The 57272-nt window shown below is 68.3% G+C and carries 49 protein-coding genes and 1 riboswitch; of the genes, 13 read left to right on the top strand and 36 right to left on the bottom strand.

Features of this window, described 5'->3' with window-relative positions; all coding sequences use genetic code 11:
- Positions 1–74: 74 nt before the first annotated feature.
- Together U4012_RS16145 and U4012_RS16140 are read right to left on the bottom strand one after the other, a co-directional pair.
- Entirely contained in the window at positions 75–773 is a 699-nt protein-coding gene (locus U4012_RS16145; protein WP_124646469.1) for an RES family NAD+ phosphorylase, read from the bottom strand.
- A 2-nt stretch (positions 774–775) separates the two neighbouring features.
- Complete coding sequence (locus U4012_RS16140; RefSeq protein WP_044846587.1) at positions 776–1195, bottom strand: MbcA/ParS/Xre antitoxin family protein; 420 nt, start codon at positions 1193–1195, stop codon at positions 776–778.
- A 233-nt stretch (positions 1196–1428) separates the two neighbouring features.
- On the opposite strand from U4012_RS16140, the gene U4012_RS16135 reads away from it, so the two are divergent.
- Positions 1429–2211, top strand: coding sequence for an ABC transporter substrate-binding protein (locus U4012_RS16135; RefSeq protein ID WP_044846588.1), 783 nt, complete (start codon positions 1429–1431; stop codon positions 2209–2211).
- 976 nt (positions 2212–3187) lie between these two features.
- Here U4012_RS16135 and U4012_RS16130 read toward each other — a convergent pair.
- Both U4012_RS16130 and U4012_RS16125 read right to left on the bottom strand, forming a co-directional pair.
- On the bottom strand, positions 3188–4660 hold the full coding sequence (locus U4012_RS16130) for a sigma-54 dependent transcriptional regulator (RefSeq protein WP_321799878.1): 1473 nt from the start codon (positions 4658–4660) through the stop codon (positions 3188–3190).
- 437 nt (positions 4661–5097) lie between these two features.
- Positions 5098–6015 (bottom strand): metal-dependent hydrolase, encoded by a 918-nt coding sequence (locus U4012_RS16125; RefSeq protein WP_321799876.1) that lies wholly within the window; start codon positions 6013–6015, stop codon positions 5098–5100.
- 591 nt (positions 6016–6606) lie between these two features.
- On the opposite strand from U4012_RS16125, the gene U4012_RS16120 reads away from it, so the two are divergent.
- Positions 6607–6948, top strand: a complete 342-nt coding sequence (locus U4012_RS16120) for an FKBP-type peptidyl-prolyl cis-trans isomerase (RefSeq protein WP_044846591.1) — start codon at positions 6607–6609, stop codon at positions 6946–6948.
- Between the two features lie 23 nt (positions 6949–6971).
- On the top strand, positions 6972–7739 hold the full coding sequence (locus tag U4012_RS16115) for an AraC family transcriptional regulator (RefSeq protein WP_321799873.1): 768 nt from the start codon (positions 6972–6974) through the stop codon (positions 7737–7739).
- A gap of 295 nt (positions 7740–8034) precedes the next feature.
- Here the strand turns inward: U4012_RS16115 and U4012_RS16110 are convergent, their stop codons facing one another.
- On the bottom strand, positions 8035–8493 hold the full coding sequence (locus U4012_RS16110; protein ID WP_321799871.1) for a helix-turn-helix domain-containing protein: 459 nt from the start codon (positions 8491–8493) through the stop codon (positions 8035–8037).
- A gap of 158 nt (positions 8494–8651) precedes the next feature.
- Between U4012_RS16110 and U4012_RS16105 the strand changes: the two genes are divergently transcribed.
- Positions 8652–9887 (top strand): MFS transporter, encoded by a 1236-nt coding sequence (locus U4012_RS16105; protein ID WP_321799869.1) that lies wholly within the window; start codon positions 8652–8654, stop codon positions 9885–9887.
- A gap of 141 nt (positions 9888–10028) precedes the next feature.
- Here the strand turns inward: U4012_RS16105 and U4012_RS16100 are convergent, their stop codons facing one another.
- The 10 genes from U4012_RS16100 to U4012_RS16055 form a co-directional block, all read right to left on the bottom strand.
- On the bottom strand, positions 10029–11153 hold the full coding sequence (locus U4012_RS16100) for a glycosyltransferase family 4 protein (protein WP_044846595.1): 1125 nt from the start codon (positions 11151–11153) through the stop codon (positions 10029–10031).
- Positions 11154–11194: 41 nt separating this feature from the next.
- Positions 11195–12379: a glycosyltransferase family 4 protein gene (locus tag U4012_RS16095; RefSeq protein ID WP_321799867.1), complete on the bottom strand. Its 1185-nt coding sequence runs from the start codon at positions 12377–12379 to the stop codon at positions 11195–11197.
- Positions 12376–13842, bottom strand: coding sequence for an O-antigen ligase family protein (locus U4012_RS16090; RefSeq protein ID WP_044846597.1), 1467 nt, complete (start codon positions 13840–13842; stop codon positions 12376–12378). Before U4012_RS16090 ends, U4012_RS16095 begins: the two co-directional genes overlap by 4 nt.
- 10 nt (positions 13843–13852) lie before the next feature.
- Positions 13853–14989 (bottom strand): glycosyltransferase family 4 protein, encoded by a 1137-nt coding sequence (locus U4012_RS16085; protein WP_124571624.1) that lies wholly within the window; start codon positions 14987–14989, stop codon positions 13853–13855.
- A gap of 148 nt (positions 14990–15137) precedes the next feature.
- On the bottom strand, positions 15138–16097 hold the full coding sequence (locus U4012_RS16080) for a glycosyltransferase family 2 protein (protein WP_321799862.1): 960 nt from the start codon (positions 16095–16097) through the stop codon (positions 15138–15140).
- Positions 16098–16159: 62 nt separating this feature from the next.
- Positions 16160–18385 (bottom strand): polysaccharide biosynthesis tyrosine autokinase, encoded by a 2226-nt coding sequence (locus tag U4012_RS16075; RefSeq protein WP_321799860.1) that lies wholly within the window; start codon positions 18383–18385, stop codon positions 16160–16162.
- Between the two features lie 50 nt (positions 18386–18435).
- Positions 18436–19614, bottom strand: coding sequence for a polysaccharide biosynthesis/export family protein (locus U4012_RS16070; RefSeq protein WP_044846601.1), 1179 nt, complete (start codon positions 19612–19614; stop codon positions 18436–18438).
- Positions 19608–20051: a low molecular weight protein-tyrosine-phosphatase gene (locus tag U4012_RS16065; RefSeq protein WP_124486461.1), complete on the bottom strand. Its 444-nt coding sequence runs from the start codon at positions 20049–20051 to the stop codon at positions 19608–19610. The genes U4012_RS16070 and U4012_RS16065 overlap by 7 nt, the downstream gene beginning before the upstream one ends.
- A 49-nt stretch (positions 20052–20100) precedes the next feature.
- Complete coding sequence (locus U4012_RS16060) at positions 20101–21516, bottom strand: UDP-glucose/GDP-mannose dehydrogenase family protein (RefSeq protein WP_321799856.1); 1416 nt, start codon at positions 21514–21516, stop codon at positions 20101–20103.
- Between the two features lie 67 nt (positions 21517–21583).
- The gene (locus U4012_RS16055; RefSeq protein WP_257770606.1) at positions 21584–22957 is read right to left on the bottom strand and encodes an undecaprenyl-phosphate glucose phosphotransferase; all 1374 of its coding nucleotides are present in this window, start codon (positions 22955–22957) and stop codon (positions 21584–21586) included.
- Positions 22958–23383: 426 nt separating this feature from the next.
- Between U4012_RS16055 and U4012_RS16050 the strand changes: the two genes are divergently transcribed.
- Positions 23384–24910: a mannose-1-phosphate guanylyltransferase/mannose-6-phosphate isomerase gene (locus tag U4012_RS16050; protein WP_321799851.1), complete on the top strand. Its 1527-nt coding sequence runs from the start codon at positions 23384–23386 to the stop codon at positions 24908–24910.
- A gap of 129 nt (positions 24911–25039) precedes the next feature.
- On the opposite strand, the gene U4012_RS16045 is transcribed toward U4012_RS16050, so the two are convergent.
- The 8 genes from U4012_RS16045 to U4012_RS16010 all read right to left on the bottom strand — a co-directional run bounded on the left by U4012_RS16045 (position 25040) and on the right by U4012_RS16010 (position 32084).
- Positions 25040–25981, bottom strand: coding sequence for a transposase (locus U4012_RS16045; RefSeq protein ID WP_124486465.1), 942 nt, complete (start codon positions 25979–25981; stop codon positions 25040–25042).
- 731 nt (positions 25982–26712) lie between these two features.
- Complete coding sequence (locus tag U4012_RS16040) at positions 26713–27294, bottom strand: DUF3501 family protein (RefSeq protein WP_321799848.1); 582 nt, start codon at positions 27292–27294, stop codon at positions 26713–26715.
- A 44-nt stretch (positions 27295–27338) separates the two neighbouring features.
- Positions 27339–28676, bottom strand: coding sequence for a heterodisulfide reductase-related iron-sulfur binding cluster (locus tag U4012_RS16035; protein ID WP_321799846.1), 1338 nt, complete (start codon positions 28674–28676; stop codon positions 27339–27341).
- A 125-nt stretch (positions 28677–28801) separates the two neighbouring features.
- Positions 28802–29224: a rubrerythrin family protein gene (locus tag U4012_RS16030; protein ID WP_040140994.1), complete on the bottom strand. Its 423-nt coding sequence runs from the start codon at positions 29222–29224 to the stop codon at positions 28802–28804.
- A gap of 244 nt (positions 29225–29468) precedes the next feature.
- A complete protein-coding gene (locus U4012_RS16025) occupies positions 29469–30737 on the bottom strand; it encodes an RNA polymerase sigma factor (RefSeq protein WP_321799840.1) in 1269 nt (422 codons plus the stop codon).
- Positions 30734–31150, bottom strand: coding sequence for a VOC family protein (locus U4012_RS16020; protein ID WP_124486469.1), 417 nt, complete (start codon positions 31148–31150; stop codon positions 30734–30736). The genes U4012_RS16025 and U4012_RS16020 overlap by 4 nt, the downstream gene beginning before the upstream one ends.
- A 35-nt stretch (positions 31151–31185) precedes the next feature.
- Positions 31186–31605, bottom strand: coding sequence for a YciI family protein (locus U4012_RS16015; protein WP_044846609.1), 420 nt, complete (start codon positions 31603–31605; stop codon positions 31186–31188).
- Positions 31606–31730: 125 nt separating this feature from the next.
- Positions 31731–32084 carry a YciI family protein gene (locus U4012_RS16010; protein WP_044846610.1) on the bottom strand — a complete coding sequence of 118 codons (354 nt, stop codon included), beginning with the start codon at positions 32082–32084 and terminating at the stop codon, positions 31731–31733.
- A 210-nt stretch (positions 32085–32294) separates the two neighbouring features.
- Here U4012_RS16010 and U4012_RS16005 point away from each other — a divergent pair, with 210 nt between their 5' ends.
- The 4 genes from U4012_RS16005 (at position 32295) to U4012_RS15990 (ending at position 36805) form a co-directional block, all read left to right on the top strand.
- On the top strand, positions 32295–34160 hold the full coding sequence (locus U4012_RS16005) for an ExeM/NucH family extracellular endonuclease (protein WP_321799835.1): 1866 nt from the start codon (positions 32295–32297) through the stop codon (positions 34158–34160).
- Between the two features lie 338 nt (positions 34161–34498).
- Positions 34499–34885: a DUF883 family protein gene (locus tag U4012_RS16000; RefSeq protein WP_044846611.1), complete on the top strand. Its 387-nt coding sequence runs from the start codon at positions 34499–34501 to the stop codon at positions 34883–34885.
- Positions 34886–34936: 51 nt separating this feature from the next.
- Entirely contained in the window at positions 34937–35521 is a 585-nt protein-coding gene (locus U4012_RS15995; protein ID WP_044846612.1) for a YSC84-related protein, read from the top strand.
- Positions 35522–35752: 231 nt separating this feature from the next.
- Complete coding sequence (locus U4012_RS15990; RefSeq protein ID WP_044846613.1) at positions 35753–36805, top strand: AI-2E family transporter; 1053 nt, start codon at positions 35753–35755, stop codon at positions 36803–36805.
- Positions 36806–37063: 258 nt separating this feature from the next.
- On the opposite strand, the gene U4012_RS15985 is transcribed toward U4012_RS15990, so the two are convergent.
- The 5 genes from U4012_RS15985 to U4012_RS15965 all read right to left on the bottom strand — a co-directional run bounded on the left by U4012_RS15985 (position 37064) and on the right by U4012_RS15965 (position 42362).
- Positions 37064–38080: an NADP-dependent oxidoreductase gene (locus tag U4012_RS15985; protein ID WP_044846614.1), complete on the bottom strand. Its 1017-nt coding sequence runs from the start codon at positions 38078–38080 to the stop codon at positions 37064–37066.
- A 34-nt stretch (positions 38081–38114) separates the two neighbouring features.
- A complete protein-coding gene (locus U4012_RS15980; protein WP_124486474.1) occupies positions 38115–38903 on the bottom strand; it encodes an SDR family oxidoreductase in 789 nt (262 codons plus the stop codon).
- 452 nt (positions 38904–39355) lie between these two features.
- The gene (locus tag U4012_RS15975; protein ID WP_124522618.1) at positions 39356–39943 is read right to left on the bottom strand and encodes a phosphatase PAP2 family protein; all 588 of its coding nucleotides are present in this window, start codon (positions 39941–39943) and stop codon (positions 39356–39358) included.
- Between the two features lie 80 nt (positions 39944–40023).
- Positions 40024–41340: an Nramp family divalent metal transporter gene (locus U4012_RS15970; protein WP_321799828.1), complete on the bottom strand. Its 1317-nt coding sequence runs from the start codon at positions 41338–41340 to the stop codon at positions 40024–40026.
- A complete protein-coding gene (locus U4012_RS15965) occupies positions 41289–42362 on the bottom strand; it encodes a helix-turn-helix domain-containing protein (protein ID WP_321799826.1) in 1074 nt (357 codons plus the stop codon). The genes U4012_RS15970 and U4012_RS15965 overlap by 52 nt, the downstream gene beginning before the upstream one ends.
- Positions 42363–42841: 479 nt before the next feature.
- Here U4012_RS15965 and U4012_RS15960 point away from each other — a divergent pair, with 479 nt between their 5' ends.
- Both U4012_RS15960 and U4012_RS15955 read left to right on the top strand, forming a co-directional pair.
- Positions 42842–43762: a LysR family transcriptional regulator gene (locus tag U4012_RS15960; protein ID WP_321799824.1), complete on the top strand. Its 921-nt coding sequence runs from the start codon at positions 42842–42844 to the stop codon at positions 43760–43762.
- Between the two features lie 118 nt (positions 43763–43880).
- Positions 43881–44282 carry an OsmC family protein gene (locus U4012_RS15955; protein ID WP_044846620.1) on the top strand — a complete coding sequence of 134 codons (402 nt, stop codon included), beginning with the start codon at positions 43881–43883 and terminating at the stop codon, positions 44280–44282.
- A 100-nt stretch (positions 44283–44382) separates the two neighbouring features.
- Here U4012_RS15955 and U4012_RS15950 read toward each other — a convergent pair whose 3' ends face one another.
- Entirely contained in the window at positions 44383–45264 is an 882-nt protein-coding gene (locus U4012_RS15950; protein WP_321799821.1) for a Dyp-type peroxidase, read from the bottom strand.
- Positions 45265–45746: 482 nt separating this feature from the next.
- Between U4012_RS15950 and U4012_RS15945 the strand changes: the two genes are divergently transcribed.
- Positions 45747–47609 carry an ABC transporter ATP-binding protein gene (locus U4012_RS15945; protein WP_321799819.1) on the top strand — a complete coding sequence of 621 codons (1863 nt, stop codon included), beginning with the start codon at positions 45747–45749 and terminating at the stop codon, positions 47607–47609.
- A 79-nt stretch (positions 47610–47688) separates the two neighbouring features.
- Here the strand turns inward: U4012_RS15945 and U4012_RS15940 are convergent, their stop codons facing one another.
- The gene (locus U4012_RS15940) at positions 47689–48660 is read right to left on the bottom strand and encodes a phosphatase PAP2 family protein (RefSeq protein ID WP_044846623.1); all 972 of its coding nucleotides are present in this window, start codon (positions 48658–48660) and stop codon (positions 47689–47691) included.
- A 254-nt stretch (positions 48661–48914) separates the two neighbouring features.
- Here U4012_RS15940 and U4012_RS15935 point away from each other — a divergent pair, with 254 nt between their 5' ends.
- Positions 48915–49628, top strand: a complete 714-nt coding sequence (locus tag U4012_RS15935) for a riboflavin synthase subunit alpha (protein WP_321799817.1) — start codon at positions 48915–48917, stop codon at positions 49626–49628.
- 93 nt (positions 49629–49721) lie between these two features.
- Here the strand turns inward: U4012_RS15935 and U4012_RS15930 are convergent, their stop codons facing one another.
- The 6 genes from U4012_RS15930 to U4012_RS15905 form a co-directional block, all read right to left on the bottom strand.
- Complete coding sequence (locus U4012_RS15930) at positions 49722–50963, bottom strand: voltage-gated chloride channel family protein (protein WP_321799816.1); 1242 nt, start codon at positions 50961–50963, stop codon at positions 49722–49724.
- A 79-nt stretch (positions 50964–51042) separates the two neighbouring features.
- Positions 51043–51146: riboswitch (Fluoride riboswitch) on the bottom strand.
- Positions 51147–51206: 60 nt separating this feature from the next.
- Positions 51207–52226, bottom strand: coding sequence for a chemotaxis response regulator protein-glutamate methylesterase (locus U4012_RS15925; RefSeq protein WP_044846626.1), 1020 nt, complete (start codon positions 52224–52226; stop codon positions 51207–51209).
- A complete protein-coding gene (locus U4012_RS15920; protein ID WP_321799814.1) occupies positions 52223–54532 on the bottom strand; it encodes a hybrid sensor histidine kinase/response regulator in 2310 nt (769 codons plus the stop codon). Before U4012_RS15920 ends, U4012_RS15925 begins: the two co-directional genes overlap by 4 nt.
- Positions 54529–55233 carry a chemotaxis protein CheW gene (locus tag U4012_RS15915; protein WP_044849304.1) on the bottom strand — a complete coding sequence of 235 codons (705 nt, stop codon included), beginning with the start codon at positions 55231–55233 and terminating at the stop codon, positions 54529–54531. Before U4012_RS15915 ends, U4012_RS15920 begins: the two co-directional genes overlap by 4 nt.
- 45 nt (positions 55234–55278) lie before the next feature.
- Entirely contained in the window at positions 55279–56706 is a 1428-nt protein-coding gene (locus tag U4012_RS15910; protein WP_321799812.1) for a CheR family methyltransferase, read from the bottom strand.
- Positions 56703–57170: a chemotaxis protein CheW gene (locus tag U4012_RS15905; protein WP_415750382.1), complete on the bottom strand. Its 468-nt coding sequence runs from the start codon at positions 57168–57170 to the stop codon at positions 56703–56705. The genes U4012_RS15910 and U4012_RS15905 overlap by 4 nt, the downstream gene beginning before the upstream one ends.
- Between the last annotated feature and the right edge of the window lie 102 nt (positions 57171–57272).

The raw sequence follows: 57272 nt of genomic DNA, 5'->3' as shown, positions 1-57272 counted from the left end.
TGCGCAGGCCGCGGGCCGGCAACGCTCGGCGGACTCACGCTCACGCGCGCGCGTTTGCGTGCGCGAGCACTGCGCTAACCCACCTGGTTCAGCTCGAACACCGCATCGATCGCGGATCCGTTCCAGTTGTATTCGAGATACGCAGCGTGATGACAATCGCGCAGCAGCGTCGTGCGAAACGCCGCGAGGCACTCGCCGCGCGGGTCGCGCACCGACGGATAGACGATCCCCGCGCCGCCCGCGTCGCGCACCGCGCGGCCGAGTGCCTGCCCCGCGCCGTAATCGAGCGGATCGAGCAGCGCCGGGCTGCGCTGCGGCCACGTGCGCACGTCGGCGACGTCGCCCTGCGCATACACCGTGTAGAGCCGCATCTGCTGACGCATCGGCGCCTCCTTCGTCGCGGCCAGGAACAGCCCGCTGTGATAGCGCGTTTCGGCGATCGCCGTATCGCGCGACCGCCCGCAGTAGAACACGCCGTAGCTGCCGTCCGAAAAGCGGCTGCCCTGCGGATTCAGATGCGTGAACGCGGCCATGATCGGCCCCCAGCCCGGGCCGTAGCGACGCTCCGCCGGCGGCACGAGTTCGAGCGTGCCGACTTCGTTGCGGATGCGATCGTTGGTCAGCGATTCGAGCGCATAGAGCGCATCGAAATCCTCGGCGGACGCGACGCGGTCGAACAGGTTGATGGCTGGAAAACGAGTGGGAATCACGCGATAGGCAGGTGCCCAGTCGACGACGGTCATGGGCCAGTGCTGTACTGCTTCGATCGGCATCGTCACGCCCAGCCACCCCGCATCGCGTCGAGATATTGACGGACGGCGACCAGGTCGCCGACGTTGCCGGCGAGCATCCGGTCGAGCGCGCGCTTGCCGCCGAACGGCGCGGCGTCGTTCGGCCGCTTGACCCAGGTGTCGGCCGCGGCCGGCTGCGGCAGCAGGATCTGCAGCGCCTTGTAGATGCCGAGCAGCAGCGATAGCCGCTCGAGCGTATCGCGCGGCAGGCGCGCCGATTCGGGCGACGCCTTCCACTTGAAGAACGTCGAGCGGCCGGGCGAGCCGAGCAGGACGATCTGTTCGTCGATCGTCAGCTCCCAGTCGCGCGCGATGTTGAAGAACGCGCGCAGGCCCGCCGCCGACATCTGCGCGACCGAAGCCTGCCGCGGGGCGGAATGCGGATCGAAGGCGGGCTGTGACATGATCGTTAGTCTCGAAACGAATTTACTAACAAGATTAGTCCATTTTCGTATTTTTGCAAGGGTCGTCCCCCGACGTACCCGCATTCCTCCCGAGGGATCGATATTTTTTGTCCATTCTGGACTGCGATTTTATTTTCTGCGTTAATGTCCGTGCGGACAGCGTACCGGGATGCGGTGCGTCGCCGCAGCAACCGTGTCGCCCAGAACCGGATAGACCACGCCAAGGAACCACCATGAAGAGACTGATTGCCGCCGTTTCGATCGCCCTGCTCGCGGTATCGGCAGGCCCCGCCGTCGCGAAGGACTGGACCACGCTGCGCTTCGGCACCGACGCCAGCTACGCGCCGTTCGAATCGAAGGCGCCCGACGGCAAGCTCGTCGGCTTCGACATCGACCTCGGCAACGAGATCTGCGCACGGCTGAAGGCGAAATGCGTGTGGCTCGAGAACGATTTCGACGGAATGATCCCGGCGCTGAAGGCGAAGAAGTTCGACGCGGTGCTGTCGTCGATGTCGATCACGCCGCAGCGTGCGGAACAGATCGGCTTCACGACGAAGATCTACAACCAGCCGACGCGGCTCGTCGTGAAGAAGGGCTCGCCGCTGCTGCCGACGGCCGAATCGCTGAAGGGCAAGTCGATCGGCGTCGAACAGGGCACGACGCAGGAAGCGTATGCGAAGGCGTACTGGGCGAAGCAGGGTGCGAACGTCGTGTCGTACCAGAACCAGGACGGCGTATACGCGGACCTGACGTCGGGCCGCCTCGACGCCGCGCTGCAGGACGAGGTGCAGGCCGCGATCGGGTTCCTGAAGTCGCCGCGCGGCGCGGGCTACCAGTTCGTCGGGCCCGAACTCGTCGACGAGAAGGTGCTCGGCATCGGCGCCGGTATCGGGCTGCGCAAGGAAGACGCCGACCTGAAGGCGAAGATCGATCGCGCGATCCTCGACATGGTCAAGGACGGCACCTACAAGCGGCTCGCGTCGAAGTACTTCGACTTCGACATCTACGGCGGCTGAAGCGGCGCCGCGCGCGCACGGGTGCGATGCCCGTCGCGCGCGGCCCGACCGCCCCTCCCCTGCTCGCCGGACGGCGACGCCTCCCTGACGTCTGCCGTCGCACCGGTTTCATCGTCCGTATCGCGCAACCGGATGCCGCACGTCATTCCCATGGCAAACGGATCGCCTGCGCTGGCGACCGCAGGCGCTCGACGTCGTCAATAAGCGAAGACCGGGCGCCGGGGTATCGGCGCCCGCGTGCACATCCCCATGCGGACCGGATTGGCGAGCGGGAAAGCACCGGCCCGGCGCGGATGACCGGGTATCAGCCGGATCCGCCTCGCACCGGGCGCGGAGAGGTGGCCTGTCGACGCGTGCCGGCCGGCAGCAAGGTGCGCGGTCGACCGGCGATGGGTCGAATCACCGCGATCGCGGCCTGCCGGCCGCGGCGTGTTGAGATCGTTCATTTTTCTACCCCGTATTCGAGTCGTTGCTTGTGCCGGCAACCGGACACCGCCGGTGCTCCGACGATCCGACGACGACGGCCCATGCCGCCCGGAACGGGGCCATGCTGCCCGTCCGGCCGTCATCCCCGCGGACTGCGTCCTAGCCGGTTCTCGAATGGTTCGCTGCCGAACCGGCCGGACGTCGCGTCGTCGACTCTCGCACCCCAACCTGTGCAAGGAGCGCGCCAGCTTCGTTCGGGGCCGGCGGCACAAGCCTTTCATCGGACCAGTGCGCGGCCCGGTCGGGCGGGACATGCCGGACGTTGCGAAACTGAAACATGCCGGGCGCGAGCGGCCTCGGTCGCGTGGCGGCAACGCCTTGCCGGACAAGGCGCACGGACGAGCCGGAAAATTTTCCCGGCGCGGGCCGCGCGTCGCCGCCCGCGTTTGCCGGGGCTTTTTGCACAGCCGCCGGCAGGAAACGTTTCACGCCCTTTACATGCCGCCGGACGCCCGCGCACGGACCGGCCGCGGACGCTTCCGGGCCGCCTTCAGCCGACTCGCTGGTGGTCGGCGTCGTCGGGCGGCGAGCCGTCCTTCCCGCCGTTGTCGCCGGAGTTGTCGTGGTCGTTGAGTCCGTGCTCGATCATCATCCGGTACAGCGTCACGCGCGAGATGCCGAGTTCGGCGGCGGCCTTGTTGATCCGGTGATCGTTGCGCAGCAGCGCGTTCTCGATCGCGACGCGCTCGGCGAGCGAACGCGCCTGCTCGAGGGTCACGGGCTCCGTTTCACCCGGAACCTCGAGCCCGAGATCGTGCGGTGTCAGCAGCCGGCTCTCGGCCATCACGATCGCGCGGCGCACCCGGTTGATCAGCTCGCGCACGTTGCCGGGCCACTCGTAGCGGCGCATCGCGTCGAGCGCGGCCGACGTGAAGCCGCTGATCTTGCGGCCGCTGTCGCCCTTGAATTTCTGCAGCACGTAATGCGCGAGGATGTCGATGTCCTTGCCCCGCGCGCGCAGCGGCGGCTCGTGAATGCGCAGCACGCAGAGCCGGTGATAGAGGTCCGCGCGGAAGCGGCCGGCTTCGACCGCGCCGTCGAGGTCCACGTGCGTCGCCGAGATGATCCGCACGTCGACCGGAATCGATTCCTGTCCGCCGAGCCGCTCGATCTTCCCTTCCTGCAGGAAACGCAGCAGGCTCGCCTGGCTTTCGACCGGCATGTCGCCGATTTCGTCGAGAAACAGCGTGCCGCCATTCGCCGATTCGATCCGGCCCGCGCGCCGCTGGTTCGCGCCGGTGAACGCGCCGCGCTCGTAGCCGAACAGTTCCGACTGCAGCAGGTGATGCGGGATCGCGCCGCAGTTGATCGCGACGAACGGCCCCTTGCCGCGTGCCGAGCGCTCGTGGATCGCGAGCGCCGTCAGCTCCTTGCCGGTGCCCGACTCCCCGGAGATGAACACGCTCGCGTCGGTTTTCGCGACCTTGCGGATCGTGCTGAACAGCTGCTGCATCGCTTCGCAGTTGCCGATCATCCCGTGCTCGCCGATCGATGCCGCGTATGCCGCGCCGTCGACGCGATCGAGCGCGGCCATCCCGCGCGCGTGGCCGAGCACGTGCGAAATCCATTCGTACGGCAGCGGCAGCGTCACGTAATCGAAACAATAGCTGCGGATCAGTTCGCGCACGGCAGCGCCGATCGTGATGCCGGCCTGCGCGACGGAAATCCAGCCGATCGCCGGCTGGCTCAGGCACGCCTTCAGCGCGGGATAGTCGCGCGACGTGAAGCCCGAGAAATCGATGAGCCCGGCGGCGACGTTCACGCCGGACGTCATGTTCTGCGCGGCGCCGGCCGTCTTCGCGACCGAGATATCCCAGCCGAGCCCGCGCAGTTGCGCCAGCAACGGCTCGTCCGGCGAACGCATGATCACGAACAGCTTGCGTCCGGCCTCGGGAGCGGTGACGGATACGAGCGGCGTCTCGGACGCCGCCGTCCCGCTTGCGTCGGGTGACCTTGCAACCATCGTTGTTCCCCGCTTGGCGTTGGTATCGTGCGCTGGCTCGCCGCCGCGTCCGACGGACGTCGATCGAACCGACATATTGGCCGCATTTTCGTCCGAATAAAATCCCCCCGGGGAATAATCGCGTGCCGGGCGAACCCTTTCATGAACGGTATATCGACGCCGCCGACGCGCGGCTAGATGGGTGTTATCCCGGTGGCGCGGCGGGCGCGAAGCGAGGCCGGACCAATCGCGAACACCCGACGCCGCGCCGGTGCTGGCGCGCGGGGACGGCACGCGAGGCCGGGCACACGGGATCGGACCGGCGGCACGGGCCGGCACGCCCGGTCCGCCGCACCGGCCCGGTACCCGCAACCGTTTCCGCTTGATGCCGGTCAATCGTCGGATAAAACGGGGACGATGCAGGAATGCAACACGCGCCGGGCAGCGCGGCGACCGGGTCAGCGTCCCGATGCGAGCGGCGCGAGCGCGTTGGCGCGACCACGGCCGGCCGACGCGCCGTCGTGTTCACCGTACGCGGCGACGATCGCGTCGACCCGCGCGAGGTGATGGCGGTTGTCGCGGTCCCACGGGTGGAAGCCGGGCCGGAAAAAGCTCAGCCACTCGCCCGCGATCCGCGGAAACAGCCCACGACGCGGCCCGTACAGGAACGCGAGCATGCGCAGCATGCCGCGCACGCGATGCTCGATGTCGCGATCGCGCGACAACAGCGTCGCGTGCAGCAGGAACACCGTCGGCCAGAACGTCAGCGTCGTCAGCAGATAGACGCCGATGCGGATCAGATAACGGCGCAGGCCCGGCTTCATCGCGACGTTCCAGACGTCGAACGACACGGCCTTGTGCTCGGTTTCCTCGAGCGCGTGCCACACCCACATCTGACGGTAGCCGTCGACCGAGCCTTCGAGGCGCGTCGGATCGCGCAGCAGCCAGTCGGCGAGCATGGCCGTGTAGTGCTCGGCGGCGACCGTATGCGCGAGCTGCACCGAATGCGGCAGCTTGCGCTTCATGTAACCGAGCACGGTCCAGATGCGCTTGTCGAGCTTGCGCGCGGGCAGGCGGTTCGCCTGCATCAGCTCGTTGTATTCGACGTGCTCGCGCGTATGCATCGCCTCCTGCCCGATGAAGCCGAGCACCTGCCGCTTCAGCACCGGATCGTCGATCCGGTCGCGATAGTGGCGCACGGAATCCATGAAGAATCGTTCGCCGGCCGGAAACAGCAGCGAAAGCGCGTTGAAGAAGTGCGTCACGTGCGGGCCGAGCCCGTGCCAGTCCTTCGCGCGTTCGACCGGCAGGTCGAAGCGCAGGTCGCGGCGCACCGGCATCACCTCGGCCGCGGTGGCGGAAGCGGCTGACTTCATGTTCGTCGTTCTCCTTGTTTCCGGGCGGCTCGGCCGGCCGTTGCGAGCATTGCGGCTGTGCCGGCGTGGGCCCGGGCAGCGCATCGCGCAACGCCCAAATCTTGACATCGATAGCTGTAAAGATAGGCGCCGGCCGACGCCGCGCGCAAGCCGCGCGGTAGATGCGCGCTTCCAAACAGGGCACAGTCGGCAACGTGACAAAAGCGACGTTCGGGCGGCGTTCGGGCGGGTCGCGATTCGAACGCGCGCAACCGCGCATAACCGGCAGGCGGGCGACGCACGCGCGAATCGCAATCGGCACGCAAGTCCCGCGCGACGGGCGTTTTGCGGAGTGGCGCGGCGGCGTTCGATGCGACGCCGAGCGGCCGGATAGCGCCGATTCATACGCGTGCGGCGTTCGCGCGGTGCAACTCCTTCGAGCCGGTCCGGGAACAATTCAAACATGCGTTCCATTCGTGTGTAGCGCGAGATGCGCGAGCGCCGCCGCGACCGGCGCGCGACAGGCACGCGGCCGTGCCCTCGCCGCCTGCGGCGGCCCCCTGCGCGCTCGCCTACAATAGCGGTTTTACCCAACCCCTTTCAGGAGAAGTCATGTCTGTCACCACGACCGCATCGGGCCTCAAAATCGAAGAGCTGACCGAAGGCACCGGCGCGGAAGCGCAAGCCGGCCAGACCGTCAGCGTCCACTACACGGGCTGGCTGACCGACGGTCAGAAATTCGACTCGAGCAAGGACCGCAACGACCCGTTCGCGTTCGTGCTCGGCGGCGGCATGGTCATCAAGGGCTGGGACGAAGGCGTGCAGGGCATGAAGGTCGGCGGCGTGCGTCGCCTGACGATCCCGCCGCAACTCGGCTACGGCCCGCGCGGTGCAGGCGGCGTGATCCCGCCGAACGCGACGCTCGTGTTCGAAGTCGAACTGCTCGCCGTCTGACGACGCCGGCCGACGTCCTTCCGATGGAACGCATCCCGTCTCCCGCCATCGCGCTGCGCCGTTACGACACGTGCGAAGCGTCCGACGTGCACGACTTTCACCAGGTCGTGCTCGGCGTCGACGGCGCGATGGTGATGGCGGTGGACGGCGTCGGCCAGCGCATCGACCGGCACGCGGCCTGGCTGATTCCGGCCGGCTCGCGCCACGATTACGCGGGCCTCGGCGACAATCGCCAGCTCGTGCTCGACCTGCCCGCCGCGTCGCTCGCGGTGCCGCAGCGGCTGTTCGACAGCGCGCGTGCCGTGTCGATCGACCCGGCGCTGAAGTCGCTCGTCGCGCAGGTCGCGACAGCGGCCGCGCAGCTCGACGGCCCGGCCGGCGACATGCGGCACGCGCATCGCTTCCAGTGGCAGGCCGCCGCGCGTCTGTGCGACGCGCTACTCGGCGACGCCAGCCTCGCCGCGCCCGCGTCGGGCCTGGATTTCGCGCGCATCGACCGCTGGCTGCGCGCGCGGCTCGCGGAGCCGCTGCGCATCGCCGATCTCGCCGCGCACTGCGGCTACGGGATGCGCCGGTTTCACCAACTGTTCGTCGACGCGTTCGGCGAAACCCCGCATCGCTACCTGCAGCGGCTGCGGCTCGACGCCGCCGTCGTGCTGCTCGCCGACGGCCGCCATCCGCTCGTCGACATCGCCGGCCTGGTCGGCTTCGCCGACCAGAGCACCTTCACGCACGCGTTCACGAAACGCTTCGGCGTCGCGCCGGGGCGCTGGCGCGGCGAGCGGCACTGAGCGGCCAGACGCCACCCGTTTTCCTGCAATAGCGAACGCGATTGCGCCGATCGCGCCCATGCGTCATGGCCGGATGGTCTTAGACAGGCGTTGTCATCGCGCGCGACATCGTGGCGCGCATGAAAGCGGTGCGCATCGGGCGGGGTCTGCAGCCGCTTGAACGGGACTCTCGGCCGCCACCGGGCGCGCGACCGATGCGGCGACGCCGCGCAACGGTAAAGACGCGGTCCTTGCGTCGCACGGCGTCCTGGGCACGGCGTCTGGGGTCATCACGTCCGGGATCATCACGCCCGTATCACCCCCGCTCGTCGCCCACCTTCCGCACGACCGTATCCGCCGCCTTCAGCGGCCGACCATCGTCGTGCCGCAGTGCGAGCCTGCGGATCGCACGACCCGTCTTGCGCTCGACCAGGACCGAATGCGGCTCGCCGCGCTCGAACAGGTTCGCCTCGCCCCACTGCCGCAGCATCACGATCACCGGAAACAGCCCCTCGCCCTTCTTCGTCAACGCGTACTCCTGATACGCGCTGCCGTCCGACGCGGGCACGACGTCGAATACGCCCGCGTCCACCAGCATCCTGAGCCGGTCCGACAGGATGTTGCTCGCGACGCCGAGGCTCGCGCGGAAATCGCCGAACCGGCGTACGCCGTCGAACGCGTCACGCACGATCAGCAACGCCCAGCGATCGCCGACGATATCGGTCGCCCGTGCCACCGGGCACGGCGAATCCGCAAGACTTTTCTGCCTGGCCATGTTGTTCTCCGCTGTCGCGCCGGTCGCCTTCGCACGCGCCCGGCACGTCGGTGCGCGGACCCGCTGCCCGCCGCCCCACAAGTTGCATTTTAAAACTACTTTTCCTACACTCACACTGATTTCAAATTGCAACTACTTAAGCGAGTGCGAGGCAGCCCATGGAATCGTCTTGTCGTTCGGGAACCGTCGCGTCCAGCGCGACATCGCGTGCCGCGCGCCCGGCCGATCGCGCGCGCGTATCCACGGCGCTCGTCGCGCTGCTGGCCGTCTGCTGCGCGGCAAGCGTCGCAAACGTGTACTACGCGCAGCCGCTGCTCGATTCGATCGCCCGCGATTTCGGCGTATCGCAGGCGGCAGTCGGCGGCGTCATCACCACGACGCAGCTCGGCTGCGCGCTCGCGTTGCTGTTCGTCGTGCCGCTCGGCGACCTGCTGAACCGCAAACGCCTGCTCGCCGTCCAGCTTCTGCTGCTGACGGCGGCCTGCATCGGCGTGGCCACCGCGTCGACGCGCGTCGCGTTGCTGGCGGGCATGGTCGCGGTCGGGCTGCTCGGCACCGCGATGACGCAAGGGCTGATCGCCTGCTCGGCCGCGCTGGCGGGGGCCGGCGAGCGCGGCCGCGTGGTCGGCGCGGCACAGGGTGGCGTCGTGATCGGCCTGCTGGCCGCACGTTCGCTGGCGGGTGTCGTCACGGATATCGCCGGCTGGCGTGCGGTCTACCTGGTGTCGGGCGCACTTGCGATCGCGATGCTGATCGCGCTGGCGCGGCTGTTGCCCGATGCGGACGCGCCGCGCGAGCGCATCGGCTACGCAGCGCTGCTCGGTTCGATGGTCACGCTGCTGCGCAACGAGCGCGTGCTGCGTGTGCGCGGGGCGATCGCGCTGCTGATGTTCGCGGCATTCAGCATCTTCTGGAGCGCGCTCGTGCTGCCGCTGAGCGCGCCGCCGCACGCGATGTCGCATACGCAGATCGGCGCATTCGGGCTCGTCGGCGCACTGGGTGCGGCGGCCGCCGCGCGCGCGGGCCGGCTCGCGGATCGCGGGCTCGGCGAAGCGACGACCGGCGCCGCGCTCGCACTGCTCGCATGCTCGTGGCTGCCGCTCGCGTTCACCGGTACGTCGATCGCGCTGCTGGTCGTCGGTATCGTGCTGCTCGACGTCGGCGGGCAGGCCGTCCATGTCGTGAACCAGAGCATGATCCTCGGCGCGCGGCCCGATGCGCATGCGCGCCTCGTCGGCTGCTACATGCTGTTCTATTCGATCGGTAGCGGACTCGGCGCGATCGCGTCGACGATGACGTATGCGCACGCGGGATGGATCGGTGTCTGCGGGCTCGGCGCGGCGGTCAGCGCGGCCGCGTTCGGCGTATGGGCCGTGACGCTCGGGCGTGCCTGAACGACGCGTGTCGAGCCCGGCGCGCGAGCCACAGCATGCCCGGCTTCGAACGACAAAAACCGGCTCGCCCGGATCGGGCGGCCGGCCTGCGAACCGGACGTGTATGCCGGCTCGACCGTCGCGACGACGCGTCGCGTTCGCTTACCCCGCCGCCTGGATCGCCTCTTCGTACACGCCGGCGACGCGTCGCGCGATCACCGCGTTGTCGAAATGGTCGCGCGCGTAGCGCTTGCACGCCGCTTCGTCCGGCAACGCGATCGCGCCCGACAGCGCGCCGCCGAGCCCCTCCGCGATCGCGTCCGCGCCCGTCGACGGCAGCACGAGGTCGTTGGACAGCCCGGCGACCGCCTCCGGCAGCCCGCCGACCGGCGTGACCAGCACCGGCGTGCCGGACGCGAGCGATTCGACGGTGATCAGCCCGAAGCCTTCGAGCGCGACGGTCGGCACGACGCTGACCGTCGCCGCGCGGTACAGCGCCGCGAGATGGTTGTCGGGCACGAAACCGAGCAGCTTCACGTTGTCCTGCAGCCCGGCTTCGTCGATGCGCTGCTGCAGTTCCTCGCCGATCTTGCCCTTGCCGGCGATCAGCAGCAGCACGTCCGGGTGACGTTGCTTGACGAGGCCGATCGCGTCGATCAGGTCTTCCAGCCCCATGCGCCGCACGAGCCGGCGCACGGCCAGCACGATCGGCCGGTCCTGCGGCAGTTGCAGCTTGTGCCGCGCCTCGGCCGGCGTGAGCGGCGTGTCGAACTGCGCGGTATCGACGCAGCCGGGAATCACGCGCACGCGCGACGGATCGATCCCGTAGCGGTTCGTCAGGATCTGGCCGAATGCCTGCGACAGCACGATCAGGCGCGACGAGCGCGTATAGACGGCCTGTTCGAGATAGCGCTTCGCGCGCTGCCCGAGCGATGCGGCGCCCTCGACCTGGCTTTCGTCGGCCCACGGCCCCTGGAAGTGCGACACCTGCGGAATCCCGCGCGTCACGTCGAGCCCCGGGAACGTGTACAGCGCGAAGTGCGACGAAATCACGTCCGGCCGCTCGCTGCGGATCTCGTCGCGCAGCGCGCGGCGCGCGGCGAGCATGCGGCGCGCGAGCGGCTGCGACGCAGGTCCGAAGCCCTGGATCGCACCGCCCGTGTCGTCGGCGACCTTCGGCGAGCCGGCGACGAGCCCGCGCACCGCGACGCCCGCGCCCGGCAGCGCGCCGACGAGCGAGTAGTACATCCGGTCGAGGCCGCCCGCGCGTTCGGGGAACCAGTGCATGCCGATTTGCAACGATTTGATCGGCCGGGAAGATTGAGACGTCACGGTTGCTCCTGCGTGATTGCATGCTCGACCCGCTCGAAGGCGGACGGCTGCGTGGGTTGGCCGATGCGCCGGTAAAGCGCGACGTACTGGGCGCCCATGTGGGCCCAGCCGAAACGGGTCATCAGTTCGCGGGCCGCGTCGCCCATCGCGCGACAGGTGTCGCGCGACGCCGCGAGCGCGCCGATCGCCTGCGCGAGCGCGACCGGATCGTCCGGGTCTTCCAGCACGATCCCGCAATCGCGCGTGATGATCTCCGCGCCGCCGGCGGTGCGCGCGGTGACGACCGGCAGCCCGGCCGCCATCGCTTCCAGCAGCGACAGGCTCATCGCTTCGTAGCGCGACGGAAACACATACGCGTCGACCGAGCGCATCAGCGTCGGCATGTTCTTCACGAGCCCGAGGAAATGCACGCGCGACGCGATGCCGAGCGCGCGCGCCTCGTCCGGATACGGGCTGCCGGGCAGATAGCCGGCCACCGCGAGATGGACGTTCGCCGGCAGCTTCGTCAGCGCCTTCAGCACGGTGCCGAGGTTCTTGCGCGGCGTGCGCAGGTCGCCGACGAACAGCAGCAGGAACGCGTCGCCCGGCAGCTTGAACGCCGCGCGATCGGCCTGCGCGCCCGCGAACGCGCTGCCGTCGACGCCGTTGTAGATCACGCTGATCTTGCGGCTGTCGATGCCGAGCCCGGCGATCTCGTCGGCCACCTTCTGCGACACGGCCGTGATCGCGCGCGAACGCTTGTACGCCCAGCGCTCGAGCGCCGTATTCACGCGTGTATAGACGTACTGGTACGCCGACCACAGCCCCTTCGTCGGGCCGAACGGATAGTACGGACTCTTGAACCAGCCGCCGTGCACGAAGTGCGCGGTGTTCACGTCGGCCTTGATCCACGAGATGAAGCCGTTCACGTGCAGCACGTCGTATTCGCCGCGATGCGCGCGCAGCCAGGCCGCGCTCTTGAGCGCGAACACCTGCTGCTTGACGAGATTCGACGGCCAGAAGCCGCCGACCTTGACCGGCACCCAGCGCACGCGCGGGTCGGCCAGCAGCTCGGGCGCGACGTGCGACGCGACCAGCGTGACCTCGTAGTGTTCTGCCAGCGCCGCGCGCGCGATTTCGTAATTGACGCGGCCCTGCCCGTCGTTATGTCGCACGACGTGCGTGACGATCGCGATTCTCAATGGTCGCCTCCCCGTGAACGCGCGGCGGCCAGCAGGCGCTGTGCCTTTTGCCAGTGCGCCGCGGATAGTATGGAAAAAATGGCCGTGAACAGCAGCAGGCCGCCCGTGCCGATCAGCGAGTTCGTGAACACGAGCATCGCGAACACCGACAGGCACAGGCTCAGGCATGCGCCGACGAACTTGTCCTTGCGCAGCTTGAACGCCGCGCGCAGCGTGCGGGCGAGCAGCATCACGACACCCGACAGGTACAGCAGCGTGCCGGGCCAGCCGAGCACGAACGGCACGTTCATCACGCCGCTGTCGAAGCTGCCGTACTTGCCGAGCTCGCCGCTGTCGCTCGACAGCTTGGTGGACGCGCCGGTCGCGCCCATCCCTTCGCCGGCGACGTCGGTGAACGCCGTTTGCGCGAAGGTTGCGTAGAACTTGTTGCGGTCGTCGTAGCTGCGGTCGTCCTTCAGGTTCGTGATCGACTGCAGGCGCGCGCCGAGCCGGTCGGCCACCGGCCCGACGGTCAGGAGCGGCACGCACAGCCCGACCAGCACGACCCCGCTGATCAGGATCCGCATCCGCACGCGGTTGCTCGACTGCACGAGCTGGATCGCCAGCGCGATCACCCAGCCGCCCCAGGTCGAGCGCACGAGACACAGCGCGAACGACACGAAGCCGGCGGCGCCCGCGAACCAGCGGACCTTCTGCGGCGCCGCGAACACGAACACCAGCGCGCCCATGATCGCGAACGCGAACGGCCCCGACGAGTTCATCGTGCTGAAGACCCGCACGCCGTACGGCACCGGCTCGCCCTGCGAACCCATGTCCGAGCCGATCATCCACAGCACGTCCCACTGCGGCATCACGAAGTACTGCACGACCCCGTACACGCCCATCACGAGCATGCCCCACATGAACGTGGACAGCAGCACGTCGCGGTACTCGGGATAGTCGCGCGCGTTGACCATGATGTGAAAGCCGATCAGCACCGGGTACACCCAGTTCGCGAGGTCGTAGGTCGCGGCCATCACGCCGCTCGACACGATCCCGACGAGGTACGCGTACGTCAGCCCGAACAGCATCAGCAGCACGGGAATCCCGCGCCGCTGGGCAAGCACGCGGTAATGCCTGAGCAGCCCCAAGCCGGCGATCATCGTCACCGCGAGCGGCGCGACCTGGATCAGGCTCGTCGGCGTGAACGCGCCCTTCGACCAGTCGGCGAGACGCCGCACTTCGGGGCTCAGGAACCACACCCACCACATGAAGCCGACGTAGCGCGCCGGGCTCTTGAAATACAGCCAGATGCCGACCGCGATCGCCAGCACCGGAAACGCGAGCGTCAGCACCTTGCCCTGGTGAATGGCGATCAGCGCAGCGGTCAACGTCCACAGCCCGGCCTGCCCGACCCAGTGCTTCGGTTCGGGTAACCGGCTGCGGCTGCGCGACGGCGCGCGTTCGGCGGCAATCGTACTCATCGATCCGCCCTCACCGCGACGACGGGCGCGAATCCGCGAGCGGCATCGCGAGACCGGCGGCCGCCGGCGTGCGACGCCGGCGCAGCAGGTCGCGCGTGATCCGCACGTGCTGCTCGGCGAACGCCTGCGTGGTCAGGTCGCGCTCGCGCAGGCACGCGGCCGCGGCACGCGCGCATTCGAGCGCGGCGGCCGGATCGGCCACGAAGCGATCGGCGGCCTGGCGCATCGCCGCTGCGTCGAACGCCGGCACGTAGGCGGCCGTGTCGTGCGGGAAGTAGTCGCTGAGGCCGCCGACGTCGGACACGATCATCGGCTTGCCGACCGCCGCCGCCTCGAGCATCACGGTGATGCCCGACGCATGGAAGTTCGGCCGCAGCGGCACGACGATCACGTCGGCCCATGCGTACAGCTCGTGCTGCTTCGCGAGGCCCGATGCCGAGCCGATCTTCACGTTCGGCGCATGCCACTCGCGCGGTACGCGGCGGCGCGTCGCGAGCCGCACGTCGTAGCGCTCGTCGCCGCCGAACGCGGCGAGGAACGTGCGCCAGTCGCGGTCGCGGTCGTTGCCGATCGCGGCAATCCGCAGCGGCCGGTTCGGCTTCCATTGCTGCGGGTCGGCCGGCGGGAAGTCCTGCGTGTTCAGCCCGTAGTAGACGAACTCGGCCTCGCGCCCGAGATAGCGGCGGCACAGCTCGGCGTTGTCGCGGGCGAGCGTCGTCAGCGCGTCGGCGCGCGCGAGCAGCTTGCGGTACAGCCAGCGGCGCGGGCCGCCGAACGTGTTCCACTTGTCGAACAGCCACACGCTCTGCGCGAGCAGCAGCGGGCGCTTGCCCTGCGCGCCGGCGAGCTTCAGGACCAGCGCGGCGGCGAGGTGCTCCTGCTCGGTGTGCGTCCAGATCACGTCCGTGCTCAGCAGCGCGGCGCGATTGCGCCACGCGTGCACGACGTCGAAGCCGAGCGCCGCCTTCAGCGCGCGGCGCGCGAGGCTCGCGACGCGGTTCTCGCGGCGGTCCTGCGAATAGGTCAGCCGGAATTCGTCGGATTCCGCGTGGTGATAGCCGTACAGGCAGCCGATGTTCTCGCCTTGCCGATAGGTACGCGGATCGGCACCGTAAAACAGGTGAACGTGAACCTTCGTCGAAGTCATGTCAGCCTCCGCCGGGCCGTCGGCTGCACCGACGGGCAAGCTTCAGGGAGCTGGAGGGGCTGCGCCCCTCCAGGCGAATCAAATGAGCGCGGGAGTCGGACCATTTCATGTCCTTCGCGGGTGGCCGTGCATCGTGCGCGCGGCCCGTTCAAGACGTCACCGGCGGCATCGCCGCACGGTGGGGGGCAAGATTCGCGCGGCGCGCCTCGCGCGCGCCGCGGCGCACCGCGCGCCAGTGGTCGCGCACGCGGTCGCGCCGCGCGGTGTGCAGCGACAGCAGCACGTGCGCGAAGCCCGGGTAGACGCGCGTGCCGACCAGCGTCCACCACCACCACGCGATCTCGCGCCGCAGCGGCGGCAGATGCTCGCGCAGGATCAGGTGCAGGTTGTACGCGCCGTTGCTGATCGCATTCAGCGACGCGGCGTCGCGCCGGTCGTCGTCGAAACGCTCGGCCGGAAAATGGTCGACCGCGATCGCCGGGTCGTAGACGAGCTTCCAGCCGTCGCGCTGCACGTGCATGCTGAAACCCATGTCGTTGTGCACCTGCGCACCGGCGCCGCGCAGCCGCGTGTCGAAGCGCAGCCGCTCGATCGCGGCGCGGCGGTAGCTCATGTTCGCGCCCTTGAGCATGTCGACTTCGCGCGCGCCGCCGACGCCCAGGTGATGGTTGCCGACGATCTTGCCGGACAGCGTGAGCTGGCCGACGAGTTCGCGCGATTCGTCGAGCACGCGACCCTTCTCGTGCACCCAGTCGCGGCCGCCCACCGCGCCGACGCGCGGGTCGGCGAGGAACACGGCCTCGATGCGCGCGAGCCAGTCGGCGTGCGGCGCCGCGTCGTCGTCGGTGATCGCGACGATGTCGCCGTGCGCCGAGTCGAGCCCCTTGTTCAGCGCGGCGACCTGCCCCGGCGCGTCGACCGGCACGATCCGCAGCGGCAGCGCGCCGCCGACCGACGGATCGGCGAGGCGCTCGTGCGTGGCATCGTCCTCCGGGCGCGCGACGACGATCACCTCGTCGGGCAGCCGCGCCTGGCGCTGCAGCGCCAGCAGGCAGCGCGCGAGGTCGGCGGGACGCCGGTAGGTCGGAACGAGCACGGAAATTTTCATCGAAGGTTCTCCAGTCGGCCGGGCCGATGCGGCTCGCGCCGGCCCGGTTTCGTGCAATGCGGTCAGGCGCTCAGGTATTCGTGGACGGCCGCATAACCGCGGCCGTAGCCGCGTGCCTTCGGCGGCACGCCGTTGAAGATCCCGCCTTCCAGATCGACGCCCGCGGTGCGCAGGCGCTTGATCGCGTCGGCGATCTCGCCTTCGGTATGCATGCCCGAGCGCAGCACCAGGAAGGTCGCGCCGGCCATGCGGCCGATGATGGTCGCGTCGGTCACCGCCAGCACCGGCGGCGAGTCGATCAGCACGACGTCGTAGCGCTTGCCGAGCCCTTCGAGGTATTGCGGCAGACGGGCCGACATCAGCAGTTCCGACGGGTTCGGCGGGCGCGTGCCGGCCGAGATGAACGACAGGCCCTGCACCGGCGTCTCGCGGATCGCGTCCTCGAGCGACGACTGGTCGCTCAGCAGCTCGGACAGGCCCGGCTGCGCGGTGAGGCCGAAGTAGCGGTCGAGCATGCCGCGCCGCATGTCGGCGTCGACCAGCAGCACACGCTTGCCGGAATGCGCGAGCAGCACCGCGAGGTTGACCGTCAGGAAGCTCTTGCCGATGCCCGGCGTCGGGCCGGTCAGCACGACCACGCGGCTCTTCGCGTCCATCATCGCGAACTGCATCGCGGTGCGCAGGCTGCGCATGCTTTCGACGCTCAGGTCCTTCGGACGCAGGCTCGCGAGGATCGGCCGCGCGCGGCCGCCGCCCTTCTCGGCCATGGCGTCGAGCTTCACCTGCTCGGCGCTTTGCGGCACCAGCCCGTACAGCGGCAGGTTGAACGTGCGCTCGACGCGGTCCGGATCCTCGATGCCCTGGAACAGGTTGCGGCGCAGGAACACGATGCCGGTGCCGAGGATCAGCCCGAGGAACACCGCCGCCGACAGGATCAGCACCTTCTTCGGCTTGACCGGATCGCCCGGGCGCAGCGCCGAATCGACGAGGTGGATGTTGCCGCCCGTGCCGGCCTTCTGCACCGACAGCTCCTGCACGCGGTTCAGCAGCAGCACGTAGATGTCCTCGGCCACCTTCGCGTCACGCTGGAGCTGGACGGCCTTCACTTCGGTGGCCGGCAGGCTGCGGAAGCGGTTGCTGAACTTGTCCTTCTCGCCCTGCAGTTCCGCGAGCTGCTGCTTCGCGGCGATCACCATCGGGTGCGAATCGGTGAAGCGCTGCGCGAGCGACGCGAGCTGCAGGCGCTGCGCGGCGATCTGCTGCTCGTACTGCACGCTGCCTTCGAGGTAGACCTTCGCCTCGTCGCTCGCGTTGATCGAGCCGGACGTGCGCTGGTACTGCGTCAGTGCGGCTTCCGCGCGCTCGAGGTCGGACTTCAGGCGCGGTTCCTCGCCCTTCAGGAAGTCGAGCATCTTGGTCGCTTCGGCCTGCTTCGCGATCACGTGCTGGTTCAGGTACGACTGCGCGAGCGCGTTCGCGATCGCGGCGGTCTGGTCCGGGTCCTTGCCTTCGAGCGAGATCTGGACGACGCCCGTCTGCTTGCCCTGCTCGGACACCTGGATGCCCGACTGGAAGCCGGTGATCGCATCGAGATCGTTGTAGCGGACCACCGTGAATTGCGTGCCCGGACGCGCGACGAGCTTCTGCACGAGCAGCGTCACGCCGCCTGCCTGCTCCGATTCGCCGACACGGCCCGACAGAAGACGGTTGCCGTTCTGGTCGACCAGCGTGTAGGTGCCGTTCGGGCCGGCCGTCAGCGTCAGCTTCTTGCCTTCGAGCGCGGGCACGACGTTGATCGTGTCGATGTCGGCGACTTCGCCGCCCCATGCGTACGAGCGCAGGCCGAACCACGCACGCGCCGGTTCGCCCGGCGTCGCGACGCGCGCGGCCAGGCTGCCGAGCACCGGCAGCGTCTTCGGCGCGACCGAGAAGTTCAGCTTGAACTGCTCGACGACCGGCGCGACGACGCCGCGGCTCTTGATGATCTCGATTTCCGCTTCGGTCGGCGCCTGCTGCGGACCGCTGTTGATCATCGCGCCCGTCTGCGTCTGGGTGAGCGCCTGCGACGTGTTGTCGTTGCCCTCGACCCGCACGTGCACGTCGGCCTGATAGACCGGCTTCGCGATGTAGCAGTACAGGCCGGCCATCGCGATGACGGTCACCGCGATGCCGAGCAGCAGCCAGATGTCGTCCATGAGCACCTGGAGCAGCTGGCCGAGGACGACGTCCTCTTCCTCGGTTTTCGCGGTCAGATCCGCGTAGGAGTGTTTCGCTTGCGTGTTCACCATTCGTTCCCGCTTGAGTGGTGCCGGGGGGCAGGCGCCGCCCCGGCGGGCTATCAGCGCGTGATTTGCCGCATGTAGAAGATCGTCTGGATCGTCGGCAGCACCTGCTGCAGCACACGGTTGAACTGCACCGAGCCGGCCGTGCTGACGTAGACGACGTCGAGCGGCTGGAGCGGGAAGCGGCTCGACAGCATCAGCGCATCCGGCTGCGTCATGTCGAGGCGGAACACTTCCGGCTTCGTCGGGTTGTCGCGCATCCCGCGCATCACGTAGATCTTGCGCGGGTTCGCATCGGTGTCGAGGATGCCGCCGCCGGCCGTCAGCGCATCGGCGATGGTCAGCTTGCCCTTGAGCATCGGCACGGTGACCGGCGTCTTGACCTCGCCCATGATGAACACGCGGCTGTCGCTGCGGTCCGGCACGTTGACGATGTCGCCCGGCTGCAGCATCACGTTCTGCTTCACTTCGCCGCGATCGAGCACGCCGTTCGCGTCGAGCGTGTAGAGCTTGCCGTCGCGCGTCAGGCGCACGCGCTGCAGGTCGGCCTCGTTGGTCGAGCCGCCCGAGCGCGAGATCGCGTCGACGAGCGTCAGCGGCACGTCGCTCACCGCGAGCGGGCCCGGCTGCTTCACCTCGCCCGTCACCTGCACCTTCTGGCTGCGGAACGACAGCACGCGCACGTCGAGCTGCGGATTCTTCACGTAGCGCGCGAGGGTCGATGCCATCTGCTCGCGGATCTGCGCGACCGTCTTGCCCGCCACGCGGATGCGGCCGACGAACGGGAAGAAGATCGTGCCGTCGGCGGCGACCGTCTGGCCGTATGGATCGGCCTGGCCCGGCAGCGCGGTCGTATACGGCTGCTGCAGCGCGCCCGCGACCGACTGCGTCGTGTTGCCGCCGCTCGAGAACGACTGGCCCTGCGGCGTCGTCAGCTCGGGGTGATCCCACACCGTGACGCCGAGGATGTCCTGCGGACCGACGCGGTACACGTACTCCGACGGATCGGTGTATCGGCCCGGCGGCAGCGGATGCTCGACCTGCTGCTTCTGCAGCTGATCCATCACCAGCTTCGCGTCGATGTAATGAACCGGATAGGTTTCGGCCTGGCCTTGCCGGCCTTCGTCCTTCAGGTTCGACGAGTCGAGATAGTTGCCGGGCGCGCTCGCGCAGGCCGACAGGAATGTCGTCATCGCGACGGCGAGCGCCAGCGGGCGCATGGGACGTTTCAGCATAGTTTTTGCAGCCATCCTTGAACCAGACGTTCGATCAATGAGTAGCTCTCGCGATAGTCGGCCTCGGGGCCGCCATGCGGATCCGCGATCTCGGCGTCCTCCCACTTGCCCAGCAGGTGGACCTTGCCGCGCGCGAACGGATCGACCGCCTCGACGGCCTTGATCTGTTCGCGCTCGCTGACGAGAATCAGGTCGGCGTCGCGCACGATCCGGCGCGACAGCCGCCGCGAACGGTGCGTCGTCGCATCGACGCCGCGCTCGGCGAGAAGTTGGCGCATCACCGGATCGATGCCGTCGCCGTCGTTGGCACGCACGCCGGCGGAGTGGAACGTCACGCGCGGGCCGCCACGCGACGCCGCGTGCGACTTGAACAGCAGTTCCGCCGCCGGGCTGCGGCAGACGTTCGCGTGACAGACGATCAGGATGTTGCGGAACATGGCGTCTCGATTCGGTAACGGGTAACGACGGGTAACGGCAACGCGCCGGTTACGCGTTCGCGCGCGCGGCGCCCGGCACGCGCGCGGCGACGGCCTGGCGCGAGCCGGGGCGGCCGATCGGGTGGTATTCGATGCCCTGCTCGCTCATCGTCTCCGGCTCGTACAGGTTGCGGCCGTCGAAGATGACCGGCGACTTCCACAGGCGGCCGAGCGCGACGAAATCCGGGCTCTTGAATGCCTTCCATTCGGTGACGATCACGAGCGCATCGGCGTCGCGCGCGGCCTGCGCCTCGTCGTCGACGAAGCTGAGGCGCTCGAGCCAGCTCGGGTGATCCGCGAGATCGAGCGCGAGCACGCGGCGCGCTTCCTGCTGCGCGACCGGGTCGTACGCCGCGATGCGCGCGCCGCGCGACAGCAGCTCGGCGATCAGCTCGCGGCTCGGCGCTTCGCGCATGTCGTCGGTGTTCGGCTTGAACGCGAGACCCCAGATCGCGAACGTGCGACCGGTCAGGTCCTCGCCGAAGCGAGCGACGATCTTGTCGGCCAGCACGCGCTTTTGCGTCGCGTTCACCGACGACACGGCCTTCAGGATCTGCAGCGCCTGACCGTGCTCGTCGGCGGTGCGGATCAGTGCCTCGACGTCCTTCGGGAAGCACGAGCCGCCATAGCCGCAGCCCGCATACAGGAAGTGATAGCCGATGCGCGGATCGGAGCCGATTCCGCGGCGCACGGCCTCGATGTCGGCACCGAAGCGGTCGGCCAGGTTCGCGAGCTCGTTCATGAACGAGATGCGCGTCGCGAGCATCGCGTTGGCCGCGTATTTCGTGAATTCGGCCGAACGCACGTCCATGTACAGCGTGCGCTCGTGATTGCGGTTGAACGGCGCGTAGAGCTTCTTCATCAGCTCGCGCGCACGCTCGCCCGGCACGTCGTCGTCGCAGCCGATCACGATGCGGTCCGGCCGCGTGAAATCGTCGACCGCCGCGCCTTCCTTCAGGAATTCCGGATTCGACGCGACCGAGAACATCGGCGCGTCGCCGCCGCGCTTCGCGAGTTCCTCGGCGACCGCCGCACGCACGCGCTCGGCCGTGCCGACCGGCACCGTCGACTTGTCGACGATCACCTTGAAGCCTTTCATATAGCGGCCGATGTTGCGCGCCGCCGCGAGCACGTACTGCAGGTCGGCCGAGCCGTCCTCGTCGGGCGGCGTGCCGACCGCGATGAACTGCACGTCGCCGTGCGCGACCGCGGCCTCGATGTCGGTCGAGAAGCGCAGGCGGCCGGCCGCGCGATTGCGCGCGATGACTTCCTTGAGGCCCGGCTCGTGGATCGGCACGCCGCCGTTGTTCAGGATGTCGATCTTCGCCTGATCGACGTCGAGGCAGAACACGTCGTGCCCGATGTCGGCGAGACAGGCGCCGGTGACAAGACCTACGTAACCGCTGCCGATGATAGTCAGATTCATGATGTGTCGGACCTCGTGACCAATGATTCGAAATTCGTGAAACCGGGGTGTCCGCGCGCGTTGCGCGTCAGTAAGCGTTGCTGCCGGTGAAGCCTTTCCAGAGCGTCAGCACGACGATCTTGATGTCGAGCCAGAACGACCAGTTCTGCATGTAGTACAGATCGAGCTTCACGCGTCCCATCATCTTCTCGATCTGGTCGGTCTCGCCGCGAAAGCCGTTGATCTGCGCCCAGCCGGTGATGCCCGGCTTGATCCGGTAGCGGAACATGTAGCCCTTCACCAGATCCTTGTAGATGTCGTCGTGCGCGAGCGCATGGGGCCGCGGGCCGACGACCGACATCTCGCCCTTCAGCACGTTGATGAACTGCGGCAGTTCGTCGAGGCTCGTGCGGCGCAGGAACCGCCCGACCGGCGTCACGCGCGTGTCGTTCTTGGTCGCCTGCGTGACCTGTCCCGCGACTTCGTGATGCACTTTCATCGAGCGGAACTTGTAGATCTCGAACTCGTGCCCGTCGATGCCCTTGCGCTTCTGGCGGAAGAACACCGGCCCGCGCGACGTGAACTTGATCAGGCACGCGATCAGCACCATCACCGGCGCGAGCGCCGTGAGCGCCGCCAGCGCGAACAGCCGGTCGAACACGAACTTCGGCAGGATCCGCACGTCGGTGATCGGCGACGCCGCGAGATTGATAGCCGGCACGCCGAGCACCTCGACCACTTCCTGGTTGAAGAACGACAGCGTGCGCACGTCCGGGATGAAACGGATATTCACGAAGTCGTGGCGGAACACCGTCACGATCTGGTGAATCCGGCGCTCCTCCGTGATCGGCAGCGTGAGCCACAGCTCGCTGATCGCGCGGCTGCGCACCAGCCACACCAGCGATTCGAACTGCCGCTCGATGCGCACGTCGTCGAGCGCGACTTCGCCCGGCGCTTCGCTTTCGTCGTATACGCACACCGGGTTGAAGCCCGCTTCCGGCCGCGCCCGCATCTGCGCGATCAGCCGCCGCGCCGCCGGCGTGCCGCCGACGATCGCGACCGCCTTCAGGTTGTAGCCGCCGCGGCGCAGTTGTCGCAGCACGACGTGCACGCAGGTCTTCGAGCCGGCGAGCAGCGCCATCGTCACGACCGCCCAGTAACCCAGCCACAGCCGCGACAGGTCGCCCGACTGGTGAAAGCTGAAGCTCATCAGGATGCCCGCGAGCTCGACCACCAGCCACGCGAACGCCACGCGCCCCACCAGCCCGACGAGACGCTTGCCGCGCCACGACTGGTAGATGCCGATGGCCGGAAAGAACACGACCACCAGCAGGCAGTCGAACAGCACCGTCGTGCGCTGCAGGTCGTTGAGCCAGATGCTGCCGCCGTGCAGCGCGGCGGCGATCAACGCCCCCAACACGACCATCGCGATATCGATGACTCTCGCCAGCACGCTCAACATGTCCGCTTCCTCTTTGAACAGGCGTTTGCCGAACAGCTCCTCGTGCAGCCCGTGCCGCACCTTCGATTCAAACGTTGCATGACGCTATTGAAGCGGTAAGAAAATCCCTTCTCAAGCGCACAAGTATTTCGAAAAATAATCGGAAATTCTTGCCGCGACATTCTCGAATTAATTCGGCACGTTTTCCCGAATCGATCGGTAATCGGGATTTTTTCGGAAACTTTACTGTTCCCGGCATCCCTTTACGGGAAAGGACTCCAGCGCGATCGCCCGAATTATTTTTTATTTTTTTATTTGCATCGGATGCTATCGCGGAAAATTTTCCCGGATCCGTGCGCGACGAATATCTTGCAAAAGGTCCGGTTTTATTGTCGATTTACTTCATGCTACAAACAGGCACTGACTTCAATCGAGGAGAGTGTCATCATGAATGCTCCGGCCGTGGCAGCCGATACGCGCCCTTCTTCTTCCGCCGCCAGCGACGCCAGCCTGCGCGTCGCGGTGCAGCCGGTGATCCTTGCCGGCGGTTCGGGCACGCGTCTGTGGCCGATGTCGCGCGAACACTATCCGAAGCAGCTGATCGGCCTGCTCGGCGATCATTCGCTGCTGCAATCCACCGCGCTGCGGCTCGACGGCCTCGCGACCGGTCATCCGCTGAACGACGAGGTGCTGATCGTGTGCGGCGAGGATCACCGCTTCACGACCGCCGAGCAACTGCGCCTGACCGGCAAGCGTGCGTCGATCATGCTCGAGCCGCTCGGCCGCGACACCGCGCCCGCGCTGACGCTCGCCGCGCTGCGGATCGTCGCCCGCGGCGGCGATGCCGTGATGACCGTGATGCCGGCCGACCACGCGGTGGCCGACCAGCCGCGCTTTCATGCGGCCGTGGCGGCCGGCGTGCACTGCGCGGCCCAGGGCAAGATCGCGACGATGGGCATCGTGCCGGGCCGCGCCGAAACGGGCTACGGCTACATCCGCGTCGGCGCGCCGCTCGGCGATGCCGGCACCGGCAACCTCGACGTGCGCCGTCTCGACCGCTTCGTCGAGAAGCCACATCTCGAACTCGCGCAGCAGTACGTCGCCTCCGGCGAATACTGGTGGAACAGCGGGATCTTCATCGTGCGGGCATCGGTGTGGCTGAACGCGATCCGCCAGCTCGAACCCGAGATCCTCGCGGCCTGCGAGCAGGCCGTCGCACGCGGCAAGGACGACGGCGACTTCTTCCGCGTCGACCGCGACGCGTTCGCATCCTCGCCGTCGAACTCGATCGACTACGCGGTGATGGAGCGGCTCGTGAACCTGCCGCAGCTGTGCGAAAGCGTCGTCGTGCCGCTCGACGCAGGCTGGTCGGACGTCGGCTCGTGGGACGCGATCTGGCAGATCCTGCCGAAGGATGATGCCGAGAACGTCGGCCGCGGCCACGTGCTGTTCGAGAATGCCGAATCGACCTTCGCGCATTCGGAAAGCCGGCTCGTCGCATGTGTCGGCACGCAGAATCTCGTCGTCGTCGAAACGCCCGACGCCGTGCTCGTCGCCGACAAGTCCTGCGTGCAGGACGTGAAGAAAATCGTCGGGCGCATCAAGGCCGAACGCGGCGCGGAAGCGACCGATCACCGCAAGGTCCATCGCCCGTGGGGGCACTACGACTCGGTCGACACGGGCGAGCGCTTCCAGGTCAAACGCATCGTCGTGAAGCCGGGCGCGCGACTGTCGCTGCAGATGCACCACCATCGCGCCGAGCACTGGATCGTCGTGCGCGGCACCGCGCGCATCACGCGCGGCGACGAAACCTTCCTGCTGTCCGAGAACGAATCGACGTACATCCCGCTCGGCGTGTCGCACCGTCTCGAGAACCCGGGCAAGATGCCGCTCGAGCTGATCGAAGTGCAGTCGGGCGCGTATCTCGGCGAGGACGACATCGTCCGCTTCGACGATACCTACGGACGCCAGTGACGCAATGCCTGCCGGGCGCACCGTCGCAACGGTGCACCCGGCATCACGGGCAATGGAAGCGACAAAAAACAACGCGCGGGCGCCGTGACACACGACGGCCCGCGCGTTTTCTTTTCGTGCGGACGACGATCAACCTACACGGTACGCGTATTCGCGGCGGTCCGACTGCACCGAGTCGTTGCGGCTCTCGGACAGCGCGCCCGCGCGACGCTCGGCGATGAAGCGCTTGATGTCCGACTCGGCCCGCGCCAGCGCGGACAGGCCGGCCAGCACCTCGCTTTGCGGCGCACGCACCGGTTCGTCGCTCGCACCGTGGCGATCGATCCACTGACGCGCCCAGTCGAGCGCGTACTGCTCGGCTTCCTCCGCATCGGTGAAGCGCGGGCCGATCAGGCCCGAGCGCTCGACGCGCCGGTCGTCCTGCATGATCTCGGCCCACGCGCGATACATCAGGTTCTGCACCGGTTGCGCGCTGCCGCAGATCGTATAGCCGCGGTATTCATCGACTTGCGGCTCGGCCGCGGCAAAGCTCGCGGCGGACGGACGCCCGTGGCGCAGCCCCGCGGGCTGCGCGCCCGGGACCGCGAACGACGCTCCGGACGACGCGTGCGCTGCGTCGTTCGGCATCGCGGACAGCGTCGCGCCCTCGCCATCCCAAACGTTTGCGTGCGCGACCGGCAGTTGCCACGACTCGGGGTTCTGCCAGAACACGCCGCGCAGACGGTCGTTGTCGGGCGCCGGTTCCGCACGGCATGCCGGCGCGACCGGCGCCGGCGGCGGCGGCACATACGCGAACGTGCGCCCGCTGAACTGGGTCAGCACGTCGATCATCTGCAGCAGCGTGCCGTTCGCGAGCCACTCCTCGTAGCGGCGGCGGCACGTCGGCCCGGACGGATAGCGCCCGGGCAGTTTGGACCACGCTTCACCGGTCGTCAGGATCCAGAGGACCGCGTTGGCGACGACGCGCGGTTCCGCGCGTGGACGGCCTCGACGGTTCAGCCGAATCGGCTCGTCGGCGATCAGCGTTGAAAGACGAAACCACTCTTCATCGTTAAGCTCATCGAAGAACATAGTTGTTTCTCCACACAGCCAGGCCGGGGCTGCGATTGTCGGCGCCGCCGTCACGCATCGCGTCACGGGGCGGCCCGGTTGCACATTATGGTTATCCGATTGTTGTGCATGCCGGCGCGACACCGCACTTTCACGGTGCCGCCATTCCCGGCAATGGCGCACAAATCACGGTCTCACTCCAATGTGGGAATTTTTGTGCACGAAGCATACCATCCTCAGGGTTTATCTCAATATGACAATGACTTAATGTTACGCACTGAAACAACCTGCCATGGATGCGCAATCCATTTACCGTTGAATTTTTTTACGCGATCGTTATGCGCAACGCTGGGAAGCCCCGTCTGGCGGGGCTCTGCGGGAGTGTCCGCAGGCCGCCCGGCAAGCGATTCACCATGTTCCGACCCTTTCCCGCAACAATCCCGCGAATGCCCGGCCAAAATCGGTAAATCAGGGAAAATTTCGTAACAAGATATTCACGGATCGGTAAATCATTCAAATTGCCTTGAACCGAAATTTCTCCGTGCACAATCTTTTTATTGTTTCTCGGCGAGTAATGAAAGCGATCGGACAGGCGATGCACATTGTTTTCCGGCATGCAAGCGTGGACGGGCCTGTTACATCTTCGGCGGTAATGGGCTGGCGACGGCGGCGGGCGCGACGGTCGGGCGCCGCGTTTCGCGACCGGACGACGTGCGATCCGCGCGATATGGAGCGCGGCGCCCGGCCGCGCGTCAGCGCAGATCGCCGGCCAGCGACGCGGCCACGTCCGCCGCGATGCGTTGCGGCGACACCGTATAGGCCGGGTGATCGCAGCCGATCGACAGCGCTGCGCCGTCCTTGAGCGCCGCGCGCATCGGCCCGCTCAGTTCGAAGCGCACGAAATGCACGGCCGAGGTCTTCTCCGCGTTGTCGCGGTCGAGATCCTCGTCGGCGATCGCATAGACGTCAGGGTGCCCGTCGACCCGCAGGTACACGCGATCCTCGACGCCGATCAGCCGCGCGAGCGCCGCGCGCCGCTCGGCTTCGTGCTCGTATTCGATCTGCAGCGTCGCCTTCAGGTTGGTGCCGTCGGGCACGAGCGGCAGATAGGCTTCCAGTTCGCCTTCGATGCCGGCCTCGTCGAAGATCTTCTCGATGTGCAGCATTTCCTGGATCTGGTAGCGGATCGTGGTCTCGTCCTCGAACAGGAGGCGCAGATGGTTGCCGAGCGCCACCGCGCGGCGGCGCTTGTGCGCGACGAGCCGCGCGTGTTCGGTCTTGCGGATCTTCGCGTACGCTTCGAGCGTCAGCAGCGAGTCGCGGGTCAGCGTCATGGGATGTCCTCGGATAGCGTCGATGTCGTCGTGAAGCGGCCGGTTCAGATGCCGTACGCGCGGCGCAGCAGCGTCAGCGGATGCGCGAGCGGCGCGGCCGGCAACCCTTTCTCGTCGATGCCCTGCACGATGTGATGGCCGGCGAGCGCGCAGTCCGACGACACGAAATCCGGCTTCGGCTCGGCCATCGCCTTGAACACCGGCGCGCCGATCCGCATCGCGTCCGCATGGAAGGCCTTCTTCACGCCGAACGTGCCCGCGTGCCCGGAACAGCGCTCGACGACGTCCACGCGCGTATCCGGCACGAGCGACAGCGTGTCGGCCGTCTTGCGGCCGATGTTCTGCACGCGCGCGTGGCACGGCACGTGATACGACACGGTGCCGAGGCCCTGCTTGAAATCGGTCTTGAGCAAACCGTCGCGATGCCGCGCGATCACGTACTCGAACGGATCCCAGAATGCATCGGCCACCGCGCGCACGGCTTCGTCGCCGGGGAACATCAGCGGCAGTTCGCTCTTGTACATCAGCACGCAGCTCGGGATCGCGCCGATCAGCGCATAGCCTTCGCGCGCATAGCGCTCCAGCACCGGCATGTTCACGGCCTTCTTCGCGGCGACGCCCGCGAGATTGCCCTGCTCGAGCAGCGGCATCCCGCAGCACGCTTCGCGCGTGACGAGCTCGTACGGGATCTCGTTGTGCGCGAGGATCGCGAGCAGGTCGTGGCCGATGCCCGGCTCGTTGAAGTTCACGTAGCACGTCGCGTAGATCGCGACCTTGCCGGGCGTGCGTTCGCCGTCGCGAACCGGCGGGCCGTCCGAGCGCTTCGCCGCGCGCCGGAACTTGCGCGGCGCGAACTCCGGCAGCCATGCGTTGCGATCGACGCCGAGCGCCGCTTCGAGCGCGTGGCGCGCGGGCGGCGTGCGATTGACCGCGTTCACCGTCTGCGTGACGATCGGAATGCCCGCGAAACGGCCGAGCGCGTCGGTGTTCGACAGCACCTTGTCGCGCAGCGGCGCCTCGCCGCGCTTGTAGCGCGCGGCCTTGCCGCGCAGCATCAGGTGCGGGAAGTCGACGTTCCATGCATGCGGCGGCACGTACGGGCATTTCGTCATGTAGCAGAGGTCGCACAGGTAGCACTGGTCGACGACCTTGCCGAACGCGTCCTTCGGCACTTCCTCGATGTCGCCCGTCGGCGTGTCGTCGACGAGATCGAACAGCGCGGGAAACGCGCCGCACAGCGACACGCAGCGCCGGCAACCGGCGCAGATGTCGAACACGCGCGTCATTTCCGCATCGATCGCGGCCTGGTCGTAGAACGCTTCGGACTGCCAGTCGAGCGGATGCCGGGTCGGGGCTTCGAGACTGCCTTCCTTGTGGGGCATGAGGCGCTCCAGCGTGGCGCGCATGCGCGCGAACGCGCCGCCCGCGCGGCGCGGGCGGCGATCAACGCACGGCCGGCCGCGGGACCTGCCCGGCCGGGCCGTGCGGCCTCGGGGCGACGCCCGCGTCAGTCGACGAGTGCGTCCAGCGCTTTCGTATAGCGGTTCGCGTGGCTGCGTTCGGCCTTCGCGAGCGTCTCGAACCAGTTCGCGATTTCGTCGAAGCCTTCTTCGCGCGCCGTCTTCGCCATGCCCGGATACATGTCGGTGTACTCGTGCGTCTCGCCGGCGATCGCCGATTCGAGGTTCAGCCGCGACGAGCCGAACGGCAGACCCGTCGCCGGATCGCCAACTGCTTCGAGGTATTCGAGGTGACCGTGCGCATGGCCCGTTTCGCCTTCGGCAGTCGAGCGGAACAGCGCGGCGACGTCGTTCTGGCCTTCGACGTCGGCCTTCGAAGCGAAATACAGATAACGCCGGTTCGCTTGCGATTCGCCCGCGAATGCGGCCTTCAGATTCTCTTCGGTCTTGCTGCCCTTGAGTTGAGCCATGTGCGCCTCCGTTCGAGTCGGCGCGGCCGCGTGCGAAGCCGGGCCGATGATGGATATGGGGAACGATGCGTACGCCGGACACGCACGCTTCGTGCCTTTTAATCTAGGCGCTGGCGTTCGCATCCCCCAATAGGCTTTTTCAATCCGTGCGATAGCGGGGAGCGGGAATGAGGGACGGGTGGAGGCGGGGCGCTGGCGTCCGATGCGACGCGCGGTGTACGCACACCGGCGTCGCCCGTCTGCGTCACGCATCCGTCGCGCGCTTCAACAGCAATTCCCTTTCGCGCTCGTTGCGGGTCAATTCCGCCGCGCGGCGGAACTCGACCTTCGCCTCGTCGGCGCGGCCGAGCTTCGCGAGCAGGTCGCCGCGCACGCTCGGCAACCAGTGATAGCGCGCGAGCGCCGGATCGTCTCGCAGCACGTCGACGATTTCCAGCGCCGCGGCAGGCCCGAACGCCATCCCCACCGCCACCGCACGGTTCAGCTCGACGACCGGCGACGGCGCGACTTCCGCGAGCGCGTCGTACAGCGCGACGATCTGCGCCCAGTCCGTATCCGACGCGTGCCGCGCGCGTGCATGGCACGCCGCCAGCGCGGCCTGCAGCGCATACGGGCCGCGCACGCCGCCGAGCCTCGTCGCCCGCTCGAGCGCCGCGAGGCCGCGCCGGATCAGCAGCGGATCCCAGCGGCTGCGGTCCTGGTCGAGCAGCAGCACGGGCCGCCCCTGCGCATCGGTCCGCGCATGCATGCGCGACGCCTGCAGTTCCATCAGCGCGACGAGCCCGAGCACTTCGCTTTCGTCCGGCACGAGCCCGGCGAGCACGCGGCCGAGACGCAGCGCCTCGTCGCACAGCGCCGGGCGCGTCCAGTCGTCGCCCGCGGTCGCCGCATGGCCTTCGTTGAACACGAGATAGATCACTTCGAGCACCGACGCGAGCCGCGCGGGCCGCGCGTCGGCGGCCGGCACCTCGAACGGCACGCGCGCCGCCGCGAGCGTGCGCTTCGCGCGCACGATGCGCTGCGCGATCGTCGGCTCGGGCGACAGGAACGCACGCGCGATCTCGCTCGTGGTCAGCCCGCCGAGCAGCCGCAACGTCAGCGCGACGCGCGCATCGGTCGACAGCACCGGATGGCACGACGTGAAGATCAGCCGCAGCAGGTCGTCGCCGATATCGTCGTCGCGCGCATCGGCGAGCGCCTCCGCGATGTCGGGGACGACGTGCGCCTCGAGCGCGTCCATTTCATGGCCGAGCTGGTCGCGCTTCGCCGCATGCAGCGACTCCTGCCGCACCCGGTCGAGCGCGCGCCGCTTCACGGCCGTCATCAGCCACGCGGCCGGATTGTCGGGCACGCCGTCGACGGGCCAGTGCTCGAGCGCCGCGACGAGCGTGTCCTGCGCCAGTTCCTCGGCCACGCCGACGTCGCGCACCACGCGCGCGGCGCGCGCGATGATCTTGGGCGCCTCGATCCGCCAGACCGCTTCGATCGCACGGTGAGTCGCCTCACGCGTCACGACGCTTGCCCCTGGGCGGACACATCGAGCGGCATGGCCATCAGCTCCCATGCGTGGCCGTCCGGATCGTCGAACCCGTGGCCGTACATGTTCGGATACTCGCGCGGCGCTTGCGGCGCGGACCCGCCGGCCGCGAGCGCCTTCGCGACGATCGCGTCGACCTCGGCGCGGCTGTCGCACGACAGGCACGACAGCGCCTGCACCTGCGTCGCCGGATCGACGATGGTCTTGCCGGTGAAGGTCTGGAAAAACGGCCGCACGAGCAGCATCGCGAAAATCGTGTCGCTGATCTTGATGCAGGCAGCCTGATCGTTGGTATAGGCCGGTACGACTTCGAAACCGAGTGCCTGGTAGAACGTCTTCGAGCGCGGCAGGTCGGCCACGGGCAGGTTGATGAAAACCATCTTGTGCATGACGGGTGCTCCGGTAGGATTGGCTTCGGGTGAAGTCAGGCGTGGCCGTGCCCGACATTGAGTTCGCGGAACCGCTCGACCGCCTCGCTGGGCGTCAGGTCGTCGAGTTCGAACAGCGGCCGCACCTCGATCTCGCAGTCCATCTCCGCACCGAACGGCGCGGGAAACCGGCGCGTCCATTCGAGCGCCTCGTCGCGCGAGCGCACCTGGATCAGCGTATAGCCGGCAATCAGTTCCTTCGTCTCCGCGAACGGGCCGTCGACCACCGTGCCCTTGCCGCCTGAGTAGCGCACGCGCCAGCCGCGCGCGCTCGGCCGCAGGCCGTTCGCATCGAGCAGCACGCCGGCCTTGGCCAGCTCCTCGTGATAAACCGTCATCGCCTCGACCAGCCGGTTGTCCGGCAATGCGTCGGATTCGCTGACGGCGTTCGCCCGGATCATGATCATGAATCGCATCGTTCACTCCTTGTCATCGGTGGAAAGGGGCGTCCGTTCATCGGCGCCTTATCCCTACGACGCGCGGCAGACTGCCGGATCGACGTACGGCGCGACGAATCAGGGTTAACACCGAGCCGCGGCCGTCACAGGAAGCATGGGCCGACCGCGCGCACTTCGACCGTGCACCATTGCGCGGCCGGGCACTGGCGCGCGATCGCGATCGCTTCCTCGCGCGTGTCGACGTCGACGATGAAGAACCCGCCGACCATTTCCTTCGCCTCGGCGAACGGGCCGTCGACGAGGCGCGTCTCGCCGTCGCGCACCTGCACACGCGTCGCGCGCTCCGAGCGCTCGAGCGACTCGACGCCGCGCAGCACGCCGCGCGCCTTCAGCGTCTGCGCGAAATCGACCATCCGCGCGTACAGCGCCTGCCCCTCCTCGAGCGTGCGTTCGGCGCGCTGGCCGGTCGGTTCGACAATCAACAGCATGTAGGACATGGAACTCTCCAGTGGGGGGGCCGTGCGCAAGAAGCGTTCGGATCGCAGGCCGGAATGACACGTCAGATGCGAAGCGTAACAGCCGCGGGCGGGCCGGCCGTCATCGTTGGCCGTTCGACACTGGCCTGATGGCCAATTCGAACGCAGCACGCGATTTTGCCGTCAAGATACTTGCCCGAACCTTCGAATTTTCTTCCTGTGGAGCACTCCATGTCACGCCTGCCGCCGCCGCTCGCGCTCGCCGCGTCGCTCGCCCCGCTCGCCCCGCTCGCCTCGTTTGCCTCGTTTGCCGCATTTGCCGCATTTGCCCTTTCAGCGCCGGCCGCCACCGCCGCCACCACCGCGCTGCCGGTCAGCGCGGGCTGCGGCGGCCCCACGACGGCGATCGCCGACCTCCGGCATTCCGGCGGCCGGTCGCCGCTGGCCGGGCGCACCGCGTCGATCGAAGCGATCGTCACCGCGGCATTCGGCGGCGCCGACGGCTTCGGCGGATTCTTCGTCCAGCAGGCGGATGCGCAGCGGCGCCAGCGGCCGGGCGTCCCGGAAGGCCTGTTCGTCTACGCGCCGCACGCGCGTGTCCGCCCGGGCGAACGCGTGCACGTCACCGGCAGGATCGAGCAGAAGTACGGCCGCACGCAACTGGCTCTGTCGGGCCGCGTGGCCGTCTGCGCGCGCGGGCAGGCCGTCACGCCGGCCGCGCTCGTGCTGCCGGTCGACAGCGAGTCCGTATTCGCCGCGCATGAAGGCATGCGCGTGCGCTTTCCGCAAACGCTGACCGTCAGCGATACCTACGACCTCGGCCGCTACGGCAGCATCGTGCTCAGCCACGGTCGCCTCTACATGCCGACGCACGTGGTGCCGCCGGCCGACGCCGCCGCGCAGGCGGCGGCCAATGCCCGCAACCGCATCGTGCTCGACGACGGTTCGAGCCGCGTGAACCCCGCGACCGCCCGCTATCCGCCGCCTGCGCTGGGCGCCGCCAACACGCTGCGCGCGGGCTACACGGTGCGCGGCGTCGAAGGTGTGCTCGAGCAGCGCTACGGCACGTGGCGACTGCAGCCCGTGCCGGCGTCGGCGCCGGTCTTCGACGCCGCATCGAATCCGCGGACCGATGCCCCGCCGCGGCATCCGCAGGCCGACGTGCGGGTCGCGTCGTTCAACGTCTTCAACTATTTCAACGGCGACGGAAGCGGCGGCGGCTTCGACGATCCGGCCAATCGCGGCGCGAAGACGCCCGCCGTCTTCGCGCGCCAGGAAGCGAAGATCGTCGCCGCACTGCGCGCACTGCGCGCCGACGTGATCGGCCTGATGGAAATCGCGAACAACGGCCACGGCCCCGCGAGCGCCGTGCAGCGTCTCGCGGCGCGGCTCGGCGACGGCTGGCGCGCGGTCGACCCCGGCACGGCGCGACTCGGCCGCGATGCGATCGCTGTCGCGCTGCTGTACGACAGCCGTACGATCGAACCCGTCGGGCGCGCCGCGACCGTCGCGCTCGATGGCCGGAATCGCCCGCCGCTCGCGCAGACGTTCCGGCGCATCGGCGGCACCCGCGCATTCACGGTCGCGGTCAATCACCTGAAATCGAAGAACTGCCCACGGGCGAGCGGCCCGGATCTCGACCAGTCGGACGGTCAGGGCTGCTGGAACGCGACGCGCACGCGTGCGGCCGAACGCATCGCCGCGTGGCTCGCCACGTCGCCGACCGGCGCCCCGGCCGACGGCGTGCTGCTGATCGGCGACCTGAACAGCTACGCGAAGGAAGACCCGCTGCGTGCGCTCGAATCGCGCGGCTACACGAACCTCGTCACCCGCTTCGCCGGCAACGCCGGCTACAGCTACGTATACCGCGGCGAAGCGGGCAACCTCGACCACGCACTCGCCACGTCGCCGCTTGCCGCGCGCGTGAAGGCCGTGCATGCGTGGCACATCAATACCGACGAACCGGTCGCGCTGCAATCCGTGCCCGATTACAAAACCGCGGCACAACGGGCGGCCTATTACGCACCCGATGCCTATCGCTCGTCGGATCACGACCCCGTCATCATCGACCTCGCGCCGGACGAAGGCGCCACCTGAGCCATCGCGGGCACAAACCCTGCTCCACCGAGAGACGGGCGATTAGTGCAATTGCATCAGCATGATGCGTGCAACGGCACTATTTACCTGGCGCATCGGGCGACGCCATATTTACCGGACTTTCACGTCGCGCCAACGGCTTGCTGGTCGCTTCGCCCCGAAGCGCGAAATTTTTTCAACCGCCGCCCCGCCCCGTTGCGCGGGGCTTCCCGGGAAATTTGCCGGCGAATTGAAAATTTGTCTCGAAACTCAATTGGCTGATGTGAATCACATTGGTTGCTGGGATTCGTCTTATCTTCAAATTAGCCTGCAAATCAAATCGAAGGAGGATAAACACCATGGCGCTCACCGACTCGATCGAACACAAGCTGGACCGCGGCCTGTCCGACATCCGTCGCACCGGCCGGCGCGTGGGACGCACGACGCGCTCGGCGGCTCGCGACCTGCATGCGGACGTGTCCGACGATCTGCGCGGGCTGGTCGATGAACTGGAAGACCTGCTGAAGAACGACGGCGACGGCGATATCGCCGCGCTGCGCAAGCGCGTGCAGGCACGGCTCGACGAAGCGCGCAGCACGCTCGACTACGCGTCGGGCACCGCGGTCGCGCGGCTGCGCGATTCGGCCGAACGCGTATCGCAAGCCGTGCACGACAATCCCTGGCAGACCGCAGGTGTCGTCGCGGGCCTCGCGTTCGTCGCCGGCCTGCTCCTTTCCCGCCGTTGAACGGGGCGATCACCCCGTCCGTCCTCACCCCGACAACGAAGGAGAAACGCCATGCAGAAGTCCCTCGTCCTGAAAGCCGCCGCCGCCGTCATGCTCGGCAGTCTCGCACTTGCCGGCTGCACCACCACCCCCAACAAACCCGACAACGCATCGGCCAGCGCGTCGAAACGCGAGTCGATCGACGCGAGCGTGAACGCGACGATATCGCGCCTCTATTCGACGGTGCCGGGCTCGCGTGAACTCGTCGCGAAATCGCGCGGCGTGCTCGTGTTCCCGAACGTGCTGCAGGCCGGCCTCATCGTCGGCGGCCAGTCCGGCAACGGCGCGCTGCGCGTCGGCGGCAGCACCGTCGGCTACTACAACACGTCGTCGCTGTCGGTCGGCCTGCAGGCCGGTGCGCAATCGAAGGCGATCGTGTTCCTGTTCATGACGCAGGATGCGCTCGACTCGTTCCGCAAGTCCGAAGGCTGGTCGGCCGGCGCCGACGCCTCCGTCGCGGTCGTGAAGATGGGCGCGAACGGCGCGATCGACTCCAACACGGCCACCGCACCGGTCGAGGTGCTGGTGCTGACCAACGCGGGCCTGATGGGCGATCTGTCGGTCAGCGGCACCAAGGTCACCCGGCTCCACATCTGACGATGCGGCACGGCCCCCGGGCCGGTTCGCTTCCCGGCAACGCCGCGGCCCCGGCCGCGGCGTTTTCTCGTGCGCCGCGCGCGGCGGGTATGATGGCGGCACCTTTGCGGGCATACTGCCGATCAGGCCGCCTTGCCGCGCTGCGCCGCGACATCCGTGACGTTCGCGAGCCGATCGCGCCCGAGGCAACGAAATTCAATCAAACCAGGCATCAATCTGCGCGAACCATCCATGGATAGCGGACACGATCACCAAAAATTCTTCTATTTCCTGCTGTTCGCGGTCACCGTCGGACTGTGCTGGATACTCGCGCCGTTCTCCGGCGCCGTCTTCTGGGGCACCATTCTCGCGATCCTGTTCCAGCCGGTGCAGCGCTGGCTCGCCGCGCGCTTCGGCAAGCGGCGCAACCTGGCCGCGCTCGTGACGATGTCGCTGATCATCCTGATCGTGATCCTGCCGCTCGTGTTCGTCATGGCGACGCTCGTGCAGGAAATCGCGTACGTGTACCAGGAACTGAAGAGCGCGCAGCCGAATTATTCGCAGTACTTCCATGACATCATTCATGCGCTGCCGACGTCGATCCAGAACCTGCTGCAGAAATACGGGCTGACCAACATCCCCGGCATCCAGAAGAAGCTGACCGACGGCGCCGCGCAGATCAGCCAGTTCGCGGCGACCCAGGCGCTCAGCATCGGCCAGAACACGTTCCAGTTCGTCGTCAGCTTCGGCGTGATGCTGTACATGGTGTTCTTCCTGCTGCGCGACGGCGGCGAGATCGGCCGCCGCGTGCGCCGCGCGATGCCGCTCGACGAAGAGCACAAGAACCTGCTGCTCGCGAAGTTCACGACGGTTGTGCGCGCAACCGTGAAGGGCAACATCGCGGTCGCGCTCGTGCAGGGCGCGCTCGGCGGCCTGATCTTCTGGATCCTCGGGATCGAGGGTGTCGTGCTGTGGGGCGCGCTGATGGCGTTCCTGTCGCTCCTGCCGGCGATCGGCGCGAGCCTCGTGTGGGTGCCCGCCGCGCTCTACTTCCTCGCGATCGGCGCGATCTGGAAATGCGTGATCCTCGTCGCGTTCTGCGTCGGCGTGATCGGCCTCGTCGACAACCTGCTGCGCCCGATCCTCGTCGGCAAGGACACGAAGATGCCCGACTGGGTCGTGCTGATCTCGACGCTCGGCGGGATGGCGCTGTTCGGCATCAACGGCTTCGTGATCGGGCCGCTCGTCGCTGCGCTATTCATGGCGAGCTGGGACATCTACGCGCGCGCCGAACAGGGGGAATGACGCCGCGCGTCACGGATGCCGAAGATGCGCCGCTTCGTTCGATCGCACGCCGCCGTCGGTGCCGCCCATGTCGTCTTCATCTGCATGTTCCGCCTCCCTTCCCGCTTCTCGCCGCGCAAATGAAAACGGCGGCGTGACGCGCAGGTCACGCCGCCGCTTGCCGGCAATTACTTTAGGGAGAGCGACCGGAACAATATATGAGACAAGTCCTAAACTGATACCGGAATATTCGGACTCAATGCGCGCGAGCGCGACGGCTCATGCATCCGGATCGACGCGCAGCACGAGCTTGCCGCGATGGTCGCCGTCGAACAGGCGGTTCAGCACGTCGGGGGCGTTTTCGAGCCCGTCGGCGACGGTTTCCTCGGCCTTGAGCCGGCCGTCGCGCAGCCATCCCGCGAGCGTCTGCACCGCTTCGCGGCTCTTGCGGTAGTCGAGGATCAGGAAGCCGCGCATCGTGATCCGCTTCGAGATCAGCACGCCGACGTCGTCCGCCGCGCGGCCGCTGTTGTAGTTCGAGATCACGCCGCACAGCGCCACGCGCCCGCCGATCACCATCCGCGACAGCACCGCGCGCATCACCTCGCCGCCGACGTTCTCGAAGTTCACGTGCACGCCGTCCGGCGTCGCCGCCTTCAGCTGCTCACGGAAATCGTCGGCCTTGTAGTCGACGGCCGCGTCGAAGCCGAGCGTCTCGGTCAGGTAGCGGCACTTGTCCGCGCCACCCGCGATGCCCACCACGCGCGCACCGTGGATCTTGCCGATCTGGCCGGCGATCGAGCCGACCGACCCGGCCGCCGCCGACACGACGAGCGTCTCGCCGGGCTGCACCGGCGCGATGTCGGTCAGCCCGTAGTACGCGGTCAGGCCGCTCATCCCGCACGCGCCAAGCAGCGTCGGCAGCGGCAGGCCCGACTGCGCGGGCAGCTTCACGAGTTGCGCGGCCTGGTCGGCCGGCACCCGCGCATAGTCCTGCCAGCCGAGCAGCCCCTGCACGAGATCGCCTTGCGCGAACCCCGCGTGGCGCGACGCGACCACGCGCCCGATGCCGAGCGCGCGCATCACTTCGCCGATCGCGACGGGCGGCAGGTATTGCGGCACGTCGCTCATCCACACGCGGTTGGTCGGATCCATCGACAGATACAGCACGCGCACGAGCACTTCGCCGTCGGCGAGCGCCGGCACCGGCGTTTCGACGAGCGAAAAGTGTTCGCGGCCGACCCGGCCTTCCGGGCGTGTCTTCAGCAGCAGCTGGCGGTTCACGGGTGTCGACACGATGTTCTCCTCCGGTTGTGTTTATCGATGCGCGTCAGACCGCGCACATGCCGCCGTCGATCACGAGTTCGGCGGCCGTCACGAAGCGGCTTTCGTCGGATGCCAGATAGACGGCCGCATGCGCGACGTCGTCCGGTTCGCCGAGCCGGCGCAGCGGAATGCCGCGTGCGAGCTTGCGCGTCGCATCGCGTTCGCCGAGCGACTGGAACAGCGGCTCGACGATCCCCGTGCGAATGAACGCCGGGTGAATCGAATTGCAGCGCACGTCGAGCTCGCGGCGCGCGCAGTCGATCGCGACCGACTTCGTCAGCGACGCGACCGCGGCCTTCGACGCGTTGTACGCGGTGAAATCCGGCTCGACCTTGAACGCGGCCACCGACGAGATGTTGATGATCGATGCGGGATGGCTCTCGGCCAGATACGACAGTGCATGCTTGCAGCCGAGCACGATGCTCTCGACGTTGACCGCCATCACGCGCCGCCATTCGTCCAGTTCGATCTGCGCGGGCGAGCCGATCGAGCCGACACCCGCGTTGTTGACGAGCACCGACAGCCCGCCCATCGCATCGACCGCCTGCGCGAGCAGCGCTTGCCAGCGCGCTTCGTCGCGGACGTCCTGCGTCGCGGCAAACGCGACCGGCGTCGCGTGGCCCGCGTTGAGTTCGTCGGCGAATGCATCGAGCACCGCCGCGTCGGCAACGTCGGTCAGGAACACGCGCGCGCCCTGCTCGACCATCCGGCGCGCGATCGCGCGGCCGAGGCCGCCGGCGGCGCCCGTGATGTACGCGCACTTGCCTGCGAGGCGCGTGGAAACGATTGTCATGGGACCTGCTCCTGTCGTGAGTCGTCGCGGCGGACCGGTGCCGCGACGGCGGTTGCCGTGCGCCGGCCGACGGCCGCGCGGTATGCGCGAGTATAGCGAGCCGGCCGCACCGCGCCGGACGAATCCGGCGGCCGGCCGCTGCCGGCCCCGCTCGAACGAACGCCAGCGTACGCGATTGCCGCCAATCGATGAAATGAATCTTCGTAATGCCCGGTCATAGACATCACTCATGACCTTCGGATCCGCGGGCGGCGGGACGGACGGACGGGCGGACGGGCGGGCACGGCACGGCACGGCACGGCACGGCCGATCATCGCCGATGTCGGCTCGATAACGACCGGGAAACGGGTTTTGACAATAACCAAGAAGGAATGGGACGGGACTCGGGGGCCACCGCCGCGGCGACGACCGCATCCGGCACCGGCGCACCGATGCGCGGCAACGAACAGCCGTCAGAACCCGTCGCCGGACGTGCGCATGAACGCGCAGAACTGCGGGGAATGCGTGTCGATCATCTGCTGGAACGGTGCGCGATGCCCGTACGCGATGCCGGACACGAGGAGCAGGCAGACGGCCGCGATGCGCGGCGAGAACGCGCGCTTGTGCGCCCGCCGGTAGGCGCGCAGGAACACCAGCGCGACCAGCGCGCCGAGCAGCCAGCCGACGACGACTTCCGGGACCGTGTGCGAATGGTCGAACACACGCGCGACGCCCGTCAGCGCGCCGACGACGAGACCGGCCGCCACGCCCGGCTCCTTGCCCGGACGGAATGCCTGCCACAGCATCGACAGCGCGACGGTCCACACGGACGTCGACAGCATCGTATGGCCGCTGATCACGCGGAAATCGAACTGCGGGATCTCGACACCGCAGCCCGCATAGAGAATCTTGGTCGCCCCGACCAGGCTCATGCCGGCCGCGAGCAGCACGATCCAGCGCACCGCGAGCCGCCAGTTGGACAGCGCGAGCCAGACGGCGCAGGTCAGCGCGACCGGCAAGGTCAGCGCGGCATCGCCGATGTTGCTGATTTCACTCCACATGACGGACGTCGAACGGCTGGCAAAAGGCGCAGTTTAACGCAGGCGCGCCACGCGCCTGTTTCAGCCTGTGACAAGCTGTATCAGCCCGCGACACCCGTGATCAGCAGCAGGTTCGTGCCGGTGATGACGGCGAACAGTACCCAGGCGGCGGCCTGCATCCTGCGGCCGATCGCATGCTCGCCCATCGTGTTGCGATCGCTGACCGACCGGATCAGCGGCCACATCGCGAACGGCAGCTGCAGGCTCAGCAGCACCTGGCTCCAGACGAGCAGTTGCCCGACCGAGTTTTCGCCGAGCCACAGCACGCCGATCAGCGCGGGCACCAGTGCGAGCCCGCGCGTGATCAGCCGGCGCTGGTAGCACGGGATTTTCGTATGCAGGAAGCCGTCCATGATCACCTGGCCGGCGATCGTGCCGGTCAGCGTCGAGCTTTGCCCCGACGCGAGCAGCGCGATGCCGAACAGCAGCGCGGCCGCGCCGCCCGCGATCGGCGTGATCAGCCGGTACGCCTGTTCGATGTCGGTCACGTCGTGCTGGCCGATCGCATGGAACGCCGCGCCCGCGACGACCAGGATCGCCGCATTGACGAGCATCGCGACGAACAGCGACACGCAGGTGTCGATGCGCACCAGCGCGAGCGTGTCGCGGATCAGGCCGCGCGCGCCGCCGACGACATGGCGCGTCTGCACGACCGACGAATGCAGATACAGGTTGTGCGGCATGATCGTCGCGCCGACGATGCCGAGCGCGAGCACGATCGCGTCCTTGCGGTCATGGCCCGGATTGCCCGGCACGAGCCCCTTCGCGACCGCATGCCAGTCGGGCGGCGTGATCGCGACCTGCGCGACGAAGCAGAACGCCATCGTCGCGATCAATCCGAGCACGATCGCCTCGATCTGCCGGACGCCCTTGCCTTGCAACCCGAGCACGATCACCGTATCGAGCGCGGTCAGCACGATCCCCCACGCGAGCGGCACGCCGAGCAGCAGCTTGAACGCGAGCGCGCAGCCGAGCACTTCGGCGATGTCGCACGCGATGATCGACACCTCGGCGGTCACCCACTGCACGATGCGGCCGAAGGTGCCATAGCGGTCGTAGCTGGCCTGCGCGAGATCCTTGCCCGCGACGAGGCCGAGCCGCGCGGCGAGCATCTGCAGGAAGATCGCGGCGAGGCTCGAGAACGCGACGACCCACAGCAGCGAATAGCCGAATTGCGAGCCGGCCTGGATGTCGGTGGCCCAGTTGCCGGGATCCATATAGCCGATCGCGACCAGCAGGCCCGGGCCGAAGAAGCGCTTGAGCTTCATCCAGCGCGACGCGCCGGCGTCGATCGTGATGCTGCCCTTTACTTCCGACGGGCAGAAGGGGGCTGTGGCGGTAGTGGGAAGCAGGGGCATGGAAACCGGGGATCGTGATCGCGACACGGTGATTTTACGTTCATCCGCCCCGCTTTCTCCCGCGCATCGCCGCGCACACCCCGGCTCGCCCGCTCGCCGTCGGCAGTCGCGAGCCGCGGCGCGGGCTGCCGATCGGCCTGCGGGTGCGGCGTCGCGGCACCGTTCGTCAGGATCCGCTCGCGCTCGGCGACGCGAAATTCGGTCGGCGACACCAGCAGGCGCTGGCGAAACAGCTTGGCCAGACGCTCGCCGCTGCCGAAGCCCGTGCGCCGCGCGACCTTGTCGGCCGGCAGCGTCGTGTGGACCAGCATGTGGCAGGCGCGCTCGAGCCGCACGTGCTGTACGAACTCGGTCGGCGTCACGCCGATTTCCTTCTTGAAGCGCCGCAGGAAATTGCGCTCGCTCATCGCGACCGTCTGCGCGACTTCCGCAACCGAAATGCGGTTCGCGCTCTGCGCGCGCAGCCGCTGCACCGACATCCGGATCGACGGGCTCGCGCTCAGTTCGCGAAACGCCCACATCGACTGCGCATAGCGCTGCTCGACCGGCTGCATCAGGTTGCTGGCGATCTCCTGTGCGGCGCTGTCGCCGAGATCGGCGCGGAACATGTCGAGCACGGTCGCGAACACGTCGGCCTCGCCGGCCTGCAGTTCGATCGTGGCCGCCACACCGCGGGTGCGATCGGTTCGCGCGCGATCGACTTCCGTCTGCCGCTGCGACGCGGCGAGCGTCGACAGGCCCATCGCATCGACGATCCAGCGCGCATGGCGGCGGATGTCGCTCAGGCGGCGCCGCAACGCATCGTTCCAGTTGATCGACGCGCGCTCACCATGAAGATGAAAGAACGCGTGTGCACGATGGCCATGCTCGTCGCCGAGCGAATCGGCGGCGATCTGCACACCGGACGACGACTGCAGCAAGCCCCCGTTTTCGGATACGTACTTCAGCTGGTAATCCGCATTGAACGCGTTCAGGCGATTCGCCAGGTTGAAGGCCTCGCTCAGACGCGCGGCCTCGGCCAAGGAAAACCCCGTACTCAAATAGATTACGACCCACCTCTGATCTGCTGCTTCCACTGGCCAAGCCCCCGGACTGTTTCGACTTCTTTTAATTGCCGTCGAACTGTCAGGCTTATATTTGGTTTGAACACGTGCGACAGGGACGGCTATCTCGAAATATGAAGCGACGGCATCTTAGCCGAACTAGCCGAACGGGTCGTCTCTTTGTCACGAAATGGCCGACCGGGACAGCATGATGGCGGATTTTTACAGGCTATCGCCGACCGATGATCTGGCCGCGCGGAAATGCGCGTGTCGACGGGCGGACTCGCATCGTGAGGCCTGCCTCGCATCGCGCATCGGCTCCACGCACGCTCGCGTAGCGGGACGATCGTCATCGGCATGCATCGGACGGCATCGATCGCCTGTACAACGCGCACCCGCGTTCCGTTGTTCGCGCATCCATTAGAATCGCCCCACCGCCCACCACGCCGCCTTCGTCCGTGCCTGCCGACCATCGTCTCGACCTGAACCTGTTCCGCGTGCTCGATGCGGTCTACGTGCACGGCGGCATCGGCGCGGCCGCCCGGGCGCTGCACCTGACGCAGCCGGCCGTCACGCATGCGCTCAACCGGCTGCGCGCGCATTTCGACGACCCGCTGTTCGTGCGCCAGGGCAACCGCGTCGTGCCGACCGAGCGCACGCGCGCGATCATCGCGGACGTGCAGCTTCACCTCGCCGGCCTGCAGCGCGCCGCGCGCGACCCGGCGGCATTCGACCCGGCGACGCTCGACCTGAGCATCGCGGTCGGCATTCGCGACGTGCTCGAATCGATCGCGCTGCCGCAGATCGTCGCCGCGTTCGCCGGCGCAGCGCCGGGCCTGCGATTCGTGAGCCGCCGCGTCGCGGTGCACGACATCGAACGCGAACTCGCGTCGGGCAATCTCGATCTGGCTGTCGATCGACGCGTGCAGACCGGCCCGCGCATCGTGACCGAGCACCTGCTCGACGATTCGCTCGTCGTCGCGATGCGGCACGATCATCCGTTGACCGGCGGTCCGCTGCGGCGCAGCGACTATTTCTCCGCGCGGCATGTCGCGGTGTCGTCGCTCGGCGAACCGCAATCGCTCGACGTGCTGCTCGGCAACGACGGGCGCTTCCGTCACATCCAGCTCGTCTGCCAGCATTACTTCGCCGCCTGCCAGATCGCCGCGGCAGGCGACCTGCTGCTGACGCTGCCGCGCACGTATGCGCTGCGCATGGCGGCGATGCTGCCGATCGCCGTGCAGCCGCTGCCGCTGCGGCTCAAGCCGTTTCCGCTGCTCGCGTACTGGCACGAGTCGCGCGAGACCGACCGCGCGCACCAGTGGGTGCGCGAACACGTCGCCACGCTCGTGCGCCGGAGTGCCGGCGTCGCCGTCTGATCCCGGCGAGCCCCGGCGACGCGCGTGGCGCCCGCGTTTTTCCTCGAGACGGTATGCTGACGGCTCGCACGCCGCGCATCGTCGCGGCCGCCTCTTTCCCGCTTACCGGAGACTTGCCATGCCGCTCATCCACGCTGCCGCCACCCTCGCCGCCGACGCGCCCGACTACGTCGTCCAGCTGCAGGCCGGCACGCACGCGCTGACCGGCGACGAAGCGCCGCGCGAAGGCGGACAGGGCCTCGGGCCGGCGCCGTTCGAGTTCGTGCTGGCCGGGCTCGCGCAATGCACGGCCGCGACGCTGCGCATGTACATGCAGCGCAAGACGTGGCCGGCCACGCGCATCGACGTGCGCACCGAACTGCATGCCGATCGTGAAGGGCAGCAATACGTGCGCCGCGTCGTGACGCTCGACGGCCCGCTCGACGATGCGCAGCGCCAGCGGCTCGCGGAAATCTGCGAGAAGACGCCGGTGACGCTGTTCATCAAGCGCGGCACACGCATCGAAACGACGCTGAACTGACGGGCGGCGTACCGCGCCGCACGCGATCGACGCGTCACATAGAAAACGGGCGGGCCGCGCGCGATGCGCGGCCCGCCCGTTTGCGGATGTCGTCCGGCGCTCAGAGTCCGAGCGCGGACAGGTCCAGCTTGCCGTCCTTCACCGGCGGGCACCAGAAATACGCGCCCGTCAGCGGTCGCGTGAAGCGGAACAGGCCGTCGACGATGCCGTCGTCCGCGCCGCTCATCCGGCGCATCTGCACGTCGAACGCGCGGAACGAACGGCCGAACGCGACGAAGTAGAGCCCCGCGCGGCGCGCATCGGACCACGGCGACGAACGGCGCAGCATGAATGCCTCCGGCTCGAAGCTCTCCTGCGCGGTGCGCTTCACGTGCGCGAACTCGGGCGCGTCGTCGAGCTCCTCGTTGTCCGAGCGGCGGCGGCCGACGATGTGATCCATGTCGCCCGACGCAATGCGCTCCATCTGGTCGAAGTCGTGCAGCCATTGCTGAACCGCGACGAAGCTCGAACCGTCGAGCCCCGCGCCCTGCCCCGTGACGACCGCCGCGGCCAGCGCGTCGTCGCCGGTCGGGTTCTCGGTGCCGTCCTCGTAACCCGACAGGTCGCGATCGGTCGAATAGCGGAACCCGTCGACCGCGTCCTGCAGCACGAACGCCGGCGCGAGCGCCCGCTCGATCGCCCGCGCGCGCAGCACGAGTGCGCCGCGATCGTCGCCGCGCAGCCAGACCCAGACGTCGGCCGGCGTGATCGGCAGCGTACGGTCGTTCACCGCGAACGCCGGGTATTCGGTGAGCCCCGGAACCGGGCGGCCGAGATGCGCGGCCAGCGCGTGCCCGAAGCCTGCGACCGTGTCGCGCCCGTCGACGAGCTCGCGCAATGCCGCGAGCGCCGCGGCCACATTGACGTTGTTCGAAATCGTGAAAGTGAGGTATCGGGCCGCCGTGTCGATCGGAGCCAGGATGCCTTGCTGAACGTCGCTCATCGTTTCCTCAGGAGTGTATCGGGGTGAATCCGCGGGGCCGCAGCGGCCGGCGCGCAACGGCAGAGTGTAATCGATGCCGCCCGCCGCCCCGTGCGGCACCGCACCGCGGAACGCGCACGAAAGAGGGCCAAAACTCCGAATACTAACCGCATCGCTGCTGCAACGCCGCATTCGTCGGACGTTGCAGCGCGTCCGGCTCTGCTGATAAAATTCCTTCACGTCTTTTTCGGCGTCCTTTCAACCGTTCACTTCAGGGAGGTGCAGATGTTCCGAATGCCAGCAACCTTCCCGAACGTGGTCCCACGACGCGGCTGATCCAGCCCGTCGTCCGCGCCGGCTTCCGGGTGCTCCGCTAACCCGCCCGCGCAATTTCCCGACAGCCCGTTTCGTTTCGCCCGCGTCGTGCGCGCGGTCCGGCTGTCGCGTTTTCGACGTTCTCCGAACCGGAAAGTCCCGTCGCGCGATGCGCCGGGCAACGATACATGACCAGAAAAACCACCCATCTGGGCGGCCAGGCATTCCAGGCCGTCTTCGGCTTCACGTTCCGCTACTGGCGCAAGCAGCCGGTGCGCATCGCGACGATCACGACGCTGGCGCTGCTCGGCGCGCTTGCCGACGTGCTCACGCCGCTGTTCGCCGGGCGCCTCGTCGATGCGCTGTCGAGCGGCCCGACCGACCGCGCCGCCGCGTGGCATGCGGCCGTCACCGCGTTCGGCACGCTGGCCGCGCTCGGTATCGGCGCGACGCTGCTGCGGCAGGGCGTCTACCTGAACATCATCACGCTCACGCTGAAGATGATGAGCGAGATCGCCGCGGCGTCGTTCCATCGCGTGCAGCGTTTCTCGACCGACTGGCACGCGAACAGCTTCGCGGGATCGACCGTGCGCAAGATCACGCGCGGGATCTGGGCACTCGACCTGCTGAACGACACGGTGCTGATCGCGCTGCTGCCGTCGGTCACGATGCTCGTCGGCGCGACCGTGCTGCTCGGCACGCACTGGCCGGTGATGGGGCTCGTCGTCGGTGCGGGTTCGCTGCTGTACATCTCGGTGACGGTCGCGGTGTCGCTCGGCATCGTCGCGCCGGCCGCGCGGCTCGGCAACCTGTGGGACACGCGCATGGGCGGCGCGCTCGCCGACGCCGTGAGCTGCAACGCGGTCGTCAAGGCGTTCGGCGCGGAAACGCGCGAGGAAGCGCGGCTCGATCGCGTGATCGGCAAGTGGCGCCAGCGCACGCGCCGCACGTGGGTGCGCGGCACGTTCAACGGCGGGCTGCAGGGCGCGATGCTCGTCGCGATGCAGGCCGCGATGATCGGCGTCGCGCTGCGGCTGTGGGCGAACGACGAAGCGAGCGTCGGCGACATCGCGTTCTCGCTGACGATGTTCTTCATGCTGCAGGGCTACCTGCGCGACGTCGGCATGCACATCCGCAACCTGCAGCGCTCGGTCAACGACATGGAAGAGCTCGTCGCGCTCGAGCGCCAGCCGCTCGGCATCGACGATCGGCCCGGCGCGCCCGCGATCCGGATCGGGCAAGGCGAGATCCGCTTCGAGCACGTGACGTTCCGCTACGGCAACCATCCGGTGCCGCTGTACGACGACTTCTCGATGCGCATCGCGCCCGGCGAACGCGTGGGCCTCGTCGGCCATTCCGGGTCGGGCAAGACGACGTTCATCAAGCTGATCCAGCGCCTGTACGACGTGTCGGACGGCCGCATCACGATCGACGGCCAGGACATCGCGCAGGTGCGGCAGGATTCGCTGCGCAGCCAGATCGCGATCGTCCAGCAGGAACCCGTGCTGTTCCACCGCACGCTTGCGGAGAACATCGCGTATGCGCGCCCCGACGCGAGCCGTGCGGAGATCGAGCGCGCCGCGCGTCTTGCCAGCGCGCACGACTTCATCGTCGCGCTGCCGGACGGCTATGACACACTCGTCGGCGAGCGCGGGATCAAGCTGTCGGGCGGCGAACGCCAGCGCGTCGCGATCGCGCGTGCGTTCCTCGCGGATGCGCCGATCCTGATCCTCGACGAAGCGACGTCGAGCCTCGACAGCGAAAGCGAGGTGCTGATCCAGCAGGCGATGGAGCGGCTGATGGTCGGGCGCACGACGCTCGTCGTCGCGCACCGGCTGTCGACGGTGCGCGCGCTCGACCGTCTGCTCGTGCTCGAGCGCGGCAAGGTGATCGAGGAAGGCAGCCACGACGCGCTGATCCGCATCGACGGCGGGACGTATCGCCGGCTGTTCGAGCGGCAGGCGCTGGAACTCGCGAAGGGCCTGATCGATCCGCCGCGGCGCACGGCGGACGGTCATGCCGGGCCGCTTGGAGAGCCGGCGCAAGCCTGAAGGCGCCCCGATCGCAACCGGATGCGCGGCGCACCGCCGCCGCGGCCGGTTGCGTCATGCGGGGACGTCGATGCGATCGTCAGGAATTCACGAGGCCGTTGCGTGCGTCGTCGATTCCATTCGACGGCGCCACGCGAGCCGCCGTGCGCTGCCCGGCAAACCCCTTGCGAACGAGGTAAATCAGCAATACGCCGATGACCAGCCCCGACAATACGTCGCACAGGTAATGCCCTCCCTGCGTAGGCGTCGATACGATCATCATGCCGTTCAGCACGATTCCGACCGGGAAGACGATACGCACATGCCGCAGCGAGTACGCGAAGCACAGTGCAAGGATGGTGTGCAGCGACGGAAAGGAAATGAGCCCTTGGGACGAAGCGAAAGCCAGCTCCCGGACGACTCCGCTTCGCAACGGCGCAAAGTCCGATACGGTGGAAATCGTACCTGGATCGCGAATGTCGAAGTGAAGAAACGCACTCTCGGCCGGCAGCCATGCCGCGATCAGAATCGACACGAAGACTGCGACGATAAATTGCACCGCAAACTCGGCGTAGTCTTTCGAATTCGACGTCAGCGTGAGAATGATCGGGATCGCAAGGAGCTGGACGCTGCCGGACGCATACGCGAATCCGAGCACGGCATGCCAACCGGGATTTGCGGTCACCCATCTATACGCTTGCAGCCAGTGAAACCCGAGCGCGGCATCGATCGATACCAACGCATCGCTCACGAGCGGCAGATCGGTCGCCACAGCCAGGTACTGAAGGAGCGCGCCTGCATGCGTGAACACCGACAACAACGCGATCCACTGGAACGATTGCGCGACATTCTCGTAGAACGCCTTCCTGGCCGGCACTTTGTACGATGGGCGCGAGGCGAGCCAGGAAGCTGCGGTGACGGCAAGAACGACGGACAGCATTTGCGCGCTTTCGACCAGACTGCCCTTCGCAATCCGGAAATCGACGCGGTATGCCCAGATCACGTCGACGATTATCAGCATGATGGTCACCCACCACGCGGTCACGTAGATTTTCCGCATATTCTTCGACATACCCCTTTTCTCGTTCTTTTCTGTCGATCCCCGAGGCTCGAGCCGGACGTTGTCCGCACGTACCGCGTTCCCCGTACACCCGCAAATGCAGGCGCATCGTGCAACCGCGCTCCATAGCCTCGTACCGTATTCCAGCCGGTGCTTGAGAATAATACGCCGCCGTCCGTCAGGCGACGCCGACGCATCCGGCCCCGACGCCGGCCGCCCGGATCACTTATCATACCGGCCAGGCAATTTGCGACGAAAGGCGGATCATGTTTACAGGCATTGTTCAGGGTGTTGGCGTCATCAAGGCCATCGAGGATCACGGCGAACTGAGAACGTTCAGCATCGAATTCCCCGAGCGGTTCACCACCGACATCGAGATCGGCGCGAGCGTCTCGGTCGACGGCGTCTGCCTGACCGTGACGACCATCCACTCGCCCGAGCTGATCGACTTCGACGTGATGTTGCCGAGCCTGCGCATCACCACGCTCGCCGACCTCACGACCGGCGCCCGGATCAACGTCGAGCGGGCCGCGAAGGACGGCGCTGAAATCGGCGGACATCCGCTGTCCGGACACGTCGACTTCATGGGAACGATCGCGAACATCGCGTCGTCCGAACACAACCGGATGATCCGCATCGGCGTGCCGGCCGATTTCAGGCGCTACGTGTTTGCGAAAGGCTATATCGCGATCAACGGCTGCAGCCTCACCGTGTCGGACGTCAATCGCGACGAAGGCTGGTTCGACGTCTGGCTGATTCCCGAAACGCGACGCGCGACCACCTTCGATGCGAAGGGCGTCGACGACCGGGTCAATATCGAGATCGAGCGCAGCACGCAGGTCGTCGTGGATACGATCCGCGAGTCGGTCAAGGAAACCCTCGGGGAATTGACCGGCGTCGTCACGACGTTGCTCGCGGAGAAGGGCATCGATATCGAGGAACTGCTCGCGCGGAACGTCGCGAAGCTGCCGAAGGCGTAACGGCGAAGAGCGCCGCCGTTCCCGCTGATGCCCGGGATCACCGGGCGTCGGCTTCCGTCGCGATGCGCCCGGCCGGCCGCCCCGCACGCCACCTTACTCCGCCTCTGCCTGCGCCCCCTTCCCCACCGCCACCCGCTGCGCGCGATAAATCCCCGCGTGTCCGGAAAACAGATAGGCGACCACGCAGGCGACGATCGCATACACGCCGACATCCGCGCCGAACAGTTCGATCGCCATGATCGTCGACGCGATCGGCGTGTTGGCCGCGCCCGCGAACACCGCGACGAAACCGAGCCCCGCCAGCACGGGCACCGGCAGCGCCAGCACCTGCCCGAGCGCGTTGCCAAGCGTCGCGCCGATGTAGAACAGCGGCGTCACTTCGCCGCCCTTGAACCCCGACGCGAGCGTGACGACGGTGAACGCGAACTTGCCCGCGAAATCGTAAGCCGGCAGCGGCCCGTGAAACGCGGCTTCGATCGTCGGAATGCCGAGCCCGAGATACTGCGGCACGTTCAGCACGGTGGCGGCCACCGCGACCAGCATGCCGCCGAGCACCGGCTGCAGCGGCGCATGGCGGATCACGCGGCGAAACCACGCGGTCAGCGCATGCGTCGCGAACGCGAACAGCCGGCCGACGACGCCGAACGCGACACCCGCGACGACCGTCGCGGCCAGCCCCGTCGCCGACACGGCCGGCACGAACGGAATCGCATAAGCGGTGTGATGCACGCCCCACGCGCGGCACACGACATCCGCGACGATCGCCGACGCGACGCAGGTCAGCAGCGCGTCGTACCGGACGCGGCCGATCGCGAGCACCTCGAGCCCGAACACGGCGCCCGCGAGCGGCGTACCGAACACCGACGCGAACCCGGCCGCGATGCCGCCCATCAGCAGCACGCGCCGATGCTCGCGATCGAGCCGGAACAGGTGCGTGACGCGATCGGCGAGCGCGCCGCCCATCTGCACGGCCGTGCCCTCGCGGCCGGCCGACCCGCCGAACAGGTGCGTGACGACGGTCGCGACGAGCACGAGCGGCGCCATCCGCTTCGGCACCAGCGCCTTCGGGTCGTGAATCTCGTCGATCAGCAGGTTGTTGCCGCGCGCGACCGACTGGCCGAACCGGTGGTAGACCCAGCCGGTCGCCAAACCGGCGGCCGGCAGCCCCCACAGCAGCCAGGGATGCGCGACGCGCGTGCCGGTCGCCCAGTCGAGCGCGATCAGGAACAACGCGGAAGCCGTGCCGGCCAGCGCGCCGAGCAACGCAGAGAGCGCGAGCCAGCGGCACACGTAGCGCACGGTCGCGAAAAAATCGGCAGAAGTCGAGAAAAACATGATTTCCAGATTCGACGGGACATCAAAACCTGGGCGGCAGAATACCGCATGGACGGCCTGCGACCTCCTGACGACCCAGGAACACGCAGGCATCATCAGCCGGGCAAACCGGCGGTTGAGGGCCGAACCGCGCGCGACGCGCCGGGATCGACCGCAGGGAGGCATGCCATCTCCGCAGGCGGCAATTGTACGCGACGCCGCACGGCGCGCGCAATGCGGCCCCGCCGGGGCCGCGGCGCGCCGTCAGTCGAGCGGCATGCGCGTCACGCGTGAAATCAGTTGCGGCGCGATCCGGTCGAGCGGCAGGATCGCCGACGCCGCGCCGATCGCCGCGGCCGCCTTCGGCATCCCGTAGACGGCGCTCGTCGCCGCGTCCTGCGCGATCGTGTAGCACCCCTTCGCGCGCATCGCCTTCAGCCCGAGCGCGCCATCGCGCCCCATCCCGGTCAGCAGCACGCCGAGCGCGTCGCCCTCCCAGCCGTCGGCGACGCTGTTGAAGAACACGTCGATCGACGGCCGGTACGGCGTCTCGGCCGGATGCCGCGTATAGCCGAGCACGCCGCGCGGCGAGATGTACAGGTGATCGTTGGTCGCCGCGAGCAGCACCTCGCCCGCCTGCGGCACGCTGCCCTGCCGCGCGACGCGCACGGGCAGCCGCGTATAGCCGTCGAGCCACTCCGCCATGCCGACCGCGAACGCCTGGTCGACGTGCTGGACGATCACGAGCGCAGCCGGAAAATCGGCCGGCAGCGCGCGCAACAGGGCGGTGAGCGCGGTCGGCCCGCCCGCCGACGCGCCGATCGCGATCAGCGTCGGCTGGCCGCGCGCGGGTGCGGGCCCGGGCGGCACGAGCGTCGTGGTCCGGCTTTCGAGCAGCCGGCCGATCTGGTCGATCTTCGCGAGCAGCGGCTGCGGCGCCGCATCCGACGGCAGGCCGAGCGCGAGCGTCGGCGTGTCGACCGCGTCGAGCGCGCCGGCCCCCATCGCCTCGTAGACCGACGACGTGTTCGCGCTGACGCTCGCGGTCACGATCAGGATCGCGCACGGCGCGCGCGCCATGATCTGCCGGGTCGCGGCCACGCCGTCGAGCTTCGGCATCACGAGATCCATCAGCACGAGATCGGGCGGATGCGCGACGCAGAAATCCACTGCCTCGTCGCCGTCGGTCGCCACCCACAGCACGCGGTGATCCGTGCGCAGCGCGATCACGCGGCGCAGCGCCTCGACGGCAAGCGGCAGATCGTTGACGATGCCGATGTTCATCCGCGTGCGTCCCCGATCAGGTCGTGCACCGCGTCGAGCAGCGCCTCGTCGTGGAAACTGCTCTTCGCGAGGTAGTAGTCGGCACCGGCGTCGAGCCCGCGCCGGCGATCCTCGTCGCGATCCTTGTACGACACGATCATCACCGGCACGCGCTTGAGGGTCGGATCGCCCTTGATCAGCGTGACGAGTTCGATCCCGTCCATGCGCGGCATGTCGACGTCGGTGACGACCAGGTCGAACGCGTCGCTGCGCACCGCATTCCAGCCGTCCATCCCGTCGACCGCGATGGTCACGTCGTAGCCGCGCTTTTCCAGCAGCTTGCGCTCGAGCTCGCGCACCGTCAGCGAATCGTCGACGACGAGCACGCGGCGGCGCCGGTCGGCGAGCGCGAGCTGCCGGTCGCGCGTGAGTTTCGCGAGCTGTCCGCCGCGCACGAGCTTGTCGACGGAGCGGATCAGGTCCTCGACATCGACGATCAGCACCGGGTCGCCGTTCTCGAGCAACGCACCGGCCGCGATGTTCTGGATCTTGTGCAGGCGGCTGTCGAGCGGCTGCGCGACGAGCATCCGTTCGCCGAGGAAGCGGTCGACGGCGACACCGTAGAGCTCGGGCTCGCCGCCGACGACCACGACCGCCGTGCTCGCGCGCGCGACGCCGGGCTCGCCGGCATCGAGCAGCTGGTGCGCGGCGACGAGGCCCGCGCGCCGGCCGTCGAACGGAAAATGCGGCTGGCCTTCGAGCACGTCGATGTCGTCGTGCGACAGTTCGAGCGTGCGGCGCACGTGCGCGAGCGGGAACGCGTACGGCTCGCCGCCGACCTCGACCAGCAGGCTGCGGATCACCGACAGCGTGAGCGGCAGCTGCAGCACGAAGCGCATGCCCGCGCCGGGCTCGTTGAAGATGCGCACCGCGCCGCGCACGCCGCGCACCATCTCCTGCACCGCGTCGAGGCCGACGCCGCGCCCCGACACGTCGGTCACCGCATCGCGCATCGAGAAGCCCGGCAGCAGCAGGAATTCGAGCAGTTCGGGATCGGACAGCCGCGCGGCCGTCTCGTCGTCGGTCAGGCGCTGGCGCACGACCGCAGTGCGCAACGCATCCATGTCGACGCCCGGCCCGTCGTCGATCACGCTGACGAGCAGCGAGCCGGCGCTATGCCGCGCTTCGAGCGTCACGCTCGCCTCGGGCGGCTTGCCGCGCGCGAGGCGCGCGTCGGGCGCTTCGACGCCGTGGTCGATCGCGTTGCGCAGCAGGTGGCCGAGCGGCGCGTCGAGCAGGTCGAGGATGTCGCGGTCGACCTGCGTGCCTTCGCCGACGATCGAGAAGCGCACCTGCTTGCCGAGCGAGCGCGCGAGATCGCGGACGATCCGCGGATACGCGCGCGTCGCATCGCCGAACGGCCGCATCCGGCACTGCAGCGCCTCGTCGTACAGCTGTTCGGCGATATGCGTGCTGCGCCGCTCGAAGCGGTCGAATTCGTCCATGCGCTCGGCGAGCGAACGCTGCAGGTCGTTGAGCATGTGCCGCACTTCGTTCACCGACGCGAGCACGCCCGCGTCGAGATCGTCGGCAAACTGTTCGTACAACAGATCGAGCGAACGGGCCGCGTCGCGCTGCGCACGCTTCACGCGCAGCATCGATTCCGCGAACGGCTTGAGCCAGCGCGATTCGACGAGCGACTCGCCGGACAGGCTCAGCAGCCGGTTCAGCGTATCGGCCCGCACGCGGCGCATCGCGCCCGCGCCGGCCGCGCGGCCGGCCTGGACCGGATCGGGCACGGCCGCCGGCAGCGCGAGCGGCGGCACCGAGGCGCCGGCCCCCACGGGCTCGTTCGCGGCGCCGTCGTGCTCGCGAAACGGCGCGACGGACGGCGGGGCCGGCGGCGGTGCGAAAGCCGGTGCCGGCATCGCGTGCGCGCCGTCGGCGCCCGTCAGCGCCAGCGCGAACGCCTCGATCTCCGCCGGCGACACGGGCTGCGCCTGCGGATCGGCGACGCGCACCAGCAGGTCGACGCCGGCCAGCAGCACGTCGACATGCGTGGCCGTCAGCGCGACCGTGCCGGCCTGCGCCGCGACGAAGCATTCTTCCATGCGCCCCGCGATGTCGACGCCGAGCGGCACGCCGACGATGCGCGCGGCGCCCTTCAGCGAATGTGCGGCGCGCATGCACGCCTCGAGCGCGACGGAGTCGGGCTCGCCCGACTCGAGCGCGAGCAGGCGCTCGGACAGCGCCTGGGTCTGCGTGCGCGTCTCCTCGCGATACAGCTCGAGCAGCGACAGTTGGCTCAGATCGTCATCGCCGCTCATCGCATGCTCCGTGTCACGGCGTCGAACAGCCGATCGTCGTCGAGCAAGCCGATCGACTTGCCGCGCCACGACAGCACGCCGCGCGACAGGCCGGCGCTCGCGCGCCCGACCGTCGCCGGCACGGGCACCCATTCGGATGCGCCGAAGCGCAGCACGCCCTCGACTTCGTCGACCGGAAACACCACCGGCTCGCCCTGGTGCGCGGCGACCAGCAGCCGCGTGAAACGGCCGTCCGCGCCACCCTCGCGGCCCTTGCCCGCGTCGAGGCCGAGCAGCGCGCCGATCGAGATCGCGATGCGCAGCGTGCCGCGAATGTTGACCACGCCGCGCACGGCCGAATGGCGACGATGCGGCAGCGAATGGATCGGACGCGTGCCGGCGATCTCGCGCAGCACGCCGATCGGCAGCGCGAGCCATTCGTCGGCGACGCGAAACGCCAGTGCCGCCTGATGCGTATCGTCGTCGCCGTGCGCGCGGGTCGCGTCGAACGCGCTGATCCGCTGCGTCGCGTCGGCCAGCTCGGCGGCGCCGAGCGGGCGTTCGAGCAGTTTCGCCGCGTGATACGCGTAGACCGGGCAGTTCAGGCAGCGCAGGCAATCGGCCAGCCGCTCGCACGAGCGGTCGCCGTGCGTGCCGATCCGGTTCCAGCAATCGTCGACGCCGATCGTCGTGTCGTCAGTGGCAACGGCGTCGCGGTTCATTCGTTCCTCGGTCATCCCGATGTCGGCTCCCAACCCGTATTCTCGTTATCCGGCCGAGCGCCGCGCACGCTCGAGCAGCCATTGCGCGCCGGCGCCGTCGCCGCCGACGTCCAGCAAGGTCGCGAGATGCGTCAGCGCTTCGTGGTGCGTCGGCCGCAGATACAGCGCCTTCCGGTAGAAATCGCCCGCTTCCGCGACCCGCCCGCGCGCATCCGCGATCAGCCCGTTCAGGTAGAACGCGTCGGCGTGCGGCCCGGCGTGCGCGGAGAACTGCGCGAGCACGCGCTCGGCCTCGTCGAATGCGCCCGCGTTGGCCAGCGCCTGCGCTTCCTCGAGCGTCGGCGCGGCGCCGTCGGCGGCCGCCGGCGCCGGCGCGGGCGTGTCGGCCACGTTCGCCGTATGGGCCAGCGGGTCGACGCGCACGTCGGCCCGCGGCCCGAACGCCGTCGGGCGTCCGGCCGGTTCAAAGGCAGCGCGCGACGGCGCGGCATCGCGCCACGTCGGCGGGACGACGGCCAGCAGCGGACGCGTCGCAGCCGGCGGCGCCACGGCGAAACGCTCGGCGCGCCGGTACGGCGCAACCGCGGGCAGCGGTGCCGCATGGCGGGCCGCGTACCCGTCCGCCGCGGCGCCATCGCGCCCGCGATGAAACGCGAACGCCAGCGGCACGCGGGCCGAACGCATCCCGTGCCGCATCGCGACGCCCGTTTCGGCCGGCCCGACGAACAACATGCCGTCGTCGGCGAGCGCGCTTTCGAGCGAGCCGATCACACGGTCCTGCGCGTCGCGGTCGAAATAGATCAGCACGTTGCGGCAGAACACGAAATCGTAGCGGATGCCCGTATCGGTGCCCGGTTCGACCAGGTTCGCCTGGCGAAACTGCACGCACGCGCGCACGCGCTCGTCGAGCAGCCAGCCGTCGGCGACCGGCGTGAAGTAGCGGCCGCGGAACTCGGTCGCCGTGCCGCGAAACGCATTGCGCCCGTAGCAGCCGAGCCGCGCCTGTTCGATCGCGCGCGCGCTCAGGTCGAGCGCGTCGATCGTGAAGCTGGCCGGCTCGAGCCCGGCGTCGAGCAGCGCCATCGCCGCCGAATACGGCTCCTCGCCGGTCGAGCACGGCGCGCTCAGCACACGGATCACGCGCCCGGGCGTCGCGGCGAGCCGCTCGGCCGCGTGCCGCGCGAGCGTCGCGAACGCCTCGCGATCGCGGAAGAACCACGTCTCCGGCACGATGAACAGCTCGATCAGCGCGCGCCGTTCGTCGGCCGACGCGTTGAGGTGCTGCCAGTACGCGTCGAGCGCTTCCGGCGTGACGGGCGGCCGCGCCGCCGACGGCAGCCGCTCGCCGTCGCCCTGCAGCGCCTGCACGCGCTCCGTCAGCGCGCGGCTCAGAAAATCGTTGCCGAGCGAATCGGGGTCGATGCCGGTCTCGCGCAGCAGCCAGCCGCGAAATCGCGAATCGGACTCTTTCATGCGGACTCCCCTCCGTGGCCCGGCAGGCCGTCGAACAGATACAGGCGCGCGACGTCGTCGATCAGGTCGGACACCGAGACCTGCTGCACGATCCCGTCGGGCGTGTTCGCGACGCGCCCGAGCCAGCGCGTGCGCGCGGTCGATATGCCACTCGCGCGGAACGCCGTGCGATCGATCCGCAGCGTCTGCGTCGCGCGCTCGATGATCAGGCCGATCACGCGCTCGCGGTCGAGCTGCCCGGCGCGGTAGCGGACCATCACCAGTCGCGTCGAACGCAACGCATGCGCGCGCCGTCCGAGCGCCAGCATCGGCACGTCGATCACGGGCACCGGCTGGCCGCCGCGCATCAGCAGCCCGGCGATCCATTCGGGCGCGCCGGGCACGGCCTTGGTGGTCGCGAGCGGCAACACCTCGTCGATGTCGGCCGCGTCGAGCGCGTAGCGCTCGCCGTCGAGCTCGAACATCAGGAACAGCGCGTGCGCGGCGCCGTGCGACTCGGCGCGCGTCACGCGTCGACCTTGAAGCGCGACACGCTGGTGCGCAACTGGTTCGCGACGAGCGTGAGG

The organism is Burkholderia sp. BCC1988 (genome assembly GCF_905339895.1).
Lineage (GTDB): Bacteria > Pseudomonadota > Gammaproteobacteria > Burkholderiales > Burkholderiaceae > Burkholderia.
This window is presented reverse-complemented; position numbering and strand designations above follow the sequence as displayed.

Excerpts from the sequence above, each read along its gene's own strand:
- U4012_RS16145 (WP_124646469.1), bottom strand. The coding sequence starts at position 773 with ATGCCGATCGAAGCAGTACAGCACTGGCCCATGACCGTCGTCGACTGG.
- U4012_RS16140 (WP_044846587.1), bottom strand. The coding sequence starts at position 1,195 with ATGTCACAGCCCGCCTTCGATCCGCATTCCGCCCCGCGGCAGGCTTCG.
- U4012_RS16135 (WP_044846588.1), top strand. The coding sequence starts at position 1,429 with ATGAAGAGACTGATTGCCGCCGTTTCGATCGCCCTGCTCGCGGTATCG.
- U4012_RS16130 (WP_321799878.1), bottom strand. The coding sequence starts at position 4,660 with ATGGTTGCAAGGTCACCCGACGCAAGCGGGACGGCGGCGTCCGAGACG.
- U4012_RS16125 (WP_321799876.1), bottom strand. The coding sequence starts at position 6,015 with ATGAAGTCAGCCGCTTCCGCCACCGCGGCCGAGGTGATGCCGGTGCGC.
- U4012_RS16120 (WP_044846591.1), top strand. The coding sequence starts at position 6,607 with ATGTCTGTCACCACGACCGCATCGGGCCTCAAAATCGAAGAGCTGACC.
- U4012_RS16115 (WP_321799873.1), top strand. The coding sequence starts at position 6,972 with ATGGAACGCATCCCGTCTCCCGCCATCGCGCTGCGCCGTTACGACACG.
- U4012_RS16110 (WP_321799871.1), bottom strand. The coding sequence starts at position 8,493 with ATGGCCAGGCAGAAAAGTCTTGCGGATTCGCCGTGCCCGGTGGCACGG.
- U4012_RS16105 (WP_321799869.1), top strand. The coding sequence starts at position 8,652 with ATGGAATCGTCTTGTCGTTCGGGAACCGTCGCGTCCAGCGCGACATCG.
- U4012_RS16100 (WP_044846595.1), bottom strand. The coding sequence starts at position 11,153 with ATGCACTGGTTCCCCGAACGCGCGGGCGGCCTCGACCGGATGTACTAC.
- U4012_RS16090 (WP_044846597.1), bottom strand. The coding sequence starts at position 13,842 with ATGAGTACGATTGCCGCCGAACGCGCGCCGTCGCGCAGCCGCAGCCGG.
- U4012_RS16085 (WP_124571624.1), bottom strand. The coding sequence starts at position 14,989 with ATGACTTCGACGAAGGTTCACGTTCACCTGTTTTACGGTGCCGATCCG.
- U4012_RS16080 (WP_321799862.1), bottom strand. The coding sequence starts at position 16,097 with ATGAAAATTTCCGTGCTCGTTCCGACCTACCGGCGTCCCGCCGACCTC.
- U4012_RS16075 (WP_321799860.1), bottom strand. The coding sequence starts at position 18,385 with ATGGTGAACACGCAAGCGAAACACTCCTACGCGGATCTGACCGCGAAA.
- U4012_RS16070 (WP_044846601.1), bottom strand. The coding sequence starts at position 19,614 with ATGCTGAAACGTCCCATGCGCCCGCTGGCGCTCGCCGTCGCGATGACG.
- U4012_RS16065 (WP_124486461.1), bottom strand. The coding sequence starts at position 20,051 with ATGTTCCGCAACATCCTGATCGTCTGTCACGCGAACGTCTGCCGCAGC.
- U4012_RS16060 (WP_321799856.1), bottom strand. The coding sequence starts at position 21,516 with ATGAATCTGACTATCATCGGCAGCGGTTACGTAGGTCTTGTCACCGGC.
- U4012_RS16055 (WP_257770606.1), bottom strand. The coding sequence starts at position 22,957 with ATGTTGAGCGTGCTGGCGAGAGTCATCGATATCGCGATGGTCGTGTTG.
- U4012_RS16050 (WP_321799851.1), top strand. The coding sequence starts at position 23,384 with ATGAATGCTCCGGCCGTGGCAGCCGATACGCGCCCTTCTTCTTCCGCC.
- U4012_RS16045 (WP_124486465.1), bottom strand. The coding sequence starts at position 25,981 with ATGTTCTTCGATGAGCTTAACGATGAAGAGTGGTTTCGTCTTTCAACG.
- U4012_RS16040 (WP_321799848.1), bottom strand. The coding sequence starts at position 27,294 with ATGACGCTGACCCGCGACTCGCTGCTGACGCTCGAAGCGTACGCGAAG.
- U4012_RS16035 (WP_321799846.1), bottom strand. The coding sequence starts at position 28,676 with ATGCCCCACAAGGAAGGCAGTCTCGAAGCCCCGACCCGGCATCCGCTC.
- U4012_RS16030 (WP_040140994.1), bottom strand. The coding sequence starts at position 29,224 with ATGGCTCAACTCAAGGGCAGCAAGACCGAAGAGAATCTGAAGGCCGCA.
- U4012_RS16020 (WP_124486469.1), bottom strand. The coding sequence starts at position 31,150 with ATGCACAAGATGGTTTTCATCAACCTGCCCGTGGCCGACCTGCCGCGC.
- U4012_RS16015 (WP_044846609.1), bottom strand. The coding sequence starts at position 31,605 with ATGCGATTCATGATCATGATCCGGGCGAACGCCGTCAGCGAATCCGAC.
- U4012_RS16010 (WP_044846610.1), bottom strand. The coding sequence starts at position 32,084 with ATGTCCTACATGCTGTTGATTGTCGAACCGACCGGCCAGCGCGCCGAA.
- U4012_RS16005 (WP_321799835.1), top strand. The coding sequence starts at position 32,295 with ATGTCACGCCTGCCGCCGCCGCTCGCGCTCGCCGCGTCGCTCGCCCCG.
- U4012_RS16000 (WP_044846611.1), top strand. The coding sequence starts at position 34,499 with ATGGCGCTCACCGACTCGATCGAACACAAGCTGGACCGCGGCCTGTCC.
- U4012_RS15995 (WP_044846612.1), top strand. The coding sequence starts at position 34,937 with ATGCAGAAGTCCCTCGTCCTGAAAGCCGCCGCCGCCGTCATGCTCGGC.
- U4012_RS15990 (WP_044846613.1), top strand. The coding sequence starts at position 35,753 with ATGGATAGCGGACACGATCACCAAAAATTCTTCTATTTCCTGCTGTTC.
- U4012_RS15980 (WP_124486474.1), bottom strand. The coding sequence starts at position 38,903 with ATGACAATCGTTTCCACGCGCCTCGCAGGCAAGTGCGCGTACATCACG.
- U4012_RS15975 (WP_124522618.1), bottom strand. The coding sequence starts at position 39,943 with ATGTGGAGTGAAATCAGCAACATCGGCGATGCCGCGCTGACCTTGCCG.
- U4012_RS15970 (WP_321799828.1), bottom strand. The coding sequence starts at position 41,340 with ATGCCCCTGCTTCCCACTACCGCCACAGCCCCCTTCTGCCCGTCGGAA.
- U4012_RS15955 (WP_044846620.1), top strand. The coding sequence starts at position 43,881 with ATGCCGCTCATCCACGCTGCCGCCACCCTCGCCGCCGACGCGCCCGAC.
- U4012_RS15950 (WP_321799821.1), bottom strand. The coding sequence starts at position 45,264 with ATGAGCGACGTTCAGCAAGGCATCCTGGCTCCGATCGACACGGCGGCC.
- U4012_RS15945 (WP_321799819.1), top strand. The coding sequence starts at position 45,747 with ATGACCAGAAAAACCACCCATCTGGGCGGCCAGGCATTCCAGGCCGTC.
- U4012_RS15940 (WP_044846623.1), bottom strand. The coding sequence starts at position 48,660 with ATGTCGAAGAATATGCGGAAAATCTACGTGACCGCGTGGTGGGTGACC.
- U4012_RS15935 (WP_321799817.1), top strand. The coding sequence starts at position 48,915 with ATGTTTACAGGCATTGTTCAGGGTGTTGGCGTCATCAAGGCCATCGAG.
- U4012_RS15930 (WP_321799816.1), bottom strand. The coding sequence starts at position 50,963 with ATGTTTTTCTCGACTTCTGCCGATTTTTTCGCGACCGTGCGCTACGTG.
- U4012_RS15925 (WP_044846626.1), bottom strand. The coding sequence starts at position 52,226 with ATGAACATCGGCATCGTCAACGATCTGCCGCTTGCCGTCGAGGCGCTG.
- U4012_RS15920 (WP_321799814.1), bottom strand. The coding sequence starts at position 54,532 with ATGAGCGGCGATGACGATCTGAGCCAACTGTCGCTGCTCGAGCTGTAT.
- U4012_RS15915 (WP_044849304.1), bottom strand. The coding sequence starts at position 55,233 with ATGAACCGCGACGCCGTTGCCACTGACGACACGACGATCGGCGTCGAC.
- U4012_RS15910 (WP_321799812.1), bottom strand. The coding sequence starts at position 56,706 with ATGAAAGAGTCCGATTCGCGATTTCGCGGCTGGCTGCTGCGCGAGACC.
- U4012_RS15905 (WP_415750382.1), bottom strand. The coding sequence starts at position 57,170 with ATGTTCGAGCTCGACGGCGAGCGCTACGCGCTCGACGCGGCCGACATC.